This window comes from Salinivibrio sp. IB872, from assembly GCF_001995345.1.
GTDB lineage: Bacteria > Pseudomonadota > Gammaproteobacteria > Enterobacterales > Vibrionaceae > Salinivibrio > Salinivibrio proteolyticus.
Genome location: NZ_MUFO01000005.1, coordinates 57,672 through 104,306, shown reverse-complemented (window position 1 = coordinate 104,306; position 46,635 = coordinate 57,672). Strand labels below are relative to the sequence as shown.

General features: G+C 50.2%; 45 protein-coding genes and 2 tRNA genes (1 of these 47 cut by a window edge). 11 read left to right on the top strand and 36 right to left on the bottom strand.

Annotated features, from left to right (window positions below):
- Positions 1–193: 193 nt before the first annotated feature.
- Entirely contained in the window at positions 194–778 is a 585-nt protein-coding gene (gene sodB, locus BZJ18_RS04255) for a superoxide dismutase [Fe] (protein ID WP_069590049.1), read from the bottom strand.
- Between the two features lie 283 nt (positions 779–1,061).
- Here sodB and BZJ18_RS04250 point away from each other — a divergent pair, with 283 nt between their 5' ends.
- Positions 1,062–1,400 (top strand): Grx4 family monothiol glutaredoxin, encoded by a 339-nt coding sequence (locus BZJ18_RS04250; RefSeq protein WP_069590051.1) that lies wholly within the window; start codon positions 1,062–1,064, stop codon positions 1,398–1,400.
- An 84-nt stretch (positions 1,401–1,484) separates the two neighbouring features.
- On the opposite strand, the gene BZJ18_RS04245 is transcribed toward BZJ18_RS04250, so the two are convergent.
- The 3 genes from BZJ18_RS04245 to rnt all read right to left on the bottom strand — a co-directional run bounded on the left by BZJ18_RS04245 (position 1,485) and on the right by rnt (position 5,592).
- The gene (locus tag BZJ18_RS04245; protein ID WP_077455466.1) at positions 1,485–2,807 is read right to left on the bottom strand and encodes a Na+/H+ antiporter family protein; all 1,323 of its coding nucleotides are present in this window, start codon (positions 2,805–2,807) and stop codon (positions 1,485–1,487) included.
- A 312-nt stretch (positions 2,808–3,119) separates the two neighbouring features.
- Entirely contained in the window at positions 3,120–4,433 is a 1,314-nt protein-coding gene (locus BZJ18_RS04240; RefSeq protein ID WP_077455465.1) for a porin, read from the bottom strand.
- A gap of 481 nt (positions 4,434–4,914) precedes the next feature.
- Positions 4,915–5,592 (bottom strand): ribonuclease T, encoded by a 678-nt coding sequence (rnt, locus tag BZJ18_RS04235; RefSeq protein ID WP_077455464.1) that lies wholly within the window; start codon positions 5,590–5,592, stop codon positions 4,915–4,917.
- A gap of 150 nt (positions 5,593–5,742) precedes the next feature.
- Here rnt and motY point away from each other — a divergent pair, with 150 nt between their 5' ends.
- Complete coding sequence (gene motY, locus BZJ18_RS04230; protein ID WP_077455463.1) at positions 5,743–6,627, top strand: flagellar protein MotY; 885 nt, start codon at positions 5,743–5,745, stop codon at positions 6,625–6,627.
- Between the two features lie 86 nt (positions 6,628–6,713).
- On the opposite strand, the gene gloA is transcribed toward motY, so the two are convergent.
- From gloA to BZJ18_RS04180, 10 genes are all read right to left on the bottom strand, one after another.
- Positions 6,714–7,130, bottom strand: coding sequence for a lactoylglutathione lyase (gene gloA / locus BZJ18_RS04225; protein ID WP_077455462.1), 417 nt, complete (start codon positions 7,128–7,130; stop codon positions 6,714–6,716).
- A gap of 44 nt (positions 7,131–7,174) precedes the next feature.
- A complete protein-coding gene (gene nth / locus BZJ18_RS04220) occupies positions 7,175–7,816 on the bottom strand; it encodes an endonuclease III (RefSeq protein ID WP_077455461.1) in 642 nt (213 codons plus the stop codon).
- A gap of 12 nt (positions 7,817–7,828) precedes the next feature.
- The gene (locus BZJ18_RS04215) at positions 7,829–8,530 is read right to left on the bottom strand and encodes an electron transport complex subunit E (protein WP_077455460.1); all 702 of its coding nucleotides are present in this window, start codon (positions 8,528–8,530) and stop codon (positions 7,829–7,831) included.
- Entirely contained in the window at positions 8,527–9,162 is a 636-nt protein-coding gene (gene rsxG, locus BZJ18_RS04210) for an electron transport complex subunit RsxG (protein ID WP_077455459.1), read from the bottom strand. Before rsxG ends, BZJ18_RS04215 begins: the two co-directional genes overlap by 4 nt.
- A complete protein-coding gene (gene rsxD, locus BZJ18_RS04205; RefSeq protein ID WP_077455458.1) occupies positions 9,159–10,238 on the bottom strand; it encodes an electron transport complex subunit RsxD in 1,080 nt (359 codons plus the stop codon). Before rsxD ends, rsxG begins: the two co-directional genes overlap by 4 nt.
- Positions 10,239–10,243: 5 nt before the next feature.
- Positions 10,244–12,664: an electron transport complex subunit RsxC gene (gene rsxC, locus BZJ18_RS04200; protein WP_077455457.1), complete on the bottom strand. Its 2,421-nt coding sequence runs from the start codon at positions 12,662–12,664 to the stop codon at positions 10,244–10,246.
- Complete coding sequence (gene rsxB, locus BZJ18_RS04195) at positions 12,664–13,239, bottom strand: electron transport complex subunit RsxB (RefSeq protein ID WP_069590072.1); 576 nt, start codon at positions 13,237–13,239, stop codon at positions 12,664–12,666. The genes rsxC and rsxB overlap by 1 nt, the downstream gene beginning before the upstream one ends.
- Complete coding sequence (gene rsxA, locus BZJ18_RS04190) at positions 13,236–13,820, bottom strand: electron transport complex subunit RsxA (RefSeq protein ID WP_069590073.1); 585 nt, start codon at positions 13,818–13,820, stop codon at positions 13,236–13,238. Before rsxA ends, rsxB begins: the two co-directional genes overlap by 4 nt.
- A 593-nt stretch (positions 13,821–14,413) precedes the next feature.
- Positions 14,414–14,489: transfer RNA gene (locus BZJ18_RS04185), tRNA-Asn, on the bottom strand.
- A 119-nt stretch (positions 14,490–14,608) separates the two neighbouring features.
- A tRNA-Asn gene (locus tag BZJ18_RS04180) sits at positions 14,609–14,684 on the bottom strand.
- Between the two features lie 656 nt (positions 14,685–15,340).
- Between BZJ18_RS04180 and uvrB the strand changes: the two genes are divergently transcribed.
- The 3 genes from uvrB to BZJ18_RS04165 all read left to right on the top strand — a co-directional run bounded on the left by uvrB (position 15,341) and on the right by BZJ18_RS04165 (position 19,496).
- Positions 15,341–17,368: an excinuclease ABC subunit UvrB gene (uvrB, locus tag BZJ18_RS04175; RefSeq protein WP_077455456.1), complete on the top strand. Its 2,028-nt coding sequence runs from the start codon at positions 15,341–15,343 to the stop codon at positions 17,366–17,368.
- Positions 17,369–17,673: 305 nt separating this feature from the next.
- The gene (gene luxO / locus BZJ18_RS04170; protein WP_241824914.1) at positions 17,674–19,119 is read left to right on the top strand and encodes a quorum-sensing sigma-54 dependent transcriptional regulator LuxO; all 1,446 of its coding nucleotides are present in this window, start codon (positions 17,674–17,676) and stop codon (positions 19,117–19,119) included.
- A gap of 17 nt (positions 19,120–19,136) precedes the next feature.
- Positions 19,137–19,496 carry an Hpt domain-containing protein gene (locus BZJ18_RS04165; protein ID WP_069590917.1) on the top strand — a complete coding sequence of 120 codons (360 nt, stop codon included), beginning with the start codon at positions 19,137–19,139 and terminating at the stop codon, positions 19,494–19,496.
- Here the strand turns inward: BZJ18_RS04165 and BZJ18_RS04160 are convergent.
- The 3 genes from BZJ18_RS04160 to BZJ18_RS04150 form a co-directional block, all read right to left on the bottom strand.
- A complete protein-coding gene (locus BZJ18_RS04160) occupies positions 19,458–20,360 on the bottom strand; it encodes a YvcK family protein (RefSeq protein ID WP_077455455.1) in 903 nt (300 codons plus the stop codon). The genes BZJ18_RS04165 and BZJ18_RS04160 overlap by 39 nt on opposite strands.
- A 240-nt stretch (positions 20,361–20,600) precedes the next feature.
- Positions 20,601–21,173, bottom strand: coding sequence for an LON peptidase substrate-binding domain-containing protein (locus BZJ18_RS04155; protein WP_077455454.1), 573 nt, complete (start codon positions 21,171–21,173; stop codon positions 20,601–20,603).
- A gap of 190 nt (positions 21,174–21,363) precedes the next feature.
- Positions 21,364–21,768, bottom strand: coding sequence for a MerR family transcriptional regulator (locus tag BZJ18_RS04150; RefSeq protein ID WP_069590921.1), 405 nt, complete (start codon positions 21,766–21,768; stop codon positions 21,364–21,366).
- A 586-nt stretch (positions 21,769–22,354) separates the two neighbouring features.
- On the opposite strand from BZJ18_RS04150, the gene BZJ18_RS17250 reads away from it, so the two are divergent.
- From BZJ18_RS17250 to BZJ18_RS04130, 5 genes are all read left to right on the top strand, one after another.
- Positions 22,355–22,519, top strand: coding sequence for a hypothetical protein (locus BZJ18_RS17250; protein ID WP_157893162.1), 165 nt, complete (start codon positions 22,355–22,357; stop codon positions 22,517–22,519).
- 645 nt (positions 22,520–23,164) lie between these two features.
- Positions 23,165–24,835: an ABC transporter substrate-binding protein gene (locus BZJ18_RS04145; protein WP_077455453.1), complete on the top strand. Its 1,671-nt coding sequence runs from the start codon at positions 23,165–23,167 to the stop codon at positions 24,833–24,835.
- Positions 24,836–24,956: 121 nt separating this feature from the next.
- Entirely contained in the window at positions 24,957–25,877 is a 921-nt protein-coding gene (gene oppB, locus BZJ18_RS04140; RefSeq protein ID WP_069590926.1) for an oligopeptide ABC transporter permease OppB, read from the top strand.
- A gap of 10 nt (positions 25,878–25,887) precedes the next feature.
- Positions 25,888–26,799 carry an oligopeptide ABC transporter permease OppC gene (oppC, locus tag BZJ18_RS04135; RefSeq protein ID WP_069590927.1) on the top strand — a complete coding sequence of 304 codons (912 nt, stop codon included), beginning with the start codon at positions 25,888–25,890 and terminating at the stop codon, positions 26,797–26,799.
- A gap of 151 nt (positions 26,800–26,950) precedes the next feature.
- A complete protein-coding gene (locus BZJ18_RS04130; RefSeq protein ID WP_077455452.1) occupies positions 26,951–29,062 on the top strand; it encodes a methyl-accepting chemotaxis protein in 2,112 nt (703 codons plus the stop codon).
- Between the two features lie 16 nt (positions 29,063–29,078).
- Here BZJ18_RS04130 and BZJ18_RS04125 read toward each other — a convergent pair whose 3' ends face one another.
- From BZJ18_RS04125 to BZJ18_RS04105, 5 genes are all read right to left on the bottom strand, one after another.
- Positions 29,079–30,227, bottom strand: a complete 1,149-nt coding sequence (locus tag BZJ18_RS04125; RefSeq protein WP_077455451.1) for a ribosomal protein uL16 3-hydroxylase — start codon at positions 30,225–30,227, stop codon at positions 29,079–29,081.
- A 110-nt stretch (positions 30,228–30,337) separates the two neighbouring features.
- Positions 30,338–31,705: an adenylosuccinate lyase gene (purB, locus tag BZJ18_RS04120; protein ID WP_077455450.1), complete on the bottom strand. Its 1,368-nt coding sequence runs from the start codon at positions 31,703–31,705 to the stop codon at positions 30,338–30,340.
- 25 nt (positions 31,706–31,730) lie between these two features.
- Entirely contained in the window at positions 31,731–32,375 is a 645-nt protein-coding gene (gene hflD, locus BZJ18_RS04115; RefSeq protein ID WP_069587346.1) for a high frequency lysogenization protein HflD, read from the bottom strand.
- 13 nt (positions 32,376–32,388) lie between these two features.
- Positions 32,389–33,498 carry a tRNA 2-thiouridine(34) synthase MnmA gene (gene mnmA / locus BZJ18_RS04110; RefSeq protein ID WP_077455473.1) on the bottom strand — a complete coding sequence of 370 codons (1,110 nt, stop codon included), beginning with the start codon at positions 33,496–33,498 and terminating at the stop codon, positions 32,389–32,391.
- A 312-nt stretch (positions 33,499–33,810) separates the two neighbouring features.
- Positions 33,811–34,458 (bottom strand): pseudouridine synthase, encoded by a 648-nt coding sequence (locus tag BZJ18_RS04105; protein ID WP_241824913.1) that lies wholly within the window; start codon positions 34,456–34,458, stop codon positions 33,811–33,813.
- Positions 34,459–34,693: 235 nt separating this feature from the next.
- Here BZJ18_RS04105 and icd point away from each other — a divergent pair, with 235 nt between their 5' ends.
- Positions 34,694–35,944, top strand: coding sequence for an NADP-dependent isocitrate dehydrogenase (gene icd, locus BZJ18_RS04100; RefSeq protein WP_077455448.1), 1,251 nt, complete (start codon positions 34,694–34,696; stop codon positions 35,942–35,944).
- Between the two features lie 81 nt (positions 35,945–36,025).
- Here the strand turns inward: icd and pseI are convergent, their stop codons facing one another.
- From pseI to hisC, 14 genes are all read right to left on the bottom strand, one after another.
- Entirely contained in the window at positions 36,026–37,072 is a 1,047-nt protein-coding gene (pseI, locus tag BZJ18_RS04095) for a pseudaminic acid synthase (RefSeq protein ID WP_077455472.1), read from the bottom strand.
- Positions 37,059–37,634: a UDP-4-amino-4,6-dideoxy-N-acetyl-beta-L-altrosamine N-acetyltransferase gene (pseH, locus tag BZJ18_RS04090; RefSeq protein WP_077455447.1), complete on the bottom strand. Its 576-nt coding sequence runs from the start codon at positions 37,632–37,634 to the stop codon at positions 37,059–37,061. The genes pseI and pseH overlap by 14 nt, the downstream gene beginning before the upstream one ends.
- On the bottom strand, positions 37,625–38,719 hold the full coding sequence (pseG, locus tag BZJ18_RS04085) for a UDP-2,4-diacetamido-2,4,6-trideoxy-beta-L-altropyranose hydrolase (RefSeq protein ID WP_077455446.1): 1,095 nt from the start codon (positions 38,717–38,719) through the stop codon (positions 37,625–37,627). Before pseG ends, pseH begins: the two co-directional genes overlap by 10 nt.
- Complete coding sequence (pseF, locus tag BZJ18_RS04080; protein WP_077455445.1) at positions 38,716–39,420, bottom strand: pseudaminic acid cytidylyltransferase; 705 nt, start codon at positions 39,418–39,420, stop codon at positions 38,716–38,718. The genes pseG and pseF overlap by 4 nt, the downstream gene beginning before the upstream one ends.
- Positions 39,421–39,423: 3 nt before the next feature.
- Positions 39,424–40,569, bottom strand: coding sequence for a UDP-4-amino-4,6-dideoxy-N-acetyl-beta-L-altrosamine transaminase (gene pseC, locus BZJ18_RS04075; RefSeq protein ID WP_077455471.1), 1,146 nt, complete (start codon positions 40,567–40,569; stop codon positions 39,424–39,426).
- A gap of 12 nt (positions 40,570–40,581) precedes the next feature.
- Positions 40,582–41,577, bottom strand: coding sequence for a UDP-N-acetylglucosamine 4,6-dehydratase (inverting) (gene pseB, locus BZJ18_RS04070; RefSeq protein ID WP_077455444.1), 996 nt, complete (start codon positions 41,575–41,577; stop codon positions 40,582–40,584).
- Positions 41,578–41,735: 158 nt separating this feature from the next.
- Positions 41,736–41,900 (bottom strand): hypothetical protein, encoded by a 165-nt coding sequence (locus BZJ18_RS17245; RefSeq protein ID WP_158011251.1) that lies wholly within the window; start codon positions 41,898–41,900, stop codon positions 41,736–41,738.
- A gap of 62 nt (positions 41,901–41,962) precedes the next feature.
- Positions 41,963–42,505, bottom strand: coding sequence for a hypothetical protein (locus BZJ18_RS04065; RefSeq protein WP_021022339.1), 543 nt, complete (start codon positions 42,503–42,505; stop codon positions 41,963–41,965).
- Between the two features lie 205 nt (positions 42,506–42,710).
- Positions 42,711–43,334 (bottom strand): bifunctional phosphoribosyl-AMP cyclohydrolase/phosphoribosyl-ATP diphosphatase HisIE, encoded by a 624-nt coding sequence (hisIE, locus tag BZJ18_RS04060; RefSeq protein WP_077455443.1) that lies wholly within the window; start codon positions 43,332–43,334, stop codon positions 42,711–42,713.
- A complete protein-coding gene (gene hisF, locus BZJ18_RS04055) occupies positions 43,331–44,104 on the bottom strand; it encodes an imidazole glycerol phosphate synthase subunit HisF (RefSeq protein WP_077455442.1) in 774 nt (257 codons plus the stop codon). The genes hisIE and hisF overlap by 4 nt, the downstream gene beginning before the upstream one ends.
- Complete coding sequence (gene hisA / locus BZJ18_RS04050) at positions 44,086–44,823, bottom strand: 1-(5-phosphoribosyl)-5-[(5-phosphoribosylamino)methylideneamino]imidazole-4-carboxamide isomerase (protein ID WP_077455441.1); 738 nt, start codon at positions 44,821–44,823, stop codon at positions 44,086–44,088. The genes hisF and hisA overlap by 19 nt, the downstream gene beginning before the upstream one ends.
- Before the next feature lie 6 nt (positions 44,824–44,829).
- Positions 44,830–45,429: an imidazole glycerol phosphate synthase subunit HisH gene (gene hisH / locus BZJ18_RS04045; RefSeq protein WP_077455440.1), complete on the bottom strand. Its 600-nt coding sequence runs from the start codon at positions 45,427–45,429 to the stop codon at positions 44,830–44,832.
- Positions 45,429–46,496 (bottom strand): bifunctional histidinol-phosphatase/imidazoleglycerol-phosphate dehydratase HisB, encoded by a 1,068-nt coding sequence (gene hisB / locus BZJ18_RS04040; protein WP_077455439.1) that lies wholly within the window; start codon positions 46,494–46,496, stop codon positions 45,429–45,431. Before hisB ends, hisH begins: the two co-directional genes overlap by 1 nt.
- 11 nt (positions 46,497–46,507) lie before the next feature.
- Positions 46,508–46,635: the end of a histidinol-phosphate transaminase gene (gene hisC, locus BZJ18_RS04035; RefSeq protein ID WP_108743114.1), read on the bottom strand. 925 nt of this gene lie beyond the right edge of the window; only the last 128 of its 1,053 coding nucleotides appear in the window; its start codon lies beyond the right edge, outside the window; it ends in the stop codon at positions 46,508–46,510.

Genomic DNA, 46,635 nt, shown 5'->3' with positions numbered 1-46,635 from the left:
GTCTTTGGGAACAAGTTGTTCCATCGTCACCATTTCAAGTTCATATTGGTGTGGAGAAGGTTCTTGAAGCATACCGGAGCATCCCTATTGCGACACTCCTATTAGATCAAAGGTCTAGCTCGAAAGCTAGACCTTTGTCAGCAGTCTGAGGCGATTATCGCCTCCTTTTGACTGGGTATGTGACGTTACGTCATTAAGCGGCGAAGTTTTTCGCGACAAATTCCCAGTTGATCAGTTTCCAGAACGCAGCCATGTAGTCTGGACGTACGTTACGGTAATCGATGTAGTAAGCGTGCTCCCAAACATCAACAGTCATCAGTGGCGTTTCACCGTCGTGAGTCACTGGTGTTTCGGCATTTGAGGTGTTCACGATTGCCACAGAACCGTCTGCTTTTTTGACCAGCCAAGTCCAGCCAGAGCCAAAGTTGTTCACTGCTGAGGTAGTGAACTGAGTTTTGAACTCTTCGAAAGAGCCAAACGCTTTGTTGATTGCATCTGCTAGCTCACCAGTTGGCTCGCCACCGCCGTTCGGGCTTAGGCAATGCCAATAGAAGGTGTGGTTCCACACTTGAGCTGCGTTGTTGAAGACACCGCCTGAAGAGGTTTTGATGATGTCTTCAAGTGATTTACCTTCGAATTCAGTCCCTTCGATCAGACCATTCAGCTTAACCACGTACGTGTTGTGGTGTTTGCCATAGTGATACTCGAGGGTTTCTTTTGAAATGTGTGGCTCTAGCGCGTCTTTCGCGTAAGGCAGTTCAGGTAGTTGGAATGACATTGCTTATATCTCCGTTTTTATATGGGGAGTGCTTCCTGTAGTCCGACACCGACAGTATCTAAAGTGGGAATGCTCTCAGCTGATACCGCTGTAAAACATTACCTCATGGCGGTGTGGCTACTCTTTTTCGTTTTGCTCCGCCTAGTTTAGCAAGTTTTTACTTTATTAAAAGGATAGCGGCAAAATTTTTGTTGCTAATCCCACAATGGATTTAGGCATTTTTTTCCAATCGGTTAGCAAGTAGAATCAAGGATAAGACTCAAAGACAGTGTTCGAGGAAGCAATGGAAACGATTGATAAGATTAAGCAGCAAATCGAAGAAAATGCGATTCTGCTATATATGAAAGGCTCTCCTAAGCTGCCAAGTTGTGGTTTTTCATCACAAGCATCACAAGCGCTGATGGCATGTGGTGAAAAGTTTGCTTATGTAGACGTACTCCAAAACCCAGATATCCGCGCTGAACTACCCGTTTATGCCCAGTGGCCAACCTTTCCACAGCTGTGGGTTGAGGGTGAATTAGTCGGCGGTTGTGACATTATTTTGGAAATGTTCCAAAAGGGTGAGTTACAGCCACTCGTCAAAGAAGCGGCAGAGCGTCGTGACGCGAGCGAAAATGAGTGATTGAGAAGACACTCATTCGCTGAAGTATGTAAAAAGCCACGTTGAGAAACGTGGCTTTTTTATCGCTGACAGAGGCATTTGCGATTACAGCACCATCGCCGCTAACCAGCCAAAGGCAATCAGAGGTAGGTTATAGTGGATAAAGGTAGGGACCACTGTATCCCAAATATGCTCGTGCTGTCCGTCGGCATTGAGCCCTGATGTTGGACCTAAAGTCGAGTCGGATGCTGGGGAGCCCGCATCACCAAGCGCGGCAGCCGTGCCGACCAATGCGATAGTCGCCATTGGTGAGAAACCAAACGCCAAAGACAATGGCACATAGATGGTTGCGATAATCGGAATGGTCGAGAACGATGAGCCAATGCCCATGGTCACCAACAAGCCAACGACCAACATCAGAAACGCGGCTAGCGGCTTGTTGTCGCCAATTGAGCCAGATAGGGAGCTGACGAGCGATTCAACGCCGCCGGTGGCCTTCATCACCGCCGCAAATCCTGCCGCCGTGATCATGATAAAGCCGATCATAGCCATCATGTGGACCCCTTTGGTGAACACATCTTGGGTGTCTTTCCAGCGGATCACGCCGCCAAAGGTAAATACCATAAAGCCTGCTAATGAGCCCACAATCATTGAGCCCGCCATCAGCTGAACGCTTAGGGCGGAGACAATTGCGACGCCAGCGACCCAAAGATTTCGTGACTCAACCTGATTGTTTTCAGGCTCTGCATCGAGAATTGCGCCTTCCTGATACTGCCGTGGCTTGCGATAGCTAATAAAAGTGGCGATCAGTAAGCCCACGACCATGCCAGCGGCGGGAAGCAACATTGCAGTTGGTACTTGAGCAGCAACCACATCGAGGCCATTTTCATTCAGGTTTTTGAGCAAAATGTTGTTCAAAAAGATGCCACCAAAGCCAACGGGTAATACCATATACGGCATAATTAAACCGAAGGTCAGTACACAAGCCACCAAGCGGCGATCGAGCTTTAAGCGTTGGAACACATGCAGTAACGGTGGGATCACAATAGGAATAAATGCAATGTGTACGGGGATCGCGTTCTGAGACGAAATGGCGAGTAAGCCGAGTAAAATTAAGACAAGATACTTGAATGTGGTTGTCGCAGCGTCGGTTGGGCGTGCATTGAGTTTACGGATGACCGCATGGGCGAGCACATCTGTTATCCCTGAGCGGCTAATCGCCACGGCAAATGTGCCAAGCATGGCATAACTTAGAGCAATAGTGGCGCCGCCACCTAGTCCACCTTCAAAGGCGCTGATGGTGTCTGACAAGCTCAAGCCGCCAACCAATCCACCTAAGACGGCGCTAAATGTCAACGCAACCACGACATTGACGCGCATTAGCGCCAGTGCCAGCATGACACAGACCGAAATAACTACCGGGTTCATGAAAACTTTCCTGTTATGGGCATTGTGACTGCAGCTATGCTGCGGGGTCTATCTATGGTTTTGTAATTAAGCCACCCAGTTTGCGCAAAAATTTGTCTGTGTCGAGGGKGAATCGACTTTTTTTGTTATTTTATTTCATCAAAAAAAGAGAAGGTCGCTAAAGCGCTAAAAAATTGGCTTGCCCGTTTACTTGATTGTCTACCTACGCGGCAGGTTGATTGATGCAGCAGAAAAGGTTTTTATTATTTCGACGTGAACAAAAAACGGCCAACATAAAGCTGGCCGTTTGATACGAGTATTTGCTGATTGAGGTTAGAACAAGTAGTTCAACTGCAACCCGTAGATATACGCGTCACCACCGGCTGAGAAAGCAAAGCCATCTTCGCTCCCGTCTACTTGGTCACCGTCTAGGTACGCGAAACCTGCGTCGATAGAGAGGTTATCATTTGCGGTATACGTAGTGCCTAAACTCCACCAGTGACGATCTGAGTCGGGAATGCTTAATGTACGATCCTCTGCACTGACAGGGCTTTCATCATACGCATAACCTGCACGGAACGCCCAGTGCTTATCCAAGGTATAAGTGGCACCCAGTGAATAACGCCAGCTGTCATCCCAGTTTTCATCTTTTTGTAGACACTGCCCGGCGGTGCCGTCATTACAATTTGATGCGGAGCTGGTCGCTTTTAGCTCTTGGAAGCTATCCCAGCCAGTATACATGGCACTATAGTGTAGCGCGATTTGTTGGTTAAGTTGATGGAAGCCAGAAAGTTCAATGACTTCTGGAAGGTTGAGTTCCAGTTCCCCTGCAACTGATTGCCCAGACTTGCCAACGGCTATCGTCGATGTTCCTTCATAGTCACCTTCTAGTGTTATATCTGACTTAGAGCGGTATGAAAGACCGAATCGGTTGTCTTCATCCAATTCCCACAGAACACCGAGGTTCCAACCAAAGCCCCAGCCATCACCTTTAAGGTGAGCGACGCGACTCGTTGCTGTATAGGAGGTGCCCAACTTAGTATTAAGGTTTGATGCGGCAGCACCAGCAAAACGGTTCAACTCTGCATCCGCATAAATCGCGCTGATACCGGCACCGATACTCCATTGCTCGTTGATTTTATAAGCGATGTTAGGGTTAAAGTTCATTGTGACGAGCGCTGTATCCCCTGCACCGACACCAGCTGCAAAATCTTTAGGATACTCGGTCGACAAACCGAAATTAGAAAATGCGGAAAAACCAACTGCAAGTTTGTCATCGATAGGATGGATTAAATGAAAGCTAGGCACGTACTCTGTCGGAGCGATGTCCTTTGCTTCTGTTGACACCCCTGATGCGTCCAAGGCCGCTTTTGATACTGCACCATTGCTCGCGCTTTGAACATCAGCATGCACGTCTGGGTCAATGATACTTAAACCACCCGAAAACGCGGTGGTATTGAAGCGGGTTAGGGCGGCAGCATTTCGTGCGCCGACTGCTGCATTATCCGCAATCGCGGCTTCACCTGCAAAGGCTCGCCCCAAACCGGATACCGAGGTTTCTGACACTTGGAAGCCGGCACTATGAGCTTGCACGGCTAGCAAAGATAAACTGGTTGCCACTAGCGATTTTTCAAATAGTGATGACATAGTGCGCCTCACTCCTTTATTAATTTAGCTTCTTGTCCTTTGGGGCCGCCCCCTTCCGCGCCCATGTTCTCTGAGCTACAAAAGTGGTCGGATGTTATTCACGACTAATAGTGGCACCGATTTGCTATTTGTTAAAGGGAGGTTTCAAAAGGGAAAACTAAGTGATATGCGAGAATTGTTAGCATGCGTTTGTATTGGACGTTTTAAGTAAAAACTCTACTCAGTGATTTAGTGAAATCTTTATTGATTTTACGCCTTTTTTCTAGCTGTGCTTTGTTGCGCATGCTTTGTGTGCCTGTTTAAGTTCTCTCTGTGGAAGTGTTTAGGTAAGGTGATAATTAGATCGCAAAAATGTGACGTCAAACATATTGTTAACAAACTGAGTAGGGCGTATTTAAGGCTTAAGAGCGCAGAGTCGAGGGAAGGTGTCTGAGTGAAAAAAGCGACCCGATTGGGTCGCGTCATGCATGGATTAATAATCTTATGTCTCCGATGTGGTCGATGCGTCGCTGTTCTCGGGCGTGATGGCAAGTGGCCAGCCGCCTAGGCGTTTCCAGCGATTAACTATCTCACAGAAAAGCTCTGCGGTGCGCTCAGTATCATAAAGGGCGCTATGTGCTTCTTTATTGTCGAATGCAATCCCAGCGGCTTGACAGGCTTTTGCTAATACCGTTTGCCCGAGCGCAAGCCCACTGATAGCCGCCGTATCAAATGTCGCAAAAGGATGGAAAGGGTTGCGCTTTAATTGCGCGCGTTCAGCGGCGGCCATGACGAAGCTGTGATCAAAGTTTGCATTGTGGGCGACCATGATCGCTCGCTGGCACTCTGCCGCCTTTTGCTCTTTACGGATCAGCTTAAAAATTTCGCGCAGTGCTTCTCCTTCATCAACCGCGCCACGCAGTGGGCTAAATGGGTCTCGAATGCCAGTAAATTCGAGCGCCGCTGGCTCAAGGTTTGCGCCTTCAAATGGCGTGACATGAAAGTGAATAGTTTTATCTTTGGTCAGCCAGCCTTGTTCATCCATTTTTAGGGTGACGGCGCAGATTTCTAACAAAGCATCGGTTTTTGCGTTAAATCCTGCGGTTTCTACGTCCACAACAACAGGAAAATAGCCGCGGAAACGGGCTTTAAGACTATTTGGATCGAGATCTTGGCTCATGCAGTCGTCACTTTACTGGGAAGAATAAAAGCGTGATTATCGCAAATCGCGGCGTTAAGCTAAAGTCGGCGTGACTCACGTCGATATCTTAAGTTACACACTGCGCTAAAGCGTAAAGAGAGTATGATGCGAAAATCGGTTTTTAGGATAATGAGTCGCCCGTCGGTGCTCGGGATAGTGTTTGCAGTCAGCGGCTTATGGTTGGCGTCACCGGTGTGGGCGAACAAGCTTTACGTCGCGCCATTAGGGGCGTCTAATTGGACGGTCACGATAGATACGCCGATTGAGTGTCGCTTGGAGCACACCATCCCTCGCTATGGGCAAGCATCATTTACCTCTCGCGCCAGTAAAGAGATGAATTTAGACTTTGAGCTGGATATGCAACGTCCGATGGGAAAAACCGCAGATGTTTCTTTGCTCTCTATGCCCGCAGACTGGATGCCTGGCGAGCCGGCGAAATATATGGATCAACTGAAGTTCTTCAAGCAATTTGATGGTTATGTTGGCGGACAAACGGCGTGGGCGATGCTCAGTGAGTTAGAAGATGGGCGCTTCCCTACCTTTAGCTTTCAAGATTGGCAACGACAACAGCAGCGTGTTGATATTGCGCTGTCTGCAGTGGCGTTTGGTGCGCCATATCATGAGTTTAGCCGTTGCTTAAATAGCCTACTGCCGTATGCGTTTGAAGATATTTCATTTACGGTGCTGCGGTATCAGGAAAACAGTGATGAACTGACGAAAGCGAGTATGCAGCGCCTGACACAGATTGCAGAGTTTGTTCGTTACAGTGACGATATCGATCTTATCCTTGTGGCAACGTATTCGGACTCTCGCGGGACACGTGCCGCTAACCAGCAAATGTCTGAACGGCGAGCCAAAAAGCTACGCGACTATTTTACGTCTCTTGGACTTCCTGAAGATAGGATTACGGTGGAAGCCTATGGGGAGCGACGTCCAATTGCGGATAATGAAGACCCGATTGGGCGAAGTAAGAACCGACGCGTGGTGATCTCTTTGGGACGGACCTTGCTGTAGCCCTGATTGAATGTCAAAAAGCCCAGCATGACTGCTGGGCTTTCGATTCTCACCACGGTCTAAGTCGTGGTAATTAACCGCGTGAGTTAGCCGTTTAGGCCGGCAGACGCGCTTCTGTTCTGGATCAGCTCGAGCTTGTAACCGTCTGGGTCAGTCACAAAGGCAATTTCAGTACTGCCACCTTTTACTGGGCCTGGCTCACGGGTAATGTTTCCACCAGCCTGACGGATTTGCTCACAGGTCGCGTAGATGTCGTCGACACCAATAGCGATATGACCAAATGCGTTGCCATGATCATAGTCGCTCTCGCCCCAGTTATAAGTGAGCTCAATCACCGCCCCTTCAGATTCATCACTGTAGCCGACAAAAGCCAAGCTATATTTGTATTGCTCATTTTCATTGGTGCGCAGTAGGCGCATTCCCATCACCTCAGTGTAGAACTTGATGGCACGATCAAGGTCTCCTACACGGATCATGGTATGTAAAATTCTGCCGTTCGACATGACGTTGCTCCTTTTTTCGTTTACCAGTCACTAACCTGTAGCGGTTAGCTTTCGGGGTAGACTTTCTCTTTGTATTCACACAGATCTTCAATGATGCAACTCCCGCAGCGCGGCTTGCGCGCCAGGCAGGTGTAGCGTCCATGCAGAATTAGCCAATGATGAACATCAACTTTGAATTCTTTTGGCACCACCTTGAGCAGCTTTTCTTCTACGTCGTTCACGTTTTTGCCCACAGCAAACTTGGTGCGATTGGAGACGCGGAAAATATGCGTATCGACCGCAATAGTGGGCCAACCGAATGCCGTATTGAGCACCACGTTGGCCGTTTTACGACCGACACCGGGTAGGGCTTCCAAGGCTTCTCTGTTTTCAGGCACTTCGCCTTGGTGCTTTTCGACCAAGATGCGGCAGGTTTTAATCACGTTTTCTGCTTTTGAGTTAAACAGCCCGATGGTCTTGATGTACTGTTTAACGCCTTCAACGCCTAAATCCAGTAACCCCTGTGGTGTATTGGCTACCGGGTAGAGCTTTGCCGTGGCTTTATTCACGCTCACGTCTGTTGCTTGTGCTGAGAGTAACACTGCAATAAGCAACTCAAAAGGGGTTGACCAGTTCAACTCCGTTTGAGGATTAGGGTTATTGTCTCTCAGTCTTTTTAGTATCTCTTGACGCTTTTGTTTGTTCATCGTGCTACTCAGTTACTGATTCCCTGTGATCCGCGCGCGCTCGATAACAGGTTTTTGGTCTTTTTCTGTTTTGCTGGCCAAGTGCTTATCAATAATATTTTTCAGCGCAATGAGAAACCCGACCGCAAGGAAAGCGCCGGGGGGCAAAATGGCGAGCAAAAAGCTGGTGTCAAATTGAAAAATCTCAATCCTGAGCGCAGCGGCCCAGTCCCCGAGCAATAGGTCAGCACCATCAAATAAGGTGCCATTGCCCAAGATTTCGCGGATGGCGCCAAGAATCACGAGAGCGGCGGTCATTCCTGTTCCCATCCAAAAGCCATCACTGATTGATAGTCCTACAGGATTTTTAGAGGCGAAGGCCTCTGCACGACCAATAATGATGCAGTTGGTGACGATTAACGGGATAAAAATCCCAAGCGATTGATAAAGGCCGAAGGCATAGGCATTCATCACCAACTGCACACAGGTTACCAAAGAGGCAATAACCATCACGAAAATCGGGATGCGGACTTCTTTGGGCACCCAATCTCGAATGATAGACACAATGAGGTTTGAGCCGACAAGAACTGCGAGGGTGGCCACTCCCAAACCGAGAGCATTAGTAACGGTTGCTGATACCGCCAACAGCGGACATAGACCTAACAGTTGCACGAAGGCCGGATTGTTGCTCCACAAGCCGTTTTTCATCAACTCTTTATGGGCGGCGTTCATCATTGACCTCCACAAATAATCGGCTGATTGATCAGTAGATCTTGATTTTGGCTGACATACCAAGCAGCCTTTTTCACCGCTTTAACCACGGCTCGAGGCGTGATTGTCGCACCGGTAAATTGGTCGAATTGTCCGCCATCTTTGCGCACAGCCCAACGATTATCGTTCTCTGCCGTCACTTTTTTACCCGCAAAGCTTTGCACCCAATCTGAAACACGAATATCGACTTTATCACCCAGCCCGGRGGTTTCGTTGTGGGCAAGAACACGCACACCCAGTACATTATGACTGGTGGCGTCCATCCCAATGAGCACGCTAATCGCGCCATTGTAACCATCGGGAGCAATGGCTTGGATGGCCACTGCGGTGACTGTGTCATTTTGGGTGGCAACGTAAAAAGGCTGTGCTTCGTCGGTACCTAGTGCATCGGCATTTTGAATCAAACGACAGGTCTTGTGTAAGGCGTTGTCGTGCATTGACTCAGGGATCACTTGGTTCAGGGCCTTCGCCAATTGTCTTTGTTGTTGCTCTTGAATCGTGTCTTCGGTGAGCGTATGCGTAATAGCAACTAACGCGGTGGAGAGCAGTGCCGCTATCGCAAGGATCCCACCGTGTTTGCGAATGGTTTCAATCATGATTGTGACTTCTTCTCTGCACGTTTATGGGTGTGGCCATAGGTACGTGGCTTGGTGTAATAATCAATCAAAGGGACGCACAAATTGGCAATAATCACGGCGAAAGCGACACCGTCTGGGTAACCGCCCCAAGTACGGATTAAGAAAACCAATACCCCAATAATACCGCCGAACCACAAACGCCCTTTATCGGTGGTGGAGGCAGAAACAGGATCCGTGGCGATAAAAAACGCCCCGAGCATGGTTGCACCCGATAAGAGGTGAACGAGCGGAGAGGCTAACTGGTCGGGCGCAATCAAATGGCCGAGTAACGCGCAGGCCAGCAAGGCGGATAGCATAGCAACTGGAATATGCCAGTTGATGATACCGCGTTGAATCAGCACCAATCCGCCCACCAAATATAGGGCATTTACCCATGCCCAACCTTCGCCAGCAATGGCACTGAAAATAGGCTGTTGAAGCGCTTCGCTGACCGTTTTACCCCCAGCGAGTGCTGTTTTAATCGTATCGAGTGGCGTGGCCATAGTGATGCCATCAGCGGTCATGCGTAATTGGTTAACGCTAAAGCCGTCTAAGGTGAAACCACTGAAAATTGCAGATAACGCATCGCCTAAGGTGAGTGGATAGGCGGCGAGACTCTCTGGCGGAAGCCAAGTGGTCATTTGAACAGGAAATGAGATCAAAAGTACCACATAGCCAACCATGGCAGGGTTGAATAGATTCTGCCCCAAGCCGCCATAAATATGCTTCGCTACAACAATTGAAAACAGCGTACCAATCACGATGACCCACCAAGGCGCGAGCGGTGGAATGGCCACAGCGAGCAGAAATGCGGTGAGTAACGCACTATTATCACGTAAATAAGCAAGCGGGGGGCGTTGACGAAGTCGCATAACGACCGCTTCAGCTGCCCATGCTGTCGAGATGGCAAGTGCCAACTGAATGATGACTCCCCAACCAAAGAAGTACCACTGGGCCGCCAAACCAGGTAGCGCACACAGAAGGACTGTAAGCATGATTTGACTGGTTGAGCGCTTGTTGTGGGCGTGCGGAGAGCTAGCAATAAAAAACGCCACGGCAATTATTCCTTATCTTCACTGGTTTGTTGGGCAGCTTTTCTCGCTTTAGCGCGCGCGACGGCGGCGGCGACAGCTGCTTTCTTATCGTTTTGTGGATCAGCAGATGGTGTTGGCGCTTGATGGCTTACCTCACTATCCGTTGATTCTTGCTGTGCTGCTTTACGGGCTTTAGCGCGGGCGACGGCCGCGGCTACCGCCGCTTTTTTACCATCCGCATCGGTGCTGTCTGACGTCGCAGAAGCTGGTTTAGCAGGCGCATCGGATTGCTCAGCCGCTTTGCGTGCTTTGGCACGGGCGACGGCCGCTGCGACCGCCGCTTTTTTATCACTTGCATCGGTGCTGTCTGATGTCGCAGAAGCTGGTTTCGCAGGCGGATCGGATTGCTCAGCCGCTTTGCGTGCTTTGGCACGGGCGACGGCCGCTGCGACCGCCGCTTTTTTATCACTTGCATCGGTGCTGTCTGACGTCGCAGAAGCTGGTTTAGCAGGCGTATCGGATTGCTCAGCCGCTTTRCGKGCYTTGGCWCGGGCGACGGYCGCGGTCACCGCCGSTTTTTTATCATCCGCATCGGTRCTGTCTGATGTCGCGGGAGCTGGTTTAGCAGGCGCATCGGATTGCTCAGCCGCTTTACGCGCTTTGGCGCGGGCGATTGCAGCGGCGACTGCATCTTTCTTTTCGCTGCTTTGATCTGCCTCTACAGAAGTTGCGGCTACTTTTGCTGCTTTTCGCTCGCGAGCTTGCTGCTTGCGAGCCTCTCGCAGCTTCATCATTTCGCTATTGTCGGGCGTTTCTTGTCCCGCTTTAGCGGCTTCCGCTTGTTTTGCTTTGGCGCGAGCAATGGCTGCAGCTACGGCAGGTTTTACGTCACTGTTTTGCTGGGCGGCTTTTTTCGCTTTAACACGTTCAACAGCGGCTGCGAGTGCATCATTGTTGCCTGCATTCTGCTGAGCGGCTTGCTTACGCCGTTCTGCAGCTTGGCGGTGTCGCTCTTCTCGCTCTTGCTTTTCGCGCTCCATACGTGCTTTTTTAGCTTCAAAACGCTGGCGAGCGCGCTCGGCGGCTTCTTTCTCTGCTTCTATTTCACGTATTTCAGCTTTTGCTTGGCGATAGTATTGCACCAAGGGGATTTCGCTTGGGCACACGTACGCACAAGCTCCACACTCGATACAATCGAATAAATCGTAATCTTGGCACTTGTCGTAGTCTTGATCTTTGGCGTACCACTGCAATTGCTGAGGAAGCAAATTGACAGGGCAGGCGTCAGCACAGGCGCTACAGCGAATACAGGCCATTTCCTGCTGAGCAGGGGCGATTTCACGGCGAGTGGGGACCAATATACAGTTAGTGGTTTTGGTGACGGGAACCTCGTCATGAGGCGCCGTAAAGCCCATCATGGGGCCGCCGATAATCACACGGGGTAATTTTTTATCTTGCTTGTAGCCATGCTGGGCAAGCAAAAACACAATGGGTGTGCCTAATAATGCCCAGCGGTTTTGCTGTGTTTGTAACGTTTTCCCTGTAAGGGTGACGACACGTTGAATCAAGGGCTCGCCATCGATCACCGCACGCTTAATCGCGTAGGTCGTTCCGATATTTTGCATCAGCACACCAATACTGGCGGGAAACGCTTTGGCGGGTACTTCCTTACCCGTGATCAGTTTGATCAGTTGCTTTTCACCGCCTGATGGATACTTGGTGGGCACTACTTGAATTAAGATCTCTTGCTCAGCTTGTGCTGCCGCTGCTTTTAATGCTGCGATGGCCTCGGGTTTATTGTCCTCAATGCCAATGACGGCAAGTTTGGGTTTGACAATATGCATGAGGATCTGGGTGCCGGTGATGATTTCGTTGGCACAATCTTGCATCAAACGATCATCTGCCGTGATGTAAGGCTCGCACTCTGCCGCGTTGATAATCAGGATCTCGGTACGGGCGACGCCACTTTGTAGTTTGCGTGCAGTCGGGAAGCCTGCGCCTCCCATGCCGGCAATGCCCATGGCACGAATATGGTTGATGAGCTGTTCTGGAGCTTGTTCGCGATATTGACGTAAATGTGGCTTTGGTCCCCAAGTATCTTTGCCATCCGGTGCGATAACCACACATTGATCCGATAAGCCCGATGGGTGCGCGATGGTTCTGTCTTCAATCGCGATCACTTTTCCTGACGTTGGGGCGTGGATGGGAACGCATTGCTGCATATCGGTTTCGGTCAGTGGCTGGCCGGCTAAGACCTGATCGCCAACCTTGACCAGCAGTTTACCCTTGCTGCCAATGTGTTGTTTAAGCGGTAGTACCAAGGTTTCTGGCATGGCTACCGGTAAAATGGCTCTGTGATTGGACTGTTTTTTGTTTTCAGGAGGATGAATGCCGCCATGGAAGTCCCAAACTTGGCCGTGTTTGATTTGCTCAATAAGGCTTAACATCAAGCTTGTGCTCCCTGTTTATTTGTTACGTCAACCACAGGAATTTGTTCCAGTTTCCACTTCCAAGTTTCCGGTGTGTCTTGTACCGGAATCATTTCAATACAATCCGTGGGGCAAGGGGCTACACACAGGTCACATCCGGTGCAGTCTTGCTCGATAACGGTATGCATCGCTTTTGTACTACCCACGATGGCATCCACTGGGCAGGCTTGGATACACTTGGTGCAACCAATACAGTCTTCTTCGTGGATAAAGGCGACCTTTTTGACGCTTTTTTCTTCGTCATGCGCAAGTTCTGTTGCTTCGACACCCATCAAGTCGGCTAGGTTCTCAATGGTTTGTTGGCCGCCGGGCGGGCACTTATTGATATCGTCGCCGTTTGCAATGGCCTCGGCATAGGGACGGCAGCCCGGATAGCCACATTGGCCGCATTGGGTTTGGGGTAAAATCGCGTCAATTTGATCCACGATTGGGTCCGCATCCACTTTAAAGCGGATCGACGCAAAACCGAGGATGGCACCAAAGATGGCTGCCAGTGCCGCAATAACCACAACGGCAATAACAATTCCACTCATGACAACTTCACCAATCCTGTAAAGCCCATAAAGGCGAGAGACATTAACCCGGCCGTGATCATTGCCACTGAGGCGCCGCGAAACGGAGCGGGTACGTCAGCGGCCGCAATACGCTCACGCATGGCGGCAAAAAGCACCAGCACCAGCGAGAAACCACAAGCTGCACCGAACCCATAGATGATGGACTCGATAAAACTGTGTTGTTGCTTGATATTAAGCAGCGCGACCCCAAGAACGGCGCAGTTCGATGTAATCAAAGGCAGGAACACGCCAAGCAAGCGGTACAGAGTGGGACTAGTTTTGTGCACTACCATTTCGGTAAATTGCACAACGACTGCGATGACCAAGATAAAACTCAGCGTTCGCAGATAACCCAGCTCAAGTGGGACCAGTATATAGGTTTCAACCAAATATGAGCTCACCGAGGCAAGGGTCAGCACAAACGTCGTTGCCAGACCCATACCTATTGCAGTTTCCAGTTTTTTTGAAACGCCCATAAATGGACACAGGCCCAAAAACTCCACCAGTACGAAGTTGTTGACCAATACCGTGCCCACTAAAAGCAACAAATACTCAGCCATGCTGTTTAATCATTTAATGTTTTTGTGATCTGCCTATTATCGGCCTTTGGCGCGGCTATAACAACCGCTGTAAAGCAGGGTTTTTGTGTTGGTTCGTGTAAGCACTGCGTAACGGACCATCACAACGCTTACTAGAGGGTAGTGGATAAGACATTGAGACGATCAGTTTTGTGGTGATGTAAAAAAGCGCAGCGGCTTGGAGAGTGATTGAGAAAGACCTGCGACATAATCTGCGCCGCAGATAGGGTAAACACTTACGGACAATATCGATGTGATAAAGAAGGTGGCTCCCCCTGCGGGAGTCAACGGGGACGCCTAGTCCTGCGACATAATTTGAGCAGCAGATAGCGTAAACACTTACGGACAATATCGGTGTGATAAGGAAGGTGGCTCCCCCTGCGGGAGTCAACGGGGACGCCTAGTCCTGCGACATAATCTGCGCAGCAGATAGGGTAAACACTTACGGACAATATCGATGCGATAAGGAAGGTGGCTCCCCCTGCGGGAGTCAACGGGGACGCCTAGTCCTGCGACATAATTTGCGCAGCAGATAGCGTAAACACTTAGAGACAATATCGGTGTGATAAGGAAGGTGGCTCCCCCTGCGGGACTCGAACCTGCGACATACGGATTAACAGTCCGCCGTTCTACCAACTGAACTAAGGGGGAACAGATTTTTTGAAATTGGCTCCTCCGATTGGACTCAACGGGGGCGCCTAGCCCAGTGACATATTCCGCATAGCGGAACGGTTAGCTTGCATAACTAAGTCTGTCATCGGACACAAAATTGGCTCCCCCAACTGGACTCGAACCWGYGACATACGGATTAACAGTCCGCCGTTCTACCAACTGAACTAWGGGGGAATTGCCTTGAAAGCGTGGCGAATCTTAGCGAGCAGATTTAGGGGTGTCAACGGGATGCAGTGAAGAATTTTGACCTTTTTGACTGAATGCTGAAAAGGTAAACGCTATATGTTGACAATTCGCGCAAAACGGTAAGTTTTCCATCTTTGGCTTGTATAGTATGTCTTGACTGGTGAGAAGGCAGAGTGCACAAGGCTTCTGCGGAGTTACCCACAAATTCTGTGGATAAGTGTGTGTGCAGATCTTGAGGAAGTCACTATGGTGTTGATTTTATGCGTGCGGCGAAAATCAATCCATTTATGTTTTTTGGTTAAGGTAATGAAAATTGGTGTTTTTTCCTAATAATGAACGTTGTGAGAGTACGGCCCGATGTATGCTTATGCACAGTCTAAAAAACAAGCGATGAGTGAATAGCGGGGATAGGTTATCGAAAAAAAGTCTGTGACTTTGCCTAGGTGTTGGCGTTTTGAAAGTGTCTTTAGCGGAGATTTCCTAAAGCGGAAAGACAGTCTATCTAGGTCGTTTTTTAAGGTCAACGTTTATGGATAAAAAAGATCGATTTGTCGTTCGCTTTGGTAAAATGGCTCGACAGATTGACTCGATAAAGTGAGTCCGGACAATAGCGTGATTGGCTTGTGGCCCAAAAGGATAGCTTGATGAGTAAAACATTTTCTCTTCGTTCTTCGTTCCAACCATCCGGTGATCAACCTGAAGCAATCAATAAATTATGTGAGGGGTTGGAAGCTGGGCTTGCACATCAGACCTTGTTAGGGGTCACGGGGTCGGGAAAAACCTTCACCATGGCGAATGTGATTGCAGAGCTTAATCGTCCGACCATGATTCTTGCCCCTAACAAAACATTAGCGGCGCAACTTTATGGCGAGATGAGAGAGTTTTTCCCTGATAATGCGGTTGAGTATTTTGTTTCCTACTACGACTACTATCAGCCGGAAGCCTATGTACCCTCTACCGATACTTTTATTGAGAAAGATGCATCAATAAACGATCACGTAGAGCAGATGCGACTCTCTGCAACAAAAGCGCTGATGGAGCGACGCGATGTGGTAATCGTGGCCTCTGTGTCAGCTATTTATGGTTTGGGGGATCCCGATTCCTATTTAAAAATGATGCTGCATATTCGCCGAGGCGACTTGCTTGATCAGCGTACTATCTTAAAGCGGCTCGCCGAGCTTCAGTATACGCGCAACGATCTCGCGTTTGAGCGAGGCACATTTCGGGTGCGCGGTGAAGTCATTGATATTTTCCCCGCCGAGTCTGATCAAGATGCCATCCGCGTTGAGCTATTTGATGATGAAGTTGAAACCATTAGCGTATTTGACCCCTTAACTGGCCAAGTCAGTGCCAGAGATATTCCGCGGTGTACGATTTATCCCAAAACGCACTATGTCACACCGCGAGAGCGGATTTTGGATGCGGTCGAGAAAATCAAAGTGGAGCTTGCTGAGCGGAAAAAGTATCTACTCGACAATAACAAACTTCTCGAAGAGCAGCGCATTACTCAGCGGACGCAGTTCGATATCGAAATGATGAACGAGTTGGGTTATTGCTCAGGCATTGAAAACTATTCGCGCTATCTGAGTGGACGCGCTGAGGGTGAGCCACCTCCGACGCTGTTCGATTATCTGCCTGCCGATGGACTGTTGATTATCGACGAGTCGCACGTGACTGTCTCTCAAATCGGGGCAATGTTTAAAGGCGACCGCTCAAGAAAAGAAACCCTCGTGGATTATGGCTTTAGGTTGCCATCAGCACTTGATAATCGCCCGCTAAAATTTGATGAGTTTGAAGCCCTGGCACCGCAAACGGTCTATGTCTCCGCAACGCCGGGTAATTATGAGCTTGAGAAATCCGCGGGAGATGTGATTGATCAAGTAGTGCGTCCTACCGGCCTGATTGACCCTGAGATTGAGGTACGGCCTGTTGCGACGCAGGTCGACGATTTGCTTTCCGAGGTTCGAGCGCGCCGAGAGCGCGATGAGCGGGTGTTAGTGACCACGCTCACCAAACGCATGGCCGAAGATCTGACTGAGTATATGCAAGAGCATGGCGTTCGCGTTCGGTATCTTCATTCTGATATTGATACGGTGGAACGTATGGAAATCATTCGTGACCTACGCTTGGGGGAGTTCGACGTATTGGTCGGGATCAACTTGCTTCGTGAGGGGCTTGATATGCCAGAAGTCTCTCTGGTCGCTATTTTGGATGCCGATAAAGAAGGCTTCTTGCGCTCTGAGCGTTCTTTGATTCAAACCATCGGGCGGGCGGCGCGTAACCTCCACGGTAAAGCGATTTTATATGGCGACAGTATTACAAAGTCGATGAAACGGGCGATTGATGAAACCGAACGACGTCGAGCTAAACAAATTGCCTATAATAATGAACATGGCATCACCCCGCAGAAATTGAACAAAAAAGTCATGGATGTGATGGAAATGGCGGCGGGTAAACGCGTGAAGAAAGGTAAGCCAGCCATGAAGTCGCTTCGCGCTGTGGCAGAGCCGGATGCAGATTATACACTGCAATCGCCTCAAGCCATTGATGCTCAAATTAAGAAGCTGGAAGGACAGATGTATGAAGCGGCGCAAAACTTAGAGTTCGAAAGCGCGGCACAATTACGCGATCAAATTCAAGTGCTGCGAGAGCAGTTTATCGCGAATAGCTAAATAAAAAAAAGCCAACCTAAAACGACAGGTTGGCTGTAGTGTTTCAGTGAGCATGTACTCACAAACAACGTCAGTTGGCTAGGTGACCCCAAAAGGGCCATCCTCTGTTATGCATTCAGCGTGCCAACTATTATAATGCGGCTTTACATGGACAAACCGTGTGGTTTTAGTGAGTTGTTATCATTAAACTGCAAATGTGATTGCATAATGCAACGCATTTCGCATACGCTCGCGCAATTATTATGAGCGTGACGCATAACAATTTCATCGATTATGGGATGCGAGACGCCACCCTCGGAGGACAAATGCCAACACTATCACACAGTAAACGCATACTGATGGTAGAAGACACCGCGTCAGTGGCTGCCCTTTACAAATCTTACCTAAACCCACTTGATGTGGAGGTAGAGATCGTTGGGACGGGTCAGGAAGCGCTGAATTTCTTTGCACAACAGGGTGATCAGCTCGCGCTAATTATACTCGATCTTCGTTTACCGGATATGTCGGGGATCGACGTATTGGCTCATGTCCGTGCGAACGCGCCAAGTTTGCCGGTGATCATTATGACCGCGCATGGGTCTATTGACGCGGCGGTGGATGCGATGCGCAATGGCGCCAACGATTTTCTGATCAAGCCGTGTGAAGCAGATCAACTTAGGGTGACGGTGAATAAATCACTCAAGCCAAAAGTAGCGAGTCAATCGCAGTCTGAACGGCAAGAGGGAGAATATCATGGCTTCATCGGTCGCAGTTTACCCATGCAAGCGGTCTATCGGGTTATAGAGTCGGCGGCGCCCAGTAAAGCGACCGTCTTTATTACCGGGGAAAGTGGCACGGGTAAAGAAGTGTGTGCCGAAGCAATCCATGCGGCAAGTACGCGCAGCAATAAACCTATTATTGCCTTGAACTGTGCGGCGATTCCCAAAGACTTGATTGAAAGTGAGCTATTTGGTCACGTGAAAGGTGCGTTTACAGGTGCAGCGGCTGAGCGTGATGGGGCAGCGGAGTTAGCGGATGGCGGCACCTTGTTCTTGGATGAGATTTGCGAAATGGATTTGGATTTGCAATCCAAATTGCTGCGATTTATCCAAACCGGCACGTTTCAAAAAGTCGGCTCTTCAAAGGTAAAAAAAGTGGATGTCCGTTTTGTGTGCGCCACAAACCGGGATCCTTGGTTAGAGGTTCAGCAAGGAAAGTTTCGCGAAGACTTATACTATCGACTCCATGTGATCCCACTCGCGCTTCCACCATTAAGAGACAGAGGCAGTGATGTCCTAGAAATTGCCAATGCCCTGTTGGCGCTGTTTTCTGCCGAGGAAGGAAAAGATTTTTGTCGCTTTAATGAAGCCGTTGTAAAACAATTGCTTGAGTATGATTGGCCCGGAAATGTTCGCCAACTTCAGAACGTAATTCGCAATATAGTGGTGCTGCACAATGGTGAGGAAGTCACTGCCGAAATGCTTCCGCCTCCTTTCGCGCGCGCATCTGGTGTCGAAATTGCATCGTCCCATCCGAACACTCGGTCAGAGGTGGCACTGCAAACGTTGACGGCACGCGAACAGAGTGATGATAACCTGAGTGCAATCAGTAAATCGGATATCGAACCGCTGTGGAAAACGGAAAAGCGTGCCATTGAAGTTGCGATTGATGCCTGTAATGGCAACATTCCGCAAGCAGCAGGGTTATTGGAAGTGAGCCCCTCGACCATTTATAGAAAATTACAAGCTTGGCAAAAAACTGCGGCGAATTAATGATAGGAAGCGGATGTATGGCCACCACAGTGAACACTGAAACATTACGTCGACTGGCTTTGGAAGTAGGGGAAGATACTGTCACCGTGCTTTTAACGGTATTTAGCGATGAGCTTTCCCAATATCATTCTCAGCTTTCAGGCTCACCGTCTATTGAGCAGGTACGAGAGATTAGTCATGCGATTAAAAGCAGCGCCGCCAGCTTTGGCGCAGACGATTTAGCGGAAATGGCCCGTGAATGTGAATCTCGTGTCCGTCAAGGACAAGATGAATGGATGTCGCACCATTTAGATGAGCTGACCGATATGCTACGCGGCACAGCATCGACTTACCGAGACTTAGCTGTTGAGCAAGACTTCATCAATAGCTTGACGTAGTTTGTCTCTGTCATGACGCCAACTGTGATTTGAAGAGGCCATTTGGGCCTCTTTTTGTTGATAACGTTCAGCTAAACTCGCCTCTGCCGTTTCACCCAACACCCAGTCGATTTGTCGTCCGCCCATCGCTCGTTCACACCATGTCAGCATGGTTGCCAAGGGCATTGCGCCGGCAGGCCCCAACTCTTTACCTAGGTTACGAATAAAGACGATTTTGGCTTGGCTCTGTTTGAGAGCGCGACTAAGTTCAGGAACCAGTAATGGGGGCATGACGCTGGTCAGAAAGCTTCCTGGTCCGAGCAAAATGACATCCGCCAACTCAATCGCTTCGACGGCTTCGCGAGTCGCCGGCACTGTCGGTGATAAGAATAGTCTTGAGGGTGGTTGAGGAAGCTCATCAACATGGGTTTCTCCAGCCACCGTCTCCCCATCGGCGGTCAGCGCAGCGAGATCAGAAGGGTGCTCTGACATAGGGAGAATATGTGTTTTTACATTCAGCAAATCACGGATCAACTGAATGGCTTCGAGCGGACGAACCGACAGGTTATCTAATGCGGTTAGGATTAAGTTCCCGAGGTTGTGACCGTTTAATTCCCCTTTACCTTTAAAACGGTACTCAAAGAGCATGGAGCCGACAGACGGTTCCGTGATGAGTTGATTAAGACAGTTACGCATATCTCCCCATGCGATCCCGCCTTGGCAGGCACGGATACGGCCCGTCGAGCCGCCATTATCTGTAGTGGTGACTATGCCTGTGACACGACTGCCATGCTCGCTTAGCGCCGACAGCACGCGGCCAAGTCCGTGTCCGCCACCAATGGCGACAATGCGGGTTGTTCGATCAGAAAGAGGCGATAAGGTCATGAGTAACCGTTAGATGTGCTATGTACGTAAACGCTGAGTTTACTGAATAAGTGACCGAAAGTGTAAAAGTCAGAGCAGGGTTTTGTGAATTGGCAATAAAAAAGGGTAACTGTGGTGGTTACCCTTGCCTATAAAATCACCAAATCAAGTGAATAGGCCAAATCGCAAGGCAGCACTAAAAATAGGGGGATAAAGAGGTGACGCTCGACACGTCACCGCTTTTGCGTTTGTTTGGCCGCGTTAATGCGGATCTTGCATCATGCTAAGAAGGTAATCCCGCGTGGTGCCACAAGAGTTGTTGGCCATCAGCTGCTGTTTCTCTGTAGTAGGAAGTGGCAGCAATTCGAGCCAACGCTGACACAGCCAGCTCAGGTTAGAAAACTCGGTTTGACGGTGCATTTTTTGCAACTCTGGATACCGTTCAAACATCGACTGTAATCGCTCGACAAGAGGGTGGCTTTGGTCGTCTACTTGACAATCGGGCCAGCGAGGCAGTGCACGCACAGAAGCAAACAGCATCTCGCTCTGTTGTTGGTTAAAAGTTTGGATTGAAAAACGTGCAGTGCCGCGGGCGGTGACAACTAAACATCCATCTTCCTGGCTGGTGGTGAAGTCTTCGATATCGACAAAGGTGCCAATATTGGTGTGTTGCCATTGGCTGTTGCTGTCCGCCATACACACGCCCAACGGTAACCCATGCTTCATGGCGAATACGAGCGTATTCAGCGCATTACCCGCAGGGATACGAAGCGGAATTCTACCTCCAGGTAGAATGTGGCGGTCGTTAAACAAAATCGGTGTAGATTGAGCCATAATGCACCCCCTGACGAGCAAATAAAACGGTCTAGTAATCTAGATAGTGCAAAAGGGGTGCCTACTTTTCTAAATGCCCATGTATCCTAGTAAGGACAAGGGAAGCCGGTGTTTTTAAGACAAGTAGAATCGGTTTAGTCGCATTTTGCGACGCAAATGTATGAGCTTTTGTACTATTCTGCAATGACGCTTATGAAGACGGTTGGCGGCTCCACTTGCTGAGTTGACGATAACACTGAGTTTCGGCGCGATTGAGCTCGTCCATGATGGCTTGGATGTCTTCTTGTTGTTGCTGCAAGCGACGTTGACGTTGCTGAATGGCTTGAATCATTTGTTGGAGTGCGCGTGGTGTATTTTTTTCCGCGTCGTACAGTTCAAAAAGCTCTCTCATTTCTGCCAAAGAAAAGCCGAGGCGTTTTCCCCTCACAATAAGAGACAGGCGTAAATAGTCTTGATATCGATATAAGCGCTGCTGACCTTTACGCTCAGGCGCGATTAATCCTTCAGCCTCATAATAGCGAATGGCTCGATGTGACAGGCCAAAGAGTGTTGCCAGTTCAGAAATTTTGTAGCGATGGTTGACCGAGGTTGCCATTGCATCAATGTCCCTATTGTTGCACGTTGCTGCATAGTAACCGAGCTCAGCGACATCGCAAGGTATGGCGTCGGTATTTTTGGATAAAAAAATAGCCTCCGAGGGAGGCTATTAATTATTTACTTTCACTCGCAACTGTTAGCTGTCGCGTTGTGGTTTTTTACCCTTATTTGGGTTGTAACCATGACGAACGCGCGCGCACAGTGGGCGAGAGGTTGAACCTTGTGGTCTCATTGTCAGTTGTAGCTCTTTGTCGGAAGTGAAAACTGTGATGGTGTCGGGAACAACTCACCATCACGTGTATGATGGGCTAGATGTAATCGAATAACAATCTTATTTGCTCAAAAAAGCAACGATATTGGTATTTGGTCTAAACAGAGACTTATTATCATTTAATGTTATTAAAACAACTCGGTAAGCGGTCGATAACGCGCGGTGGAGTATCCATTGACAGTGTTTTGCTTTTCCTGTGACAAAGGTGTAGCTTAAATGTTGCACAAGCGGTTTGTACTCAAACGCCTTGTAGGGCTCCAATCGCCTTAGTTTGAGTGTCTGTGCCGAATGGCTACTTGTTCAGGAGGACACAATGAAGCACAAGCGCTATAGCAATAAGAAAATCAAAGAAATGATCCACGACGCAGTACCACAAATGGAAAAAGCCCGGGAAGAAGGGCGTTCTTTATACGATCAGGATAGAGACTCGGCTCAGGAGGACCACCCCGCTTTCGAAACCGATGAGGCTAAAAAATAGGATTTGATTTCTTTGACCTAGCCAGCGAATTTCGCTGGCTTTTTTATATCTAGGCTGAGGTGAAGACTCACTGCTCCTAACTAAAATATTGATAAATATGTTATTTATTTGGTCGCTCCTATCAGCGCTGAGAGCGGTTGTTTTGTGACCGTGGTACCTCTCTGACATTATGGTAAAGCGTTAGGGTTGAGTTTTATTGACAAATAGCGTTTAGTGGCATCATTTACATATGAGTAACATTTTCGGGTTTGAGCTGAGTGTGATCGTCTGCAGATAAATAGTGTCATAGCGGTTTGTCCGTTTTTCGAGCGGAATGATAGCCGCAAATGGCTAGCCAGTACGCAGAAACAGTATAAATGGAAATTTATTCGGTTTTTTTATTCTTTCTGTGAATAAAGTGCTATCTGCGACAGCTCTTACCAGCGCAATGTTCTTATTCTATGTTTTTATCTAGTTAAATATGAGTTTTTATTGCCGTTTTATGGCAAAATACTTCAGTGTTGTGGCAAAACACAGCGCTGATTGGTAATGTTTTGCCATTAATCCGCACAGGTCGGTGAGCAATACGTGTTTAGGCACGAAGGACGCTTTATCCCCTGTGTTGATTGTCACGGATGCATATAGCGATTGTTATGGAGTTACACGATGAAGCTAAACACGATCACCCGAACCCTCTTTATGGGCGCTGGCCTATCTCTGGCTCTTACAGGATGTAGTGAACCAGAGCAAAAACAAACCTCCCAAACGAGCCCTGAAACGAAAACCGAAGCGCCTGCTGGTGAGCCGAAACTTGCTGAAGTGCAAGAGTTGGTTCGTGGTAATGGTGCAGAAGTCGCGTCACTCGACCCGCACAAGACTCAAGGCGTACCTGAATCTCACGTCATTCGTGATTTGCTGGAAGGCTTGGTTAACCAAGACGCCGACGGCAATGTGATCCCTGGGGTCGCAGAGCGCTGGGAAAACAAAGACAACAAAGTGTTCACCTTTTACTTGCGTAAGGATGCTAAGTGGTCAAACGGCGATCCTGTCACCGCACACGACTTTGAATACAGCTTTAAACGTGTTGTCGATCCGAATACCGCGTCACCATACTCATGGTATGTCGCTTATACCCATATGCTCAATGCCAAAGACATTGTTGATGGCACCAAAGACAAAGACACTTTGGGTGTGAAAGCGCTCGACGATCACACCCTGCAAGTCACCTTAGATACCGCGGTGCCTTATTTGGTGAAAATGATGGGTCATACCACCATGAAGCCAGTCAACCAAAAAGTCGTTGAGAAGTATGGCGATCAGTGGACAAAACCCGAGCACTTTGTGGGTAATGGCGCTTATGTCGTTGATAACTGGGTAATCAATGAGCGCATTGATCTCAAGCGTAACGAACAGTATTGGGATAATGAAAACACGACGTTAGATAAAGTGACTTTCTTACCAATTGAAAACCAAGTTTCGGAAATGAATCGTTTCTTGGCCGGTGAGATTGATATGACGTATGAAATTCCCAACGAGCATTTCCGTCGTCTTAAACAGGAGCACCCTGAAGATCTTTCGATCGTTGGTAACCTGTGTAGCTACTATTACCTGTTCAACACTAAACGCGAGCCCTTTGATGATGTTCGTGTACGTAAAGCCTTGTCTTACGCCATTGACCGTAATGTCGTGACTGACGCGCTACTGGGCCAAGGCCAAAAGCCTGCTTACTTCCTCACGCCAGAAATTACAGCGGGCTTCTCACCAGAGTTACCGGCTTATGCGAAAATGACCCAAGAAGAGCGTGATGCAGAAGCAAAACGTCTTCTCAAGGAAGCCGGTTTTGACGAAAGTAATCCACTTGATTTCTCATTGCTCTACAACACCAGTGAGAACCACAAAAAACTGGCCGTTGCGATTGGTCAAATGTGGAAAGACAAGCTGGGTGTGAATGTAGAGCTCAACAACCAAGAGTGGAAAACTTACCTGAGCACCAAGGATGAAGGTGACTTTGATGTGGCACGCGCCGGTTGGTGTGGTGACTATAACGAAGCCTCTACCTTCTTAACATTGATGCGCAGTACCAATACAACAGGCGGTGTGCATTACGACAGTAAAGCCTACGATGCCATCATGCAAAAAGCGATGGAAACCACGGACGATGCTGAGCGTGAGCAACTGTACCTAGACGCAGAAGCGCAAATGGCGAAAGACATGCCAATCGCGCCTATCTATCAGTATGTTAAAGCGCGTCTCCTTAGCCCTAAAGTGGGCGGGTTCCCTGCGAATAACGCTGAAGAGAAGATCTTCTCTAAAGATCTTTACATTAAAGCGGAATAAACTCCTGATTCACAGCTAACTAAGGGAGTCGCCATCGGCGACTTCCTTGGCTGGCTGTCGCTGTCTGTGAGGTCTATTCAGACAGCGCTCGCTGTGATTCTCAAAACGATACGGTACAGCTATGTTGAAATTTATCGCTAAGCGAATTTTGGAAGCCATTCCAACTTTGTTGGTATTGATCACTGTTTCCTTTTTCTTAATGCGGTTTGCGCCCGGCAACCCTTTTTCAAGTGAGCGTCCGTTACCCCCAGAGGTAATGGCCAACATTAATGCTAAGTATGGCTTGGATAAGCCGGTGTTCGAACAATACACCACCTACCTTGGCAATATTTTACAGGGTGACTTTGGTCCCTCATTTAAATACATCGATTTCTCGGTGAACGAGCTGATCGCGGGGGCATTTCCAGTCTCTGCCCAAATCGGCGCCTTGGCGTTTTTGTTCACTTTAGTGTTTGGGGTTACGATTGGCACCATTGCGGCACTTAAGCAAAACACGTGGATTGACTATGCCATCATGTCGACAGCCATGCTTGGGGTAGTAATGCCATCATTTGTTCTCGCCCCGGTGTTGATTTACATCTTCTCGATTAATCTCGGTTGGCTTCCTGCTGGTGGCTGGCAAGGTGGTGGCTGGCAATTCATGATCCTACCCATGATAGGCATGTCGCTGCTTTACGTGGCAACATTTGCGCGTGTTACTCGAGGCAGCATGATTGAAACCTTGAATAGTAACTTCATTCGTACCGCTCGCGCGAAAGGGCTGAGCTACCCCAAAATTATTGTTAAGCATGCACTGAAGCCGGCGATGCTACCGGTTGTTTCCTACATGGGGCCTGCGTTTGTGGGGATTATTACCGGTTCGGTTGTGATTGAAACCATCTTTGGTTTGCCTGGCATCGGTAAGTTGTTCGTGAACGCAGCATTTAACCGCGACTATTCACTGGTACTGGGCTGCACCATCTTAATTGGTACGCTCACCATTCTGTTTAACGCTATCGTCGATATCCTGCTGGCGTATATCGATCCTAAGATCCGTTACTAGGGGTGACATAATGCTGACGAAAAAAGAAAATATTGACGCCCTCGAGAGCTTCTCTGAACAAGTCGATGTGAAGGGTCGAAGCTTATGGCAAGATGCTGCGGTGCGTTTTCGACGCAACCGTGCGGCGATGGCAAGTTTGGTCATCCTATTTTTGATTGGTCTTAGTGTAATTATTGGGCCGCACCTAAGTGCCTATGCCTACGATGCGACCGACTGGTATGCTATTCATGCTGCGCCATCATTTGGTATGGAGGGGCATTGGTTTGGTACCGATGCGCTAGGACGTGATTTGTTTACCCGCACCATGATGGGCGGACGCATTTCGATTATGGTCGGCGTCATGGGGGCACTCGTCGCGGTGCTGATTGGTACGCTATATGGTGCCACATCAGGCTTTATTGGCGGCCGCACGGATGCCGTCATGATGCGTTTGGTCGAGATCCTCCAATCGATTCCATTCATGTTCTTTGTGATTGTGTTGGTCACCTTCTTTGGCCGTAATATCGTGTTGATCTTCGTGGCCATCGGCTGTATTGCATGGCTAGACATGGCGCGTATTGTTCGTGGTCAAACCCTAAGTTTACGCAGCAAAGAATTCGTCGAAGCCGCGCACGTTTCAGGGGTCAGTACGCGCCATATTATTACGCGCCATATCGTGCCAAACGTACTCGGTATTGTTGCGGTTTACTCGACCTTGCTTGTGCCCAATATGATTTTGTTTGAATCATTCCTAAGTTTCTTGGGACTCGGGGTGCAAGAGCCGATGACCAGTTGGGGGGCGTTGTTGCAAGAGGGCTCTCAAACGATGGAACTCGCGATTTGGCAATTGCTTTTCCCTGCGGCCTTTATGGTGATGACACTGTTTTGCTTTAACTATGTCGGCGATGGTTTACGCGATGCGTTAGACCCGAAAGACAGATAAGTCATTTAGGGTTCTTACCGTAAAAAAGCAAAAATATGGGAAAGCGCAGGTTTATCGCCTGCGCTTTTTTGTTATGGTCTAGTTACAAGTGTTTCAAGGATGAGAATAGCGCTGGCGTTATGCGAGTGCGTTGTAATGACAAGGAGCTGTCATGAAATCCCTTTCAATCCAATGGAAAGTCACGCTAGTGGCTGGCGCCTGTGTTGCCATTACGGCAGCAGCGCTGCTGAGTTTTTCGTCGTACGTGAATCAGCAATTCCATCAAACCGTCAGCGCTGCGAGTACGCAGAGCTTAAAACAATCCGCACAGCGCTTAGCGACAAGTCAAGCACAAGTGCAAGCCACCCATGTTCAACGTTCGCTTGATGAGGCGGTGTACCGCGCACAAATGCTGGCCCAAAGTGTGGTGTATTTACAGTATAACGCGGAGCAAAATTTTACGGATAGTGGTGAGCTTCGCGGCTCGATTAATGAACTCGTCCGTCGCTCGGTCGTGAACTTCGACAGTGTACAAGCAGCGTTTGTCGTGTTTAAGCCCAATGCACTTGACCAAGAAGATGAGTTTTACCAATTAGACAGCGAACGCGGCGCCAATGCCGCAGGTCGCTTTGCCAGTCTATGGCAAAAGCGTGGTGACCAGTTGACGCCATCAGTGCTGAGCGAATCACAAATTAATGATACCGCCCGCACCGCCTCCGGGCAGCCCAGCAATTATTGGTATCAATGCCCGCTCAGCCAAGGTACAGCTTGTGTGTCTGCCCCCCAAAGCGATACAGAAGGCTTGCATGTTACGATTTCCTCACCGCTGATGCGTGATAGTGACGTGCTCGGTGTACTGGGTATTGAGATCCAATTGAATGATCTACAAGCCTTGATTGAGCAAGCGGACCAAGCACTCTTTGACGGCCGTGGGCATATTAGTGTGATCAGCCAGCGTGGTCAGCTGGTGGCAACCGATGAGCCAAATGCATTGGGGAGTGATATCTCGCAATTGCGTTATACACCATCTCAGCTGTCAGAGTGGGTAAGTGCAGGGGACGCGAAAACGCAGTGGCAGCAAGGCCAATTAATGACCTATGTGCCGATTGCGTTACCCAGAGCAACATGGGGAGTGCTCATTTCGCTGCCGGAACAAGCATTGCTGGCGAGTGCGACACAGCTAGCGTCGCAGATAACCGCGCAACGCGCGCAAGCCGCCACAACTGAGCGTACCTTGGGCGTGATTGCCATTCTACTGGCTTTAGTCGTCGTGAGTCTTGCTGCACGGCAAATTGTTAAACCATTACGCCTTTTAGCCGCTCGGTTAGCGGAGATTGCGGATGGTGATGGCGACCTGACTCAGCGCATTGTCCTTAAAAACCGCGATGAAATTGGTGTATTAGCTGGGCGGTTTAATCGCTTTCTCGATAAGCTCCAGCCCATCATGGCAAACGTGATTGATAGCGTTAAAGAAGCGGAACACACCGCTAAAGAAGTATCACGCGTGGCGGCGCAAACTCGAGATGGTAGTCGTGAACAAGTCTCAAGCTTGGACGCGGTGGCAACGGCCTCGGAACAAATGACGCAAACGGCCACGCAAGTCGCCCGCCATACTGAATCCGCGCTGAGCGCGGCCAGTGCCGTGAACACTGCGACGGAGCGTGGGGAGGCGATTGTCACAACCTCGTCTGAAGCGATGGCGCGTTTGGTCGAGACACTCAATGGTGCCACGCATGATGCGCAAGCTTTACATAAAAGCAGCCAAGACATTACCGAAATTTTAACCGTTATTGATACCATGTCAGAGCAAACCAATTTGCTTGCGTTAAACGCGGCCATTGAAGCGGCGCGCGCAGGGGAGCAGGGGCGCGGGTTTGCGGTGGTCGCAGATGAAGTCCGAGAATTGGCCCAGCGAACCAACCAGTCTATCTCGCAGATCCGTACCGTTATTGACTCGCTGCAGTCAGGGGCTGACTCCGTTGTCTCTGCTATTCACGATGGTAATCAACTGGCAGATCATACCGCGGAAAAAGTGCAAGAAACCGTAACCAGCCTAGATCAAATACGTGCGGCGATGCAGGAGATGATGGATCTGAATAGTGAAATAAGTGCTGCGGCTGAACAACAAAGTGCCGTCTCAGGCGATGTCACCCAAAACGTGACGCATATTCGTCAGCGCAGTGATGAACTCTTGTCGCATGCTGAATCTACCGCCAGCATCGCTAGCCAGCTTGAAGGGTTAGCAGGCCGCCAGCGTGCGCTCACGGCCCAATTTAAAGTATAACCTTGATGAGACGCGGTTACTCTGGTGCTTCCTCGAGAGGATACCAGTAGCCGCGATTGACCCAAAGCGTGAGCATCGGCCAAAACAGGCTATTGTCAGCGGCATCGCCGAGGGTTTCCCAATCAATAAAGCGCTGATTACATAATGCTGGGGTGAGTGACTCACACCCTGCTGGTAAATCAAAGCTTTCACCGAGCATAAAAATCATTTCAGGCTGGTCTGGGTGATAAAACGCACGCAAGCCACTGAGTTTTTCTAAGCAAAGCCCATCTTGCATGGCGGCTTTGAGGCTATTAGGCTGCCACTGCGGATCGGGGCTGAGCAAGTCGAGCTCGTGTCGAGCCTGAGAGAGAAACTCGCCAATCCAGCGCTTTTTACGGGTTTCGTCGTGCATTAACGCCATCATCATCTCATCCATTTGCGCGAGATGTTGTGGATCCAATGCTGCCGGTGCGTCGGGTTGTGCTTGCATGGCTGGCCAATGGAAATGATGGTCGCCTGCTTCATCGACGATAACTTGGTCGGCATAGCTACTCAATAGCTCGCGGGCTTTTGGTGAGCGATAGCCAATTGAGTAACTGAGCGAGGGCTCTAGCGTATCCCCTTCATGCGGAAAGCCTGGTGGGATATAAAGAATGTCGCCCGGCTCTAACACCACATCGATGATGGCATCGAAGCCGGTAATTTGCTTGAGACCTGTTTCCAAATTGGCTTCTTGATACTGCCCCTTGGGCCCCACACGCCAGCGACGACGCCCTTGGCCTTGCACAATAAAGACATCATATTGATCAATATGAGGACCAACGCCGCCATGCGGTTGGGAATAGCACACCATAAGATCGTCGAATAACCACTGAGGCAGTGTCGAAAAGGCACTGGCTAACTCGCGGGCGCTCGGGTGCCAGTGGTTGGCTGCCTGAACAATCAGTTGCGCGTGAGTATCAGGAAAGTCGCTAAAATCCTCAAACGGTCCGTGGGCAACCTGCCATTGCCCATTCGCGTGTGTCACCATGCGAGAATCAATATCGGCTTCCATCGCCAAGCCTGCGACTTCCTCTGGGTCGATGGGATCCTCGAAGTCTATAAAGCCTTGGCGGATAACGGTAGGCGCTTGGTGCCAATAGGTGGACATAAAGTCGGCAATGGAAAATTGAAACTGATACATAGCATCACAGGTTAAGAAATTTGCGGCAGTATAACGCGCTGAGCGGGGCGGTGCGAGGGGGATAAAAAACGGCCTCCAAATGGAGGCCGTGAGGTATGGGAGCGTTTTGCTTAAAGTTTGTCAGTGAGCTTGACCGCATCACCAATATAATTGGCAGGCGTCATTTGCTTAAGACGCGCTTTTTCATGCTCTGGTAAATCAAGGCCATCGATAAACTGGCGCATGCCTTCACCATCGACACGTTTCCCGCGTGTAAGCTCTTTCAGCTTCTCGTACGGCTTCTCAATCCCATAACGACGCATTACGGTTTGAACGGGCTCTGCCAGTACTTCCCAGTTTTTGTCCAATTCAGCTTCGAGCGCCGCTTGGTTCACTTCCAGTTTGCTGATCCCTTTAAGGGTCGAGGTATAAGCAATCAAGGTGTAGCCTACACCCACGCCCAAGTTACGCAGCACGGTGGAGTCAGTCAGATCTCGCTGCCAACGGGAAATCGGTAGCTTTTGGCCCAGATGAGAGAAAATCGCGTTCGCCAACCCTAGGTTGCCTTCCGAGTTTTCAAAATCAATCGGATTCACTTTATGTGGCATGGTCGATGAACCAATTTCGCCCGCAATGGTTTTTTGCTTAAAGTGGCCGAGTGCAATATAGCCCCAGATATCGCGGTCAAAATCGATCAAGATAGTATTAAAGCGCGAGACGGCATCAAAAAGCTCAGCAATGTAATCATGCGGCTCAATTTGGGTTGTATACGGGTTCCAATCAATACCAAGCGAGGTGACAAAGGCTTCGCTGTAGGCGTGCCAATCAATCTCTGGATAGGCTGAGAGGTGCGCATTGTAGTTACCGACTGCGCCGTTGATCTTACCGAGAATTTCAGTGCTCTCGACTTGTTTGATTTGGCGCGCCATGCGGTAGGCAACGTTCGCCATCTCTTTACCCATGGTCGAAGGAGACGCAGGCTGGCCGTGGGTGCGAGAGAGCATAGGCACATCACGGAACTGCTGAGCCAGATCTTTCACCGCCGCTTCAAGGCGCTTCATCTCAGGTAAGATAACGGTATCGCGCGCTTCTTTAAGCATCAGCGCGTGAGACAGGTTATTGATGTCTTCAGAGGTACAAGCGAAGTGGATAAATTCGTTAACTGCATTCAGCTCAAGGTTGTCAGCCACTTTTTCTTTTAAAAAGTATTCAACCGCTTTGACGTCATGGTTGGTGGTGCGCTCAATCTCTTTGATGCGCGCAGCGTCTTGCTCACTAAATTCAGCGGCAATGCGATCCAATAATGCATTGGCCTCATCACTAAACGCAGGCACTTCTGTGATGCTGTCAGTCGCAGCAAGCTTTTGCAGCCAGCGGATCTCGACGATGGTACGATACTTCRATAATCCAAATTCACTAAAAATCGATCGCAACGCAATCGTTTTCGTGCCATATYGGCCATCGACCGGGGAAACAGCAGTCAGCGCTGACAGTTCCATTTTTTGTCTCCTGAGTTCAATCTGATTAGGTACGGGCTAGAATGATTTTGGCCTGTTCAACCATGTTTTTACGGCCAAAGATGAGGTGTCTGCGTTTGCCGCCAACTTGGCGCCATAATACAGCACTGCGGATCCCTGACAGCAAAATGGCACGCACGCGATGTTGAACACCGGTTTGTTGTAAATGCTGAGGGTCACCAGAAACTTGAATCCGTGGGCCCAGCGGGCTGATCACGTCGAGGTAAATGCTGGCAAGGTTACTGATCATCTGCTCATCGAGCAAATCGAAATGGCTGACTTGGCGCTCGATGGTTTCAATACGATCACCGAGCTGGGCCATCGCATCACGGCGACTGGCAAGCTTACGCTCTAAAGCCAATAGGTTGATGAGATAGCGCGTCAGCTCCGTCCCATTACGGCCGTTATCGAGTTGATGGATCAGTGTTTCCAAGCCAATACGTAGGCCGCGTTCGCCATCACCTGTGATTTCCCCCGCCTCGCCACGAAAGACGTCGAGGGTCGAGGAAGGGTTGGTCACAATTATGCTGCTTAAACTGGTGCGCAGCGCATCTTGGTCGCAATATCCCTGACGGGATACATCTTGCACCAACTTGGCTGCTTGACAAATGCTCGCAAAGGCGAGGGTGCGATCATAAATCGTCTCTGCCACTGATCACGGCTCCTTAAATGCGTTGCTCGATGATGCCACCGCCAAGACAAACGTCGCCATCATAAAACACGGCAGATTGGCCAGGCGTAACGGCAATTTGCGGTTCATCGAAAGTAACTTTAATCGTGTCATTATCGATAGGCGTGATAGTACATGATATATCGTGCTGACGGTATCGTGTTTTCACCGCACAGCGACGTGGCTCAGTGATAATTTCGCGATCGACCCAGTGCAATTGGGCGGCAATTAAGCCTTCTGAATACAAACGAGGATGGTCGTGACCCTGACCGACAATCAGTACATTGCGCGCGACATCTTTATCGACGACATACCAAGGGGCTTCGCTACCATTACCGCCTTTCATGCCGCCAATCCCCAGCCCTTTTCGTTGGCCGAGTGTGTGATACATCAGGCCTTGGTGTTCACCAATGACGTCGCCGTCCGTGGTTTCAATCGGGCCCGGTTGTGCCGGCAAGTACTTAGCAAGAAAATCAGTAAACTTGCGCTCACCAATAAAACAAATACCGGTCGAGTCTTTCTTTTTCGCGGTCACGAGGCCTTGTTCTTCAGCAATTTGGCGTACTTGTGGTTTTTCCAGTTCGCCCACGGGGAACAGACTCCGCGCGACCTGTTCATGGCTCAATGTATATAAGAAATAGCTTTGATCTTTATTGCCATCTAGGCCGCGCAACATTTGTGCTTTTTCGCCATTTTCTGGGAACGAACGGCGTACATAGTGACCCATAGCAATGTAGTCAGCGTCTAGCACTTCGTCGGCAAATTCGAGAAATGCCTTAAATTTGATTTCTTTGTTACAAAGAATGTCTGGATTAGGCGTGCGGCCTGCTTTGTACTCCGTTAGGAAGTGCTCGAAAACATTATCCCAATACTCAGCGGCGAAGTTGATGGTGTGCAGTTCAATGCCTAGCTTATCGCAGACAGCTTGTGCATCGGCCAAGTCTTCTGCAGCAGAGCAGTATTCTTCGTTGTCATCCTCTTCCCAGTTTTTCATAAACAGGCCTTCGACCTGATAACCCTGTTGTTTCAACAAGTAGGCAGAAACGGACGAATCAACACCGCCGGACATTCCGACAATCACTTTTTTGCTGCTGTTATCTGACATGGTGATCACAAATGCTGCTATCAATAAACGGACGCTGAGTTTAACAGAATCAAATCGCCGGATACAGATGTGATAAGGCTCACACGTTAACCGTTATCTAAAGTAGATAGATAGTTGCGTGGACGGTGACCGATGCAGCTTATGTTGATGCGATTAAATATCAATGGCGGACATAGTCTGTGATTGGGTGCCGCGCAAAGACCCTCCGCGCCATGGATGGCGCGGCGGAGCCTCCAGGGATGGATTCACGGCGTGTCTATGCGTGGTATCCAATCTCAGAGCGGTGACGACAGTTGCTGTGGAAGCTTGGCTTTATCGAGCTTTCTTCAACGGTGCGCGCTTGGACGAGCGAGTGCGTCGGCGTGGTGCTTTCCCTTTTGGCCCTTTGGGTTTAGGGGGGAATTGCTCAAAGCCTTTCGGGGGATCCACTTCACGCCACTGGCCCGGCTGTAAATCTTCCAGTTGCCACGGGCCCAGCTGAGCGCGGATCAAGCGCAGCGTCGGGTGGCCGATATGTGCAGTCATGCGGCGTACTTGCCGGTTTCGCCCTTCACGTAAAACCACTTTTAACCAAGTGGTAGGAATGTTTGCGCGATAACGAACCGGGGGATGGCGTTCCCAAACGGTGGGTGGTGCCATTTTGGTGACATCGGCAGGCAGCGTGAGGCCATCTTTTAATTCGACACCGTCGCAAAGTGCTTGGATTGCCTCTTCGCTGGGTTCGCCTTCAACTTGCACCCAATAGGTTTTGGGAGATTTAGATGAAGGCTGGGTTAATCTGGCTTGTAAGGCACCATTATTGGTGAGCACCAGTAAGCCTTCGCTGTCCTTGTCGAGTCGACCGGCCGGGTACACGTCTTTTACGGAGACGATGTCGGCTAATGTGCTGTCACCGGGCTCACCGCTAAACTGGGTCAACATGTTATAAGGTTTGTTAACAAGTATCACTTTAGTGGTCATCGCCGTCGCGCGTGAATCCTGTGCGTGTTGAGATGATTTGGCAGTGGTGTTTGAAACAGCCTTTGACGCTGGCTGAGAGCGGGATTTATATGGCATACGGGCTGTCAAATAGATTAAACGGCAAATGAGACTTTGGTATTATACACGTAATAATCTGTTTGGCGTGTTGTATGAATTCGAGTATCCTCGTTGCGCATCTTACACAAAGATAACAAATGGACGCTAGGAGATTAAAATGGAAAGTAAAGTAGTTGTACCGGCGGAAGGTGAAAAAATTACACTCGACGGCACAAAACTGGTAGTCCCTAACCACCCTGTGATCCCTTACATTGAAGGGGATGGCATCGGGATGGATGTTAGCCCTGCAATGATCAAAGTTGTTGATGCCGCAGTTGCTAAAGCCTACAACGGTGAGCGTAAGATTTCATGGATGGAAATCTACACCGGTGAAAAATCCACCAAGGTATACGGTGAYGATCAATGGCTACCGGCTGAAACACTCGACTTTATTCGTGAATACAAAGTGGCGATTAAAGGCCCACTGACAACCCCTGTGGGTGGTGGTATTCGTTCTCTGAACGTAGCCCTTCGTCAAGAACTCGATCTTTACATCTGCGCGCGTCCTGTTCGCTACTTCACTGGCGTTCCTAGCCCACTGAAAAAACCAGAAGATACCGATATGGTGATCTTCCGTGAAAACTCAGAAGACATCTACGCGGGTGTCGAGTTTAAAGCAGGCACCGCGGAAGCGGATAAAGTGATTAAATTCCTGCGTGAAGAAATGGGCGCCAACAAAATCCGTTTCCCAGAGCAGTGTGGCGTGGGTATCAAGCCAATCTCAGAAGAAGGCACTAAGCGCCTGGTTCGTGCGGCGCTTGAGTACACCATCGATAACGATCGCGACTCACTGACTATCGTCCACAAAGGTAACATCATGAAGTTTACCGAAGGGGCGTTTAAAGACTGGGCGTATGAAGTGGCCAAAGAAGAATTTGGTGCTGAGTTGCTTGATGGCGGTCCTTGGATGACGATGAAGAATCCAAAAACTGGAAAACAGATCACCATCAAAGACTCCATCGCGGATGCATTCTTGCAGCAAATCCTGCTGCGTCCGGCGGAGTATGATGTGATTGCCACCATGAACCTGAATGGCGACTACATCTCCGATGCACTGGCAGCGCAAGTTGGTGGTATCGGTATTGCTCCTGGTGCCAACATTGGTGACGGTGTGGCGCTGTTTGAAGCTACCCACGGCACGGCGCCGAAATACGCCGGTCAAGACAAGGTGAACCCAGGTTCACTTATTCTGTCTGCAGAAATGATGCTGCGCCATATGGGTTGGTTTGAAGCTGCTGATCTGGTGATCAAAGCGATGGAAAAAGCGATTGCGAACAAAACAGTGACCTATGACTTTGAGCGTCTGATGGAAGGTGCAAGCCTGCGTAAGTGCTCTGAGTTCGCAGATGACATGATTGCGCAAATGTAATCGCATTATCGCACGATGATAAAACCCGGCACTCTCGCCGGGTTTTTTGTTTGTGGTCTTGGGAATAACCCACTCAGGCTATCAGTCTATATCTTCCCACGACAACGGAGTGCCTTTGGTTAACGCGCGTGTTGCGCGCTTTCCGAGCACGGTATCATAGTGTTTCGGTGCCAACCCAAAGCCCGGACGAATACTGCGCACATTATCGGGCGTCAGTGGCTCACCGGGTGCGATATCCTGACAGACATACAAAGAGCGCCTAAATTGACGGTTGCTCGACTCGGCCGCTCGTGTAGTTAAAGCGCTTTCTCCTAACGCTTGCCACGCCGCGTGGGTTTGCTCACAAAGCGCACTGAGTGCAGGAGGCGTAAGCGAGAAAGCAGCATCTGGCCCCTCTGAGTCTTCAGAGAGCATCACATGCTTTTCAATCACGCACGCGCCGAGTGCGACGGCTGCGATCGCGGCGGTGTTAGTCAGCGAATGATCGGATAAGCCTGCCAAGGTTTGATAGCGGCTGGCTAAGGTTGGAATAGTTCGCAGATGGCTTTGTTCAATCGGTGCGGGGTAGGCGCTGATACAATGAAGCAACACCAGCTCACGACAGCCGTTATCACGGGCGGTCGCCATCGCCTCGGCAATCTCTGCCTCGTCAGCCATGCCGGTTGAGATGATCATCGGTTTGCCGGTTTGCGCGGCATAGCGAATCAAGGGCAAATCAATCGCCTCGAACGAGGCAATTTTATAGGCAGGAGCGTTAAGATCTTCGAGTAAGTCAATCGCTGAGCAATCAAAAGGAGAGGAGAATAAGGTGATGCCTTCTTTTCTGGCGTGATCAAATAACGGCTTGTGCCACTCAAACGGGGTTTGTGCCCAGCGATATAGCTGGTGGAGACTATAACCATCCCACAGTCCGCCTTTGATCTGAAACTCATCGTGGTCGCAATCAAGGGTAATGGTATCGGCGGTATAGCTTTGCATTTTGACGGCATCGGCACCGCAAGCTTTGGCCATAGAAATGGTTTGTTTGGCAAGCGCAAGGCTACCATTATGGTTGGCCGACATTTCGGCAATGATATAGGGTGGATGCTGGGGGCCGATCAAACGGCCTGCAATCTTAATGTCGTTCATAAACCGCATCGATATTCAGTTTGGTTTGAAGGGCGCTGGCGCCTTGCTGCCACTCATCCGCGGACAAATACAGGCACACAATCTCGACTGTTTTTCCCTCGGGCAGGGAAAAGGTGCGTTGCCGACTTTGCGGCGTTTCACGAAAGCCAAAGCGTTGATGTAGCCGAACCACCCCCTGATTATGACTGAGCACCTCACAGTTCAATTGGGTCACGCCCAAGGTCTCAAATGCTAAACTTAATGCGCCAAATTCCATGAGCGCCCCGCTGCCACGCGGTGCATCCGGCGCCGCATAAAAAGCCCAGGTCGCACTTGTCCTATTTTCGCTATCGAGGTCAAGATTGACCACGCCAAGTGGCTTGTCCGGTTGGCCGTCTACGCGTTTGTAAACGATATAGAAATAACGGTGCGTGTTGGCGAGCATATGGCTGAACCATGCTTTGTGCTCATCATGGCTAATTTCATGCTGGGTGTACATAAACTGGCGGACAGTGGGACGGTTGCGCCAATGCCATAAAGTGTCACTGTCCGCGTGACTCACCGCTTTAAAAATCAGTTGCATAAGTGATGCTCCAAGACCGCGACCACGCGCTCTGCGCCTTTTCCATCAGTGATCGCTGGTAGGGCAGGAAGCTGATGCCAGTTTGCCGCAAGGTGCTGCAGTGCAGATGCATAATCTTGCCAGCGGGTGTGCTCACCGCGTCCTAAGTATTGATAGCCCGGCTGTCCGGCGAGATACTCGGCCATGGCGTGTTGGTTTTCCGCCACACACACCAAGGTGCTCGGGACCCCCAAGCAGCTGCGCTCAATGGCGGTTACACCGGCCGCCCCAAATGCGTAGCGTGCCCGTGCCATGTGGGCATCAAAGTCCGACAGTGCTTCCACTACGCGAACCCCATCGGGGACAGGATTTTTACACAATGCATCGCGGTCTGGGTTACGCCGGCCGGTGACAATTAATAGCGAGAAAGGCAATCTCTCGAGCTTCTGCCCTTCTTCTAGGTGTTGAAGGGCTTCTAGGTGTTTGACCGCGTCCACAAGCTTACGGCTTTCACCGGTCGGATCCGTGCCGGAGAAAAAGGCGATCACCTTATCTTCCCGCGGCGGCGGAGACTGATGTAAGGCGGCAAATGCTGGACGCAATAGTGCATAGTCTGGCCCCAATAAGCATCGGGTTTGTGAATTCAAAAGCTGTGACGCGTAGCGCGTAGTTAAGTCAGGCCAAGGATTTTGATCGAGCAAAAACGCGCAATCGTGGGGCCGATTGGCTAAATCATCGACCACCATCACCGGACAGCCTAATTGGGTGTGAATTGATTGCTCCCAGCGGGCATCGAGGGCGTAATGATCCACCACCATCAAATCCACCGGCTGGTAAGCAACGCATGCGGTTGTCTCTTCGGCATCTTGCCGCTGGCTCACACCCAGCCAGTCGGTGTTGCTAAGCGAGTTTTTGGGAGCAGGCAACACCGCCACTGTTAAGCCTTGTTCATGGCTGACCGCTATCAAGTTACCGGGTAAGTCGCGACAGACCAAGGTTACCTGATGACCCGACGTTTGTAGCATGCTAGCCAACACGTGCATGCGGCTGACGTGCCCAGTGCCTATCGCTTGGGAGGCATCGACTCGAATGGCAATATGGCTCATAGCAAGGCCTGTTGCTCCAACAGTTGATACATTAGCTCAGCGCGTAGCCAGTCGTCAGGCTCATCAATGTCTTGCACGCGGTAATGAGGGATCAACACGGCTTTCGAGTGGGGGGCAAAAACCGGCTCGCGCGCTAAAAACGCACTTGGCGTGCCCCAGTAAAACATTCCCGCATCGTGGTACGCCGGTTGTAAGTCTTGTGAACGAGTGGTGAAGTGCTCGGGCCACAACATGCTGACACTGCCATCGGCATCGACATGAATACTGCGCTGAATTGGAAAGGCGTAGCGGGTGGCGGCAAAACTGTATTTGACAGTGTCGCCGTTCAGTAACGCTAAGCCTTGGCGCAAGTCATCCGTGGTGACAAAGGGAGTGGTCGCATACAGGCAGCATACCGCGTGCAAAGGCGTGTGCTGTGGCGACGGGTTCAGCCACAGGATCGCATGCTCAAGCACATCCAAGGTCGTAGCGTGATCACCGGCAATCTCGGCGGGACGTACAAAAGGCACTTCAGCTCCTGCATCGCGTGCCACACTGGCAATGTCGGCGCAATCGGTGGAAACCAAGATGCGATCGAATAGCCCACTTTGACGTGCTGTCGCAATGGCATAGGTGATAATGGGCGCACCGTTAAACAGTTTGAGGTTCTTGCCCGGAATGCGCTTGCTGCCACCTCGGGCGGGAATAATACATACATTCATCGGTCACGCGTCCTCAATGGCTTTTTGTAGCGCAGCAATCACTGTATCTTGCTGTTGCTTGGTTAAATCGGGGTAAAGCGGCAAAGTGAGTGCGCCCGCGTAATACTGTTCGGCAAGCGGGAAGTCTCCGAGTTGGAAGCCCAGTGCCTGATAGTAAGGTTGCGTATGCACAGGAATATAGTGCACGTTCACGCCAATGCCTTGCGCACGCATTGCCTCAAAAACGGCGCGGCGTGTATCGGCGTGCTCAAGCTCAATCAAATACAAATGCCATGCCGACTCAGGGTCTAAAATGGGTCGCTTGACGGGCAAATCCGCCAGCGCTTGGTGGTAGCGCTCGGCGAGTGCAAACCGTTTGGTGATAAAGGAACGAAGCTGGGTTAATTGTGAACGGCCAAGTGCGGCATGAATATCCGAGAGGCGGTAGTTCATCCCCAATGCATGCTGCTCATAACCCCAAGGCGGCAAGGCTGCGTGGCAGTCTTCTGCGTCACGGGTGATCCCGTGGCTACGTAACTGACGCAGCGCTTTCGCCAATGTGGCATTTTGGGTAGTGGCAACCCCTGCCTCTCCCGCGGTGACCACTTTGACTGGATGAAAACTAAACACGCTAATATCGCTGTACTGGCATCCACCCACCGCCGCTTCTTGATAGTGGGCGCCCATCGCATGTGACGCATCCTCAATAATGGCCACCTGATAACGCTTGGCAAGCGCGGCAATCTCGGCCATTGGCGCACTGGCACCGGCCATATGCACCACCACCAGCACTTTGGGCAAGCTGTGAGTAGCGGCCGCTTGCGCTAGCTTTTTCGCGAGCTGCTTGGGGCATAGGTTACGTGTGTTCGGGTCGATATCGACAAAGTCCACCTCGGCACCACAGTATCGACCACAATTGGCTGACGCGACAAAGGTAATGGGCGAGGTCCATAAACGATCGCCTGGGCCTAGTTCTAGGGCCAGACAAGCGAGATGCAGGGCAGATGTGGCGCTATTGACGGCGACCGCATGCGCAGCCCCGGTGAGTTCGGCGACGGCGGCTTCAAAAGCCGGAACTTGCGGGCCTTGCGTCAGATAATCACTTTTTAGCACCTCAAGCACAGCGGCGTAGTCTTGCTCACTAAGATGCTGCTTTCCGTATGGGATCAACGCCATACTCCTTTACTGCTCGGCGTCGAGTTGCAAAATGGCCTCGACGGTTAACACATCTGGGTTAGTGCCTGATTGATACTCAAAGCCCTCTGGCACGGGCTGTCCTTTTTCGCCCAACGCATTTTCTCGATAGTCATCATCGGCATCGTAGAACTTAATGGTGGGACAAATCACGTAATGTTCGGCAAATTCGAGCGTCAGATGGGCATCGTCAGCCGGACACATCACTTCATGCATTTTCTCGCCGGGACGAATGCCTATCACCTTGACGGGAGTATTCGGGGCATAGGCGCTGGCGAGATCCGTCAGACGAACCGATGGGATCTTAGGGACAAATATTTCACCGCCATACATGCGCGAAAAGTTTTTCAGCACAAAATCCACCCCTTGCTGSAAGGTAATCCAAAAACGGGTCATTTCAGGGTGGGTAATGGGCAAATGATCCGCGCCTTCCGCTGCCTTTTTCTTAAACAAAGGCACCACAGAGCCGCGCGAGCCGACCACATTGCCATAGCGCACCACCGAAAAACGTGTCTTTTGGCCCCCGGTCATATTGTTAGCGGCGACAAACAATTTATCTGAACACAGTTTGGTGGCGCCATAGAGATTATTGGGGCTGGCGGCTTTATCGGTCGAGAGCGCAATCACCTTTTCCACCCCGTTGGCAATCGCGGCACGAATCACATTCTCTGCACCGTGAATGTTGGTCTTGATACACTCCATCGGGTTGTATTCGGCGGCAGGTACCTGCTTGAGTGCAGCAGCATGAATCACATAGTCAATGCCTTGCATCGCTTGCATTAAACGATCGCCATCACGCACATCGCCGATAAAATAGCGCATACAAGGGGCGTTAAAGGTTTGCTGCATTTCATATTGCTTGAGCTCATCGCGAGAGAGCACCACGAGGCGACGTGGTTGATAGCGTTCAAGCAGGGTGCGGACGTACTTTTTACCAAAAGAACCAGTACCGCCGGTGATCAGAATGGATTTGCCGTTAAACATAGGACGCCTTGTCACTAACTGTCGGGAATACAGGCAGTTTAACTGATCTGAGCAGGATTTGGCGATCTGCTAGGTCGTTCTGGTGATAATGAGTGGTCGCTGATTAAAATTTATAATGCGTGGTGATAAGTGAGCGCGTAGGCAAAAAGCGATAACAATTATGCTTTCGCTGGACCAGCAAGGCGGCCAGACAGTGTCTTTGGTGATTTGACTTTCAGTGCTTTATCGAATGATAAGCGAGTTTTATCCGCATGATATTGCATACGTTTAAGCGCTTTTTCCAAATCAAAGTCATCTGTTTTTTTTGTCGCTAATTGTGTCATACGTACCTCCATATTGATGTAATTATAACCGAATAAAATGGGGTTGCAAAGCTGCTGAGTGCTCAGCTGATACGCTTGAACAATGCATTGTTTCTTGGATCGAATGGATCGCGTTGATTGAAACCTAATAGGTGATAGTAATGGAGTAAGTCTTCATTCTCTATTGGATCTTGGATTCCAATCCATCCGGCATTGATAGCAGCAGCGAACAGTTCGGCACATCGCGAGGCGATGGGAAGAATATAACCTTTCAAGGGGTTTACTGCGTCTCCTCCTTGAATATAGTTGATTTTTACAACTAGTCTGCCCTCACTCGCTTTCCCGATCATTAGGCCACTAAGATCCTGGTGGTGCCATATCGCCAGCTCTAATCTAGCCATATGATCTCTGCGGTACTGTTGCAGTATTTGTCGCCAATCCCAGCCAATCTGACGAACCGGTGAGGGATGCCACTGGTTTTGAGCAACAAGCGCTAATTCATTGATTTCRGTTAACGAGATACAGTCAATTAAATCAGGTTGAAGCTGCTCAAACTCGCTTTGCGTTTGTTTCAGTACAGCCAGCCTTAGTGAGCGGTATTTCTCTGTAATAAGCTGTTTTCTCATGGAGGCATTGATGTTTTAAGGCTTCTCGAATTGTGCCTTTATATTGAATACTTAAGGAGCGATAGTATCAGAGTGGCGTTTTGTTTTTATGGGTTAAAAGCGATAGACGGCGGATGCTAGTACTTTATTGATATGTCAGTCGCAAAAAGCGCCGCAGTTGAGCAGCGCTTTGAAGGAGCTTTGTTTACGCTAACGTGCGTGGCCGTTAGCCTTGGTGGCGAGAGGCGAGGACTTCGGTCACTTGATGGAGGCTAAGCTCTTGGTCTTGCAGTAATACCAACAGGTGATAAAGCAAGTCGGCGCTTTCGTTTAATAGCTCGGCTTTATCGCCTGCCGTGGCAGCGAGGGCGACTTCGACGCCTTCTTCCCCCACTTTTTGCGCGATACGTTTGGTGCCTTTGGCAAATAAGCTCGCGGTGTAAGAGTCATCAGGCGCGGCGTCTTTGCGGCTGGCAAGTACTTGCTCTAGGCTCGATAAAAAGCCGGGGCCGGTGTGTGGCGGTTTATTGTCACTGTCAAAGCAGGTGGTCGTGCCGAGGTGACAGGTGGGCCCGTGAGGCGTCGCCGTGACCAATAAGGTGTCTTGATCGYAATCGAGTGCAATGTGCTCAAGGCTTAACACATGACCGGAGCTTTCGCCTTTTACCCAAAGGCGTGATTTACTGCGTGACCAAAAGGTGACGCGACCGGTTTCGAGCGTCGTGTTCAGTGCATCGGCATTCATGTAGCCCAGCATTAACACTTGGCCGCTATCGCTGTGTTGGATAATCGCAGGCACCAAGCCGGCGTTTTTCTCCCAATCGATACGTTCTACCCACGCTGCCGTCATACTCTTACCTCGATCCCTTGTTGTTTTAATGTTTGTTTTAATTCGCTTATCGCGATGATTTGCTTGTGAAACACCGAGGCGGCCAGTGCGCCATCGACATTCGCTTGTAAAAAGGCGTCGGCGAAATGCGCGATTTCACCGGCACCGCCGGAGGCAATCAGGGGCACCTGACAGCGCTCTCTCACCATGTTTAGTTGGGTTAAGTCATAGCCTTGGCGCACGCCGTCGCGGTTCATCATATTGAGTACGATTTCGCCCGCGCCTCGCTGTTGGACTTCCTCAACCCAGGCCGCGGTTTGCCAAGGCGTGGCCTGAGTGCGGCTTTCATCGCCGGTAAATTGATAGACCTGATAGTGCCCAGTCGCTTCATCGAAGAAGGAATCAATCCCAACCACCACGCACTGCACGCCAAACTTATTGGCTAGTCGCGTGATCAAGCTCGGGTCGGCCAAGGCGGGTGAGTTAATCGATATTTTATCCGCGCCGAATTCCAAGATTTGTTGGGCATCGGCTTCGGATTTAATTCCACCGGCGACGCAAAAGGGGATATCAATGACTTCCGCGACGCGACTGACCCAGCTTTTATCGACCACCCGCCTGTCACTGGAGGCGGTGATGTCATAAAACACCAGCTCGTCAGCGCCTTCTTCGGCGTAGCGTTTGGCGAGCGGGACGATATCGCCGATGATTTCGTGATTACGAAATTGCACGCCTTTAACCACTTGTCCGTCGCGGACGTCCAAACAAGGAATTATCCGTTTTGCCAGCATGCGATCGCCTCCTCTGCGCTAAAGTTRCCTTCCAGTAGGGCGCGGCCGACGATCACGCCTGCSACGCCGGTRTCGCGYAAGGCGCGAATRTCYTCGAGACKGCCAATRCCGCCTGATGATTGAAATGCAATGCTCGGATAGCGCTGACACAAGTCGCGGTAAAGCGCCACATTGCTGCCTTGTAAGGTGCCATCGCGGGAAATGTCGGTGCATAGCACATGCTTGAGCCCGACGGACAAATAATCGTCGAGGAGCGCTTCAATGGTGACGCCGGAGTCTTGTTGCCAGCCGGACACCGCCACGCGTCGCGTCCCGTCGCTGTCGATGTGAATGTCGAGTGCCAATACAATCCGGTCAGGGCCGTAGGTTTGCATCCAGCCTTTAACCAAGTCGGGGGATTTGACTGCGGTAGAGCCGATTACTACGCGCTGCGCACCGGTGTTTAGCAGCTCAATCACGTCCATTTCGGTGCGCACGCCACCGCCAATTTGGATATTGGCAGGTGTTGATTGCAAAATCTCGGTGATTAAATCGACCTGACGCGCGGTGGGATCTTTAGCGCCGGTTAAATCCACGAGGTGCAACCAATCCGCGCTCGCTTGATGGTAACGTGCAAACTGCTCACGCGGGTCAAAACCGTAGTCGGTTTTTTGCTGATAATCCCCTTGATAAAGGCGCACCACTTGGCCGTCTATCAAGTCGAGTGCTGGTATAATCATCCTTGCTTACATCTCCAAAAAGTTCTGAATCAAACGCGCACCCACTTTGCCCGAGCGCTCAGGGTGAAACTGAACCCCGTAGTAGTTGCCTTGATTGATAGCCGCACTGAACGCATGGCCATAATGACATTGTGCCAAGGTGTAATCACCGACCGGCATCGCGTAACTGTGGACAAAATAGAAGTAGCTGCCAGCGGGAATGCCGTCGAATAAGGGATGGTCATTGACGGTGGCGACCCGATTCCAACCCATATGAGGTAAAGGCTGGTCAGCGGTATCCATTAGCTTGGTCGGCGCGGGGATGTGGCCAAGGCACTCAACCGGGCTATCGCCTTCATCCGAGCGCGTGCCTAGCATTTGCATGCCAAGACAAATTCCCAGTAGCGGTTGCTCCACTTGCTTAACCAAATCCACCAAGCCGCGCTCGGTGAGGTTTTTCATCGCTTCGCTGGCTGTGCCGACGCCGGGCAAAAAGAGCTTATCTGCCCCTAGCACTACGTCCGGGTCGCGGCTTAGTGTGGCTTGATACCCCAGGCGTTCGACAGCAAAGCGTACCGAGGACACATTGGCGCAGCCGGTATCGATAATGACGGTGTGTTTGCTCATTATAAGACTCCTTTACTGCTTGGCAGGGCGTCGCCCTCGACATTGATGGCTTGACGCAAGGTGCGGCCAAAGGCTTTAAATAAGCTTTCTACCAAGTGGTGGGTGTTTTCGCCCGACACCGTCAGGTGCAGAGTACAGGCCAAGGTGTCGGTCAATGAGCGGAAAAAATGCCCGACCATTTCGGTCGACATATCGCCCACTTGTGGCTGCGGGAAGCTGGCCTCAAATTTCAAATAGGGGCGTCCGGATAAATCTAACGCACATTGCGCCAAGCACTCATCCATCGGCAGGCTAAATCCAAAACGGCTAATGCCGCGCTTATCGCCCAGCGCCCGTTTAAGCGCGTCGCCCAAGGCGAGGGCGGTGTCTTCAATGGTGTGGTGGTCATCGATGTGCAAATCGCCTTTAACGCCAACGCTCAGCTGAAAACCGCCGTGGGTGGCGATTTGATCCAACATGTGGTCAAAAAAGCCCAGTCCGGTTTCAATGCGGCTACCGCCACTCTTATCCAGGTTAACATCTACCTGAATGTCGGTTTCTTTGGTGGTGCGAGTCACCGATGCGATGCGCGGCTGCTGGGTGAGACGCTCGACAATTTGTGGCCAGCCCATCACCTCACGCTGATATTTGATCCCTTGTAGCGCCATATTGTTGGCTAAGGTGATATCGGTGTCGCGATCGCCAATCACCGCCGATTGAGCGAAATCAATCCGGCCTTGCTGCAGATAGTCTTTTACCAAGCCTAATTTGGGCTTGCGGCAGCTACAGTCGTCGCTATCAAAGTGCGGACAAATCAGCACGTCTTCAAAATGGATCCCTTGTGAGCGAAATAGCGCCATCATCATGTTGTGTGGTGCATCAAAGTCCGCTTGCGGGAAGCTATCGGTCCCTAAACCATCTTGATTGCTCACCATCACCAAGGTGTAGCCCGCCGCTTGCAGGCTAAGTAGTGCGGGGATCACGTCCGGCTCAAAGGCCAATTTATCCAGACGATCTACTTGATAATCTTCAGGCGGCTCCACAATTAGGGTGCCATCACGGTCAATAAATAAAATCTTGTTTTTCACAGTGGTTGTCCTTATTCACTGAGCTGCTGGCGGATAAAAGCCAACACTTTTTCACATTCGTCACGGTTACCAATACTGATGCGCAAGCTGTTCTCGACTGCGGTACGGCGCACAATAATCCCCGCATTACCCAAGTGCT

Coding starts and splice junctions, on each gene's coding strand:
- sodB (WP_069590049.1), bottom strand. CDS start 778: ATGTCATTCCAACTACCTGAACTGCCTTACGCGAAAGACGCGCTAGAG.
- BZJ18_RS04250 (WP_069590051.1), top strand. CDS start 1,062: ATGGAAACGATTGATAAGATTAAGCAGCAAATCGAAGAAAATGCGATT.
- BZJ18_RS04245 (WP_077455466.1), bottom strand. CDS start 2,807: ATGAACCCGGTAGTTATTTCGGTCTGTGTCATGCTGGCACTGGCGCTA.
- BZJ18_RS04240 (WP_077455465.1), bottom strand. CDS start 4,433: ATGTCATCACTATTTGAAAAATCGCTAGTGGCAACCAGTTTATCTTTG.
- rnt (WP_077455464.1), bottom strand. CDS start 5,592: ATGAGCCAAGATCTCGATCCAAATAGTCTTAAAGCCCGTTTCCGCGGC.
- motY (WP_077455463.1), top strand. CDS start 5,743: ATGAGTCGCCCGTCGGTGCTCGGGATAGTGTTTGCAGTCAGCGGCTTA.
- gloA (WP_077455462.1), bottom strand. CDS start 7,130: ATGTCGAACGGCAGAATTTTACATACCATGATCCGTGTAGGAGACCTT.
- nth (WP_077455461.1), bottom strand. CDS start 7,816: ATGAACAAACAAAAGCGTCAAGAGATACTAAAAAGACTGAGAGACAAT.
- BZJ18_RS04215 (WP_077455460.1), bottom strand. CDS start 8,530: ATGATGAACGCCGCCCATAAAGAGTTGATGAAAAACGGCTTGTGGAGC.
- rsxB (WP_069590072.1), bottom strand. CDS start 13,239: ATGAGTGGAATTGTTATTGCCGTTGTGGTTATTGCGGCACTGGCAGCC.
- rsxA (WP_069590073.1), bottom strand. CDS start 13,820: ATGGCTGAGTATTTGTTGCTTTTAGTGGGCACGGTATTGGTCAACAAC.
- uvrB (WP_077455456.1), top strand. CDS start 15,341: ATGAGTAAAACATTTTCTCTTCGTTCTTCGTTCCAACCATCCGGTGAT.
- luxO (WP_241824914.1), top strand. CDS start 17,674: ATGCCAACACTATCACACAGTAAACGCATACTGATGGTAGAAGACACC.
- BZJ18_RS04165 (WP_069590917.1), top strand. CDS start 19,137: ATGGCCACCACAGTGAACACTGAAACATTACGTCGACTGGCTTTGGAA.
- BZJ18_RS04160 (WP_077455455.1), bottom strand. CDS start 20,360: ATGACCTTATCGCCTCTTTCTGATCGAACAACCCGCATTGTCGCCATT.
- BZJ18_RS04155 (WP_077455454.1), bottom strand. CDS start 21,173: ATGGCTCAATCTACACCGATTTTGTTTAACGACCGCCACATTCTACCT.
- BZJ18_RS04150 (WP_069590921.1), bottom strand. CDS start 21,768: ATGGCAACCTCGGTCAACCATCGCTACAAAATTTCTGAACTGGCAACA.
- BZJ18_RS17250 (WP_157893162.1), top strand. CDS start 22,355: ATGAAGCACAAGCGCTATAGCAATAAGAAAATCAAAGAAATGATCCAC.
- BZJ18_RS04145 (WP_077455453.1), top strand. CDS start 23,165: ATGAAGCTAAACACGATCACCCGAACCCTCTTTATGGGCGCTGGCCTA.
- oppB (WP_069590926.1), top strand. CDS start 24,957: ATGTTGAAATTTATCGCTAAGCGAATTTTGGAAGCCATTCCAACTTTG.
- oppC (WP_069590927.1), top strand. CDS start 25,888: ATGCTGACGAAAAAAGAAAATATTGACGCCCTCGAGAGCTTCTCTGAA.
- BZJ18_RS04130 (WP_077455452.1), top strand. CDS start 26,951: ATGAAATCCCTTTCAATCCAATGGAAAGTCACGCTAGTGGCTGGCGCC.
- BZJ18_RS04125 (WP_077455451.1), bottom strand. CDS start 30,227: ATGTATCAGTTTCAATTTTCCATTGCCGACTTTATGTCCACCTATTGG.
- mnmA (WP_077455473.1), bottom strand. CDS start 33,498: ATGTCAGATAACAGCAGCAAAAAAGTGATTGTCGGAATGTCCGGCGGT.
- BZJ18_RS04105 (WP_241824913.1), bottom strand. CDS start 34,458: ATGACCACTAAAGTGATACTTGTTAACAAACCTTATAACATGTTGACC.
- pseI (WP_077455472.1), bottom strand. CDS start 37,072: ATGAACGACATTAAGATTGCAGGCCGTTTGATCGGCCCCCAGCATCCA.
- pseH (WP_077455447.1), bottom strand. CDS start 37,634: ATGCAACTGATTTTTAAAGCGGTGAGTCACGCGGACAGTGACACTTTA.
- pseG (WP_077455446.1), bottom strand. CDS start 38,719: ATGAGCCATATTGCCATTCGAGTCGATGCCTCCCAAGCGATAGGCACT.
- pseF (WP_077455445.1), bottom strand. CDS start 39,420: ATGAATGTATGTATTATTCCCGCCCGAGGTGGCAGCAAGCGCATTCCG.
- BZJ18_RS17245 (WP_158011251.1), bottom strand. CDS start 41,900: ATGACACAATTAGCGACAAAAAAAACAGATGACTTTGATTTGGAAAAA.
- hisF (WP_077455442.1), bottom strand. CDS start 44,104: ATGCTGGCAAAACGGATAATTCCTTGTTTGGACGTCCGCGACGGACAA.
- hisH (WP_077455440.1), bottom strand. CDS start 45,429: ATGAGCAAACACACCGTCATTATCGATACCGGCTGCGCCAATGTGTCC.